At 57.4% G+C, this 48,229-nt stretch carries 50 protein-coding genes (1 of these 50 running past the window's edge); 33 read left to right on the top strand and 17 right to left on the bottom strand.

Annotated features, from left to right (window positions below):
• The 5 genes from pckA to RRF55_RS18810 form a co-directional block, all read right to left on the bottom strand.
• Positions 1-1,351: the 5' portion of a phosphoenolpyruvate carboxykinase (ATP) gene (pckA, locus tag RRF55_RS18790; RefSeq protein ID WP_069197115.1), read on the bottom strand. Its footprint begins 272 nt before the window's first position; the window shows 1,351 of its 1,623 coding nt (coding positions 1-1,351); the start codon lies at positions 1,349-1,351; its stop codon lies off the left edge, out of view.
• A 359-nt stretch (positions 1,352-1,710) separates the two neighbouring features.
• Positions 1,711-2,595: an Hsp33 family molecular chaperone HslO gene (hslO, locus tag RRF55_RS18795; protein ID WP_004188324.1), complete on the bottom strand. Its 885-nt coding sequence runs from the start codon at positions 2,593-2,595 to the stop codon at positions 1,711-1,713.
• 18 nt (positions 2,596-2,613) lie between these two features.
• Entirely contained in the window at positions 2,614-3,015 is a 402-nt protein-coding gene (gene hslR, locus RRF55_RS18800) for a ribosome-associated heat shock protein Hsp15 (RefSeq protein ID WP_004188326.1), read from the bottom strand.
• Positions 3,012-3,695: a GMP/IMP nucleotidase gene (gene yrfG / locus RRF55_RS18805; protein WP_004181456.1), complete on the bottom strand. Its 684-nt coding sequence runs from the start codon at positions 3,693-3,695 to the stop codon at positions 3,012-3,014. Before yrfG ends, hslR begins: the two co-directional genes overlap by 4 nt.
• A gap of 60 nt (positions 3,696-3,755) precedes the next feature.
• Complete coding sequence (locus RRF55_RS18810; protein WP_004174025.1) at positions 3,756-5,885, bottom strand: intracellular growth attenuator family protein; 2,130 nt, start codon at positions 5,883-5,885, stop codon at positions 3,756-3,758.
• 320 nt (positions 5,886-6,205) lie between these two features.
• Between RRF55_RS18810 and nudE the strand changes: the two genes are divergently transcribed.
• The gene (gene nudE / locus RRF55_RS18815; protein WP_002920321.1) at positions 6,206-6,766 is read left to right on the top strand and encodes an ADP compounds hydrolase NudE; all 561 of its coding nucleotides are present in this window, start codon (positions 6,206-6,208) and stop codon (positions 6,764-6,766) included.
• Between the two features lie 53 nt (positions 6,767-6,819).
• Here nudE and mrcA read toward each other — a convergent pair whose 3' ends face one another.
• Complete coding sequence (mrcA, locus tag RRF55_RS18820) at positions 6,820-9,378, bottom strand: peptidoglycan glycosyltransferase/peptidoglycan DD-transpeptidase MrcA (RefSeq protein ID WP_130974868.1); 2,559 nt, start codon at positions 9,376-9,378, stop codon at positions 6,820-6,822.
• A 118-nt stretch (positions 9,379-9,496) separates the two neighbouring features.
• Between mrcA and RRF55_RS18825 the strand changes: the two genes are divergently transcribed.
• The 12 genes from RRF55_RS18825 (at position 9,497) to trpS (ending at position 19,447) form a co-directional block, all read left to right on the top strand.
• A complete protein-coding gene (locus RRF55_RS18825) occupies positions 9,497-10,297 on the top strand; it encodes a hypothetical protein (protein ID WP_032415760.1) in 801 nt (266 codons plus the stop codon).
• A complete protein-coding gene (locus RRF55_RS18830; RefSeq protein WP_032415759.1) occupies positions 10,281-10,814 on the top strand; it encodes a PilN domain-containing protein in 534 nt (177 codons plus the stop codon). Before RRF55_RS18825 ends, RRF55_RS18830 begins: the two co-directional genes overlap by 17 nt.
• Complete coding sequence (locus RRF55_RS18835; protein ID WP_004151403.1) at positions 10,804-11,232, top strand: HofO family protein; 429 nt, start codon at positions 10,804-10,806, stop codon at positions 11,230-11,232. The genes RRF55_RS18830 and RRF55_RS18835 overlap by 11 nt, the downstream gene beginning before the upstream one ends.
• On the top strand, positions 11,222-11,605 hold the full coding sequence (locus RRF55_RS18840; protein WP_004889465.1) for a HofP DNA utilization family protein: 384 nt from the start codon (positions 11,222-11,224) through the stop codon (positions 11,603-11,605). Before RRF55_RS18835 ends, RRF55_RS18840 begins: the two co-directional genes overlap by 11 nt.
• Positions 11,538-12,782, top strand: a complete 1,245-nt coding sequence (gene hofQ / locus RRF55_RS18845) for a DNA uptake porin HofQ (RefSeq protein ID WP_004174030.1) — start codon at positions 11,538-11,540, stop codon at positions 12,780-12,782. Before RRF55_RS18840 ends, hofQ begins: the two co-directional genes overlap by 68 nt.
• 270 nt (positions 12,783-13,052) lie before the next feature.
• Positions 13,053-13,574 (top strand): shikimate kinase AroK, encoded by a 522-nt coding sequence (gene aroK / locus RRF55_RS18850; protein ID WP_002920267.1) that lies wholly within the window; start codon positions 13,053-13,055, stop codon positions 13,572-13,574.
• A 55-nt stretch (positions 13,575-13,629) separates the two neighbouring features.
• Entirely contained in the window at positions 13,630-14,724 is a 1,095-nt protein-coding gene (gene aroB, locus RRF55_RS18855) for a 3-dehydroquinate synthase (protein WP_002920264.1), read from the top strand.
• An 84-nt stretch (positions 14,725-14,808) separates the two neighbouring features.
• Positions 14,809-16,095: a cell division protein DamX gene (gene damX, locus RRF55_RS18860; protein ID WP_064153061.1), complete on the top strand. Its 1,287-nt coding sequence runs from the start codon at positions 14,809-14,811 to the stop codon at positions 16,093-16,095.
• A gap of 78 nt (positions 16,096-16,173) precedes the next feature.
• Positions 16,174-17,001, top strand: coding sequence for an adenine-specific DNA-methyltransferase (gene dam, locus RRF55_RS18865; RefSeq protein WP_002920260.1), 828 nt, complete (start codon positions 16,174-16,176; stop codon positions 16,999-17,001).
• A gap of 17 nt (positions 17,002-17,018) precedes the next feature.
• Positions 17,019-17,696 (top strand): ribulose-phosphate 3-epimerase, encoded by a 678-nt coding sequence (gene rpe, locus RRF55_RS18870; RefSeq protein ID WP_002920259.1) that lies wholly within the window; start codon positions 17,019-17,021, stop codon positions 17,694-17,696.
• Positions 17,689-18,450: a phosphoglycolate phosphatase gene (gene gph, locus RRF55_RS18875; protein WP_130974869.1), complete on the top strand. Its 762-nt coding sequence runs from the start codon at positions 17,689-17,691 to the stop codon at positions 18,448-18,450. The genes rpe and gph overlap by 8 nt, the downstream gene beginning before the upstream one ends.
• Positions 18,443-19,447, top strand: coding sequence for a tryptophan--tRNA ligase (gene trpS / locus RRF55_RS18880; RefSeq protein ID WP_130974870.1), 1,005 nt, complete (start codon positions 18,443-18,445; stop codon positions 19,445-19,447). The genes gph and trpS overlap by 8 nt, the downstream gene beginning before the upstream one ends.
• 72 nt (positions 19,448-19,519) lie before the next feature.
• Here trpS and cysG read toward each other — a convergent pair whose 3' ends face one another.
• The 3 genes from cysG to nirB all read right to left on the bottom strand — a co-directional run bounded on the left by cysG (position 19,520) and on the right by nirB (position 23,913).
• Positions 19,520-20,893, bottom strand: coding sequence for a siroheme synthase CysG (cysG, locus tag RRF55_RS18885; RefSeq protein WP_002920252.1), 1,374 nt, complete (start codon positions 20,891-20,893; stop codon positions 19,520-19,522).
• 153 nt (positions 20,894-21,046) lie between these two features.
• Complete coding sequence (gene nirD, locus RRF55_RS18890; protein ID WP_002920249.1) at positions 21,047-21,373, bottom strand: nitrite reductase small subunit NirD; 327 nt, start codon at positions 21,371-21,373, stop codon at positions 21,047-21,049.
• Positions 21,370-23,913 (bottom strand): nitrite reductase large subunit NirB, encoded by a 2,544-nt coding sequence (gene nirB, locus RRF55_RS18895; protein WP_002920243.1) that lies wholly within the window; start codon positions 23,911-23,913, stop codon positions 21,370-21,372. Before nirB ends, nirD begins: the two co-directional genes overlap by 4 nt.
• 238 nt (positions 23,914-24,151) lie before the next feature.
• On the opposite strand from nirB, the gene RRF55_RS18900 reads away from it, so the two are divergent.
• Positions 24,152-25,474, top strand: a complete 1,323-nt coding sequence (locus RRF55_RS18900; protein WP_009308722.1) for a cytosine deaminase — start codon at positions 24,152-24,154, stop codon at positions 25,472-25,474.
• On the opposite strand, the gene tsgA is transcribed toward RRF55_RS18900, so the two are convergent.
• Positions 25,471-26,658 (bottom strand): MFS transporter TsgA, encoded by a 1,188-nt coding sequence (tsgA, locus tag RRF55_RS18905; RefSeq protein WP_032415757.1) that lies wholly within the window; start codon positions 26,656-26,658, stop codon positions 25,471-25,473. The genes RRF55_RS18900 and tsgA overlap by 4 nt on opposite strands.
• 276 nt (positions 26,659-26,934) lie before the next feature.
• Here tsgA and ppiA point away from each other — a divergent pair, with 276 nt between their 5' ends.
• The 5 genes from ppiA (at position 26,935) to argD (ending at position 30,277) form a co-directional block, all read left to right on the top strand.
• A complete protein-coding gene (ppiA, locus tag RRF55_RS18910; RefSeq protein WP_002920238.1) occupies positions 26,935-27,504 on the top strand; it encodes a peptidylprolyl isomerase A in 570 nt (189 codons plus the stop codon).
• 106 nt (positions 27,505-27,610) lie between these two features.
• Positions 27,611-27,778: a YhfG family protein gene (locus RRF55_RS18915; RefSeq protein WP_002920231.1), complete on the top strand. Its 168-nt coding sequence runs from the start codon at positions 27,611-27,613 to the stop codon at positions 27,776-27,778.
• A complete protein-coding gene (locus RRF55_RS18920) occupies positions 27,768-28,370 on the top strand; it encodes a putative adenosine monophosphate-protein transferase Fic (RefSeq protein WP_004181446.1) in 603 nt (200 codons plus the stop codon). Before RRF55_RS18915 ends, RRF55_RS18920 begins: the two co-directional genes overlap by 11 nt.
• A gap of 32 nt (positions 28,371-28,402) precedes the next feature.
• Positions 28,403-28,966 (top strand): aminodeoxychorismate synthase component 2, encoded by a 564-nt coding sequence (gene pabA, locus RRF55_RS18925; RefSeq protein ID WP_002920229.1) that lies wholly within the window; start codon positions 28,403-28,405, stop codon positions 28,964-28,966.
• 90 nt (positions 28,967-29,056) lie between these two features.
• Entirely contained in the window at positions 29,057-30,277 is a 1,221-nt protein-coding gene (gene argD / locus RRF55_RS18930; RefSeq protein WP_004174049.1) for a bifunctional acetylornithine/succinyldiaminopimelate transaminase, read from the top strand.
• Here argD and RRF55_RS18935 read toward each other — a convergent pair.
• A complete protein-coding gene (locus RRF55_RS18935; protein WP_020323923.1) occupies positions 30,267-32,345 on the bottom strand; it encodes a YccS/YhfK family putative transporter in 2,079 nt (692 codons plus the stop codon). The two genes, argD and RRF55_RS18935, sit on opposite strands and share 11 nt — an antisense overlap.
• A 51-nt stretch (positions 32,346-32,396) precedes the next feature.
• Positions 32,397-33,029, bottom strand: coding sequence for a cAMP-activated global transcriptional regulator CRP (gene crp, locus RRF55_RS18940; protein WP_000242758.1), 633 nt, complete (start codon positions 33,027-33,029; stop codon positions 32,397-32,399).
• 306 nt (positions 33,030-33,335) lie between these two features.
• Here crp and RRF55_RS18945 point away from each other — a divergent pair, with 306 nt between their 5' ends.
• On the top strand, positions 33,336-33,740 hold the full coding sequence (locus tag RRF55_RS18945) for an OsmC family protein (RefSeq protein ID WP_002920158.1): 405 nt from the start codon (positions 33,336-33,338) through the stop codon (positions 33,738-33,740).
• A 54-nt stretch (positions 33,741-33,794) separates the two neighbouring features.
• On the opposite strand, the gene RRF55_RS18950 is transcribed toward RRF55_RS18945, so the two are convergent.
• The 4 genes from RRF55_RS18950 to RRF55_RS18965 all read right to left on the bottom strand — a co-directional run bounded on the left by RRF55_RS18950 (position 33,795) and on the right by RRF55_RS18965 (position 38,046).
• Positions 33,795-34,664, bottom strand: coding sequence for a phosphoribulokinase (locus RRF55_RS18950; RefSeq protein WP_002920153.1), 870 nt, complete (start codon positions 34,662-34,664; stop codon positions 33,795-33,797).
• A 36-nt stretch (positions 34,665-34,700) separates the two neighbouring features.
• The gene (locus tag RRF55_RS18955) at positions 34,701-34,919 is read right to left on the bottom strand and encodes a YheU family protein (protein ID WP_002920151.1); all 219 of its coding nucleotides are present in this window, start codon (positions 34,917-34,919) and stop codon (positions 34,701-34,703) included.
• On the bottom strand, positions 34,916-35,914 hold the full coding sequence (locus RRF55_RS18960; protein WP_024264627.1) for a hydrolase: 999 nt from the start codon (positions 35,912-35,914) through the stop codon (positions 34,916-34,918). The genes RRF55_RS18955 and RRF55_RS18960 overlap by 4 nt, the downstream gene beginning before the upstream one ends.
• A 227-nt stretch (positions 35,915-36,141) precedes the next feature.
• On the bottom strand, positions 36,142-38,046 hold the full coding sequence (locus RRF55_RS18965; protein ID WP_004174057.1) for an ABC transporter ATP-binding protein: 1,905 nt from the start codon (positions 38,044-38,046) through the stop codon (positions 36,142-36,144).
• A gap of 173 nt (positions 38,047-38,219) precedes the next feature.
• On the opposite strand from RRF55_RS18965, the gene kefG reads away from it, so the two are divergent.
• From kefG to slyD, 4 genes are all read left to right on the top strand, one after another.
• Entirely contained in the window at positions 38,220-38,783 is a 564-nt protein-coding gene (kefG, locus tag RRF55_RS18970; RefSeq protein ID WP_004151401.1) for a glutathione-regulated potassium-efflux system ancillary protein KefG, read from the top strand.
• Positions 38,770-40,575 (top strand): glutathione-regulated potassium-efflux system protein KefB, encoded by a 1,806-nt coding sequence (gene kefB, locus RRF55_RS18975; protein ID WP_032415755.1) that lies wholly within the window; start codon positions 38,770-38,772, stop codon positions 40,573-40,575. The genes kefG and kefB overlap by 14 nt, the downstream gene beginning before the upstream one ends.
• Before the next feature lie 11 nt (positions 40,576-40,586).
• Positions 40,587-40,787, top strand: a complete 201-nt coding sequence (locus tag RRF55_RS18980) for a YheV family putative zinc ribbon protein (RefSeq protein ID WP_002920143.1) — start codon at positions 40,587-40,589, stop codon at positions 40,785-40,787.
• 93 nt (positions 40,788-40,880) lie between these two features.
• On the top strand, positions 40,881-41,462 hold the full coding sequence (gene slyD, locus RRF55_RS18985) for a peptidylprolyl isomerase (protein WP_064153063.1): 582 nt from the start codon (positions 40,881-40,883) through the stop codon (positions 41,460-41,462).
• Positions 41,463-41,520: 58 nt separating this feature from the next.
• Here slyD and RRF55_RS18990 read toward each other — a convergent pair whose 3' ends face one another.
• On the bottom strand, positions 41,521-41,739 hold the full coding sequence (locus RRF55_RS18990) for a protein SlyX (RefSeq protein WP_002920136.1): 219 nt from the start codon (positions 41,737-41,739) through the stop codon (positions 41,521-41,523).
• 222 nt (positions 41,740-41,961) lie between these two features.
• Between RRF55_RS18990 and fkpA the strand changes: the two genes are divergently transcribed.
• From fkpA to RRF55_RS19035, 9 genes are all read left to right on the top strand, one after another.
• A complete protein-coding gene (gene fkpA / locus RRF55_RS18995; protein ID WP_004185922.1) occupies positions 41,962-42,792 on the top strand; it encodes an FKBP-type peptidyl-prolyl cis-trans isomerase in 831 nt (276 codons plus the stop codon).
• A 168-nt stretch (positions 42,793-42,960) separates the two neighbouring features.
• The gene (locus RRF55_RS19000) at positions 42,961-43,683 is read left to right on the top strand and encodes a helix-turn-helix transcriptional regulator (protein ID WP_002920130.1); all 723 of its coding nucleotides are present in this window, start codon (positions 42,961-42,963) and stop codon (positions 43,681-43,683) included.
• Positions 43,683-44,069 carry a sulfurtransferase complex subunit TusD gene (tusD, locus tag RRF55_RS19005; protein ID WP_002920128.1) on the top strand — a complete coding sequence of 129 codons (387 nt, stop codon included), beginning with the start codon at positions 43,683-43,685 and terminating at the stop codon, positions 44,067-44,069. The genes RRF55_RS19000 and tusD overlap by 1 nt, the downstream gene beginning before the upstream one ends.
• Positions 44,069-44,428 carry a sulfurtransferase complex subunit TusC gene (gene tusC, locus RRF55_RS19010; protein WP_004174061.1) on the top strand — a complete coding sequence of 120 codons (360 nt, stop codon included), beginning with the start codon at positions 44,069-44,071 and terminating at the stop codon, positions 44,426-44,428. The genes tusD and tusC overlap by 1 nt, the downstream gene beginning before the upstream one ends.
• Positions 44,429-44,435: 7 nt before the next feature.
• Complete coding sequence (gene tusB / locus RRF55_RS19015) at positions 44,436-44,723, top strand: sulfurtransferase complex subunit TusB (RefSeq protein WP_032415754.1); 288 nt, start codon at positions 44,436-44,438, stop codon at positions 44,721-44,723.
• Positions 44,724-44,847: 124 nt separating this feature from the next.
• Complete coding sequence (gene rpsL / locus RRF55_RS19020; RefSeq protein ID WP_002920115.1) at positions 44,848-45,222, top strand: 30S ribosomal protein S12; 375 nt, start codon at positions 44,848-44,850, stop codon at positions 45,220-45,222.
• Between the two features lie 96 nt (positions 45,223-45,318).
• Positions 45,319-45,789 (top strand): 30S ribosomal protein S7, encoded by a 471-nt coding sequence (gene rpsG / locus RRF55_RS19025; RefSeq protein ID WP_002920113.1) that lies wholly within the window; start codon positions 45,319-45,321, stop codon positions 45,787-45,789.
• 96 nt (positions 45,790-45,885) lie between these two features.
• Positions 45,886-48,000, top strand: a complete 2,115-nt coding sequence (fusA, locus tag RRF55_RS19030) for an elongation factor G (RefSeq protein WP_002920103.1) — start codon at positions 45,886-45,888, stop codon at positions 47,998-48,000.
• Positions 48,001-48,069: 69 nt separating this feature from the next.
• On the top strand, positions 48,070-48,229 hold a 160-nt coding region (locus RRF55_RS19035), incomplete at its 3' end, for a GTP-binding protein (protein WP_227507214.1).

A 48,229-nucleotide genomic window follows, 5' to 3' on the forward strand; every position in this document is an offset into this window, starting at 1 on the left:
AGATGCGCTTGCCGGTGCCGTTCCAGCCGGTATTGACCAGATAAGCCTGCGCGCCAGCCGCCTGCATGCGTTTGACCAGCACTTCGGCGTACTGCGTCGGGTGCAGCGACAGGAAGGCGGCGCCGAAGCAGGCGGAGAAGGTTGGCGTGGGTTCGGTTACGCCGCGCTCGGTGCCGGCCAGTTTGGCGGTAAACCCGGACAGGAAATGGTACTGCGTCTGGTCAGCGGTCAGGCGGGAGACCGGCGGCAGGACGCCGAACGCATCGGCCGTCAGGAAGATCACTTTGGTAGCGTGACCCGCTTTAGACACCGGCTTAACAATGTTGTCGATGTGGTCGATGGGGTAGGAGACGCGGGTATTTTCGGTCTTTGAACCGTCATCGAAATCGACCGTGCCGTCGGCGCGTACCACCACGTTTTCCAGCAGGGCGTTGCGGCGGATGGCGTGATAGATATCCGGCTCGGCCGCTTCAGAGAGCTTGATGGTCTTGGCGTAGCAGCCCCCTTCGAAGTTAAACACGCCGTCGTCATCCCAGCCATGTTCGTCATCGCCAATCAGGCGGCGTTTCGGGTCGGTGGAGAGGGTGGTTTTGCCGGTGCCTGAGAGGCCGAAGAAAATGGCGACATCGCCTTTCTCGCCGACGTTGGCTGAGCAGTGCATGGAGGCGATGCCCTTCAGCGGCAGCAGGTAGTTCATGATCGAGAACATCCCTTTCTTCATCTCGCCGCCGTACCAGGTGCCGCCGATCAACTGAATGCGCTCGGTGAGGTTGAAGGCGACGAAGTTTTCCGAATTGAGGCCCTGCTCTTTCCACTGCGGATTGGTGCATTTCGCGCCGTTCATCACGATGAAGTCGGGCTCGAATTCAGCCAGCTCTTCATCGCTCGGACGGATGAACATGTTTTTAACGAAGTGCGCCTGCCAGGCCACTTCGGTAATGAAACGTACGTTGAGACGGGTATCGGCGTTGGCGCCGCAGAAAGCGTCGACGATAAACAGGCGTTTACCGGACAGTTGCTGGGTCACCAGCCCTTTCAGATGCTGCCAGGTTTCCTGCGAAAGCGGCTTGTTGTCGTTTTTACCTTTGCCTTTATCGGACCACCAGACGGTGTCGCGGGTGGTGTCGTCGCGCACGAGATACTTATCTTTCGGAGAACGACCGGTAAAAATGCCCGTGTCGACGGCGATAGCACCCAGAGTGGTTAATACGCCACGTTCGTAGCCTTCCAGGTTCGGGTCGAGCTCTTCCTGAAACAACATGTCGTAGCTGGGGTTGTGGACGATATCCTGGACGTCATTGATACCATAAGCCTTGAGATCCTGCGGGGTTAAACCATGATTAACGCGCATGTCACTGCTCCTTAGCCAAGATGTACTGCTGTAAATTGTAGGGTTAATTGCCGGGTATTGACCGCGACCAGGCTCATAGATTTACGTATCTCGACATTCCTCAGAATGACGATAAAAACGGTGACTCCTGTCACGAAGTGGAGTGGATTATCTCAGGAAATGGGCGGATGGTGGGGTTAGATGTTTCTCAATGGTTAAAAAGTAATTAAAAAAACTGCCGAAATGTGAATGTAATCGCTTTCCTGAAATTAAATTACGTAACTCTTTCAGGGAAAATCGATTCAACTCGCGAATAAATTAAAAGTCAGGCACAACGCGACAAACAACATTGCCGCCCTGTGCCTGAGAAAGATGCGGGATTAATGAACCTGCGGATCGGCCGGAGAGGCGTTATTACGGATCTCGGCGATGTCCATGGCATTGAAGATATAGTGGTTACCGCAGTAGTCGCAGTGCATATCAATTTCGCCTTCGTCGGCGAGGATGCTATCAATCTCTTCATCCGGCAGCGTCTTCAGCGCGCCGGCGCAGCGTTCGCGGGAGCAGGTGCACTTGAACTCCACGCTCTGCGGGTCGTAGACAGTGACTTCTTCTTCATGGTACAGACGCCACAGCACATCATTTGCCGGCAGGGTGAACAGCTCTTCCGCCTTAATGGTCTCGGTAAGCGTCGCCAGGTGCTCGAAGTCGGCAGTCTGGGCATCCTGCGCCGGCATCACCTGCAGCAGCATCCCGCCCGCCATCGGCTGGCCTTCATGATCGCCGGTGCGGATGATAAGGCGCGTCGGCAGCTGCTCTGAACGCTGGAAATAATCTTCCAGGCAGGCGGCCAGCGTATCGCCTTCCAGACCGACCACGCCCTGATAGCGCTCACCTTCTTCCGGAGAGATGGTAATGACCAGGTAGCCGTTGCCGACCATCGTTTTCAGATCCGCATCGTCCGCAATCTCGCCTTGCACGCGCGCGACGCCGCGCAGCTGCTGCTGGTTATTGCCGTTGATCACCGCCAGCTGTAAAGGGCCATCCCCCTGCAGCTGTACGGTAATGTCGCCGGCAAACTTCAGCGTCGCGGTCAGCAGACTGGTGGCGACCAACAGCTCCGCCAGCACCGTTTTGACCGGTTGGGGATAGGTGTGATTCGCCAGAATCTGTTCCAGGGTTTCCGACACCGTCACCAGCTCGCCGCGCACGGCATAGTTTTCAAACAGATAACGATGTAATTGATCGTGTTGAGTCATAATCATCTCTCTTTCTGGCGCGAGTTATTCACTCTCGCCGTGTTTAAATCTCATCAGGTCGCGGCGCTCTTTCTTGTCCGGACGTCTGTCAGGGTGCGGCATGGTCAGGGCGTTCATTTTGCGCGCCAGGGCCATTTTTTCACGCTTCTCGATACTCTCCGCCGTCTCTTCATACAGGTTGACGGCTTCGCTTGCCGGGCGGCGCTGTTCGGTAATACCGATAATGCGCACCGTCCGCTCGTCGTTGCCCTGGCGCAGCGTCAGAATGGCGTCGAGTTCGACGATTTTTCCGGGTTTGCTACGTTGTCCGTTGTAATGAACCTTGCCGCCTTCAATCATTTCCCGCGCCAGCGCGCGGGTTTTGTAAAAGCGGGCGGCCCAAAGCCATTTGTCCAGTCTGACGGTTTCGGTGGGCTTCTCTTTCATCGCCTCTCCTTCGGGGTAAGCGAAGGGATCAGTCGTCGGTAATCATTCAGCCCCGGATGGCGCAGATACTGCTTTTCCGCCAGTCCGGAGTCAGGATTGGTAATACCCAGGCAGTAACGAATGCCAAACTCCCTCGCGGCATCCAGTATCGCCTCGCTGTCGTCGACAAACAGCGTTTTGTGCGCCTCAAGGCCAGTTTCCTCCGCCACGGCGCGCCACAGACGCTGATCCTCTTTCGGATAACCAAATGTGTGGGTGGAAAGTAATAAATCAAGGTGCGCGTCCAGGCCGGTGTGTTTGAGCTTCACCGCCAGATTGTGGGGATGGGCATTGGTCAACAGAATGCGTCGCTTACCGCAGGCCTTGAGCGCATCAAGGAACGGCACGGTATCCTCGCGCAGCGTGGCGCGCGGACCTTGTTCGCTGGTCATCGCACAAATATCCAAACCCAGGCGCTCGCTCCAGTAATCCAGACAGTACCAGTTTAGCGTATGCTGCACGGCGTGATACTCCTGGCGCATGGCGTCTTTCGCCTCCTGCAAATTGAGGCCGCGGGCGGCCCCCCAGGTTTCAGGCACCAGCGTTTGCCAGAAGTAGTTGTCGAAGGCGAGGTCCAGGAGCGTGCCGTCCATATCCAGCAGAACGGTATCGACCTCCTGCCAGGCGATATCAAAGTGCATGATGACTCTCCAGCGAGCGGAAAATGGGCGACAGGGTATCACACCCTGTCGCCGGGAAAATTAATCTTGCGAGTCAGATGAGGGGAGCAAAACCGGATTAAGGCAGCTTTCGTAATATTTCTGAATCTCTTCCATACGCTGACGATGGCGTTGATAACGACGCAGGGCCTGCACGGCGTGGTAAGCCATGCACCCCACCATTGACAGCAGCAGCAGGGTGATGCCCAGATAACGCCACAGGCCGCTGCGGTCGGGGATGCGATGCAGGTTGATATGCTGCGTGCCGTTGGCGTCAGTAAACAGGTTGGTAACGATACCTTCGGCATGGAAGGGGGTATGCATGAGCATACCGGCCAGCCGCCGCAGTTCGCCCCACTGCTCATGGGCCGGATAATCATACAGACTCACCGCCGGCCACGGCTGATTGACCAGTACGCTGCCCTCATCGCTGGCGATAAGAAAACCGCCGGGAGCCGGGCTGTTCAGCGCCTGCGCGGCCCGCGAGGTTTCGCGTATCACAAAGGGCGCGGTTGAGGTGGTCACCAGATTCTCCAGCGACTCGGCGCTGACCGGCCGCAGCAGCACGTTCACGCCATCCAGCTTGCCGGCGGTGGCGCGCTTGGTTAACGTTTCCCAGTTACGGGTATTGCCAAGATTGACCAACGCATTCTTCAGCCGCAGGCAATCATCCTTTGCCGAGCAGAGATCGTTAGTTTTCTGCACGATATCGCCGAAATCATCCAGTAGCACCATGCCTGATTTCTGAATGGCGGAGCGTAGGGCAGGGCTGACGCGGGAATCATCGTCGGTTTCCGGGTGCAGCTGGCGCTGGACGGACTGCATCAGGGCGGTCGCTTTGCTGACAATGTCAGACTCCGGCAGCGGCAGAGGAGGGGCGTCGTTCCACACAATCTGTGAACAATCGAAAGGCAGGAACGGCGAATCCTCTTTGGCGGACCAACTGCCCGGCGTGCGGATATTACACATCCCGGTACCGGTCAGGCGCAGCGTATCGCCAATGCGCACATGGGCTTTTTCCAGCTGGCTGACGGTAGTGGCTTCAATCGTTTGCGCGCCCTTGAGCCACGACAGGGTGAACTTAAACGGCATATTCAACGGTACGCTGGCCCACAGCATAATCACCACCACCAGGGCGCCGGCGGCGATAATCGCGCTGCGTAGCCAGTACTGCAGCGGGAAGTTTTTCACTTCATCATGAAGCGACAGGTAGCGTCCCTGACGGGCCACGTGGCGGTTGAGATAGATATCAATATCGGTCTGCTGCCCCAGGTCCTGGGCAATCCAGGGTTGCCAGTGGCGCGGATAGATGAGATCGATAATGCCCAGCGAGATGTTATTGATCTGCTCCTGATCGTTTTCGCCAAACAATCCCCAGCGCTTAGGGACGCCCCGCAGGCAATGGATTTCGCGCAGCGCGGCGCGACGCGGCGGGGCATAAATCCCCCACAGTCCGGCGGCGAGCAGCAACAAACCTGCGGCGACCAGCCAGGGGGTAAAGACAGCTGGCCCAATCAGGCTGAAATAAAAGAACAGAAAGGAGGCGACGATCAGGATCGCTTCGCGCAGCCCGTCCGGGCGATTCAGAGCGTGTTCTTCAGGCGTTTCCCGACGGATCTGCCGCAACTCTACCTGCTCGCTCTCTTCGCCGCGAATGGAGGCCTGGGTGGCCGAAGCGCGTTCCAGGGCGTAGCTTTGCGCTTCCTGGCGATAGTCGCTCAGGCTATGACCGTTAAGGGTGATAACCAGCGGCAGGCTGTCGGTGGGGATCAGCTCGACGCTGTTTTCATCGTTGATATGCTGTTCCCAGAACGGCGGCAGATGAACTTCAACCGAATCGAGGAAATAGCGCCATTTATTCGGCGCGTCGGTGGTGATCCCGTAGCGGGTGATGGCGCGTGTCACCGCATAGACGGTATCACTCTGTTCGTTCAGCGCCAGAGCGACAGGCGCGCTGGTCGCACCGGACGCCGGCACCTGCTGGGCGTGGCTCAACTCGGCAACATACTTCTCAATAGCCTGGCGCTCATCCGCAGGAAGCTGCCGCGTGGTAGCGTCGCTAAAGGCGTGCAGTAGGGGGAGTCGGCGGCGTCTGGCGTGAGCGCGATACCACCATCCGATGAGCAATACGCAGATTAGCAGAGCTGTAAGGAATATCAGAAAGGTGCCCATGCCCATCCCATCAAAGTTATTTTTTTCTTACGAAATCGTCGGTGAACGTGAAGACTAACGTCAAGCTGCAGTGTTAGCGGCGCACCTGCTTACAGGGTAGTGAATATGTCATGCAGCAGCGCACAAGCTTACCAAAAACGTTAAAGCGCAGAAATCGGTAAATTCTCAAAGCGAATTCAAGCTATTGACTTTTTTATCTTTATTACTTTTCCCCCTGCAGGGAAAAGGTTACAACTCTGTAAATAAGTAGCAATTTGGATTGCCGAAAGCGTGTTGCGTATCGCACAATGACTGCTTAATCACAGCATAGACCGATGACAATGAGCAAATCATTACAAAAACCCACCATTCTCAATGTTGAAACTGTCGCCCGTTCGCGCCTCTTTAATGTCGAAAGCGTCGATCTGGAGTTCAGCAACGGTGTGCGTCGCGTTTATGAACGTATGCGGCCTTCCACCCGTGAAGCGGTGATGATTGTGCCGATTGTGGATGATCACATTATTTTGATTCGTGAGTATGCCGTGGGGACGGAGTCCTACGAGCTGGGCTTCTCCAAAGGGCTGATTGATCCAGGTGAAACCGTGGATGAAGCGGCCAATCGCGAGCTGAAAGAAGAGGTTGGCTATGGCGCCAATAAGCTGACGTTTTTGAAGAAGCTCAGTATGGCCCCCTCCTACTTCTCCAGCAAAATGAATATCATGGTGGCGGAAGATCTCTATCCGGAGTCACTGCCGGGCGATGAACCTGAGCCGCTACCGCAGGTGCGCTGGCCGCTGGCGCAGCTGATGTCGCTGCTGGATGAAGAAGATTTTAACGAGGCCCGTAACGTCAGCGCGCTGTTTTTAGTGCGGGAATGGCTGCAGGCCCAGGGCCGACTCTGAACGAGCGTCCACGCTAAGCAGCAATAAAAAAGCGCCCGCAGGCGCTTTTTTTGTCAGAACAATTCGTGGGTTTCACCGCCGCCGTCAGTCAGGGTGGTGCCCACCTCACGGACTGCCTGCTGGGTGGGCTGGGTTCCTTCAATAAAGTACTCCGCCCGGCTATTGCCCCCGTTCGCCAACTGACCGGTGCTGCGGTCGATATTCACCGTGACGATACCCGGCGGCGGAGTTAACGGTTCTTCCGGAACGCCTTCCAGCACGCTCTTCATAAAGCTGTCCCAGGCCGGCTGGGCGCTTTTGGCACCGCCTTCATAGCCAGAGATCTGATCTTTAATCGCTCCGGAGGCGGTGGTCCGGCCAAGATCGCGACGATGATCGTCAAAGCCGATCCAAACCGAGGTCACCACGCCCGGTCCGTAGCCTGAGAACCAGGCGTCCTTCGAGCTGTTGGTGGTCCCGGTTTTCCCACCGATGTCATGCCGCTGCAGATCGCGTCCGGCGCGCCAGCCGGTGCCCATCCAGCCCGGCTCGCCAAAGATGTTGCTGTTCAGCGCGCTCTTGATCAGGAAGGCCAGCGGTGTGTTAATCACATGCGGCGCGTATTCCTGTGCGCCGCTCTGCGAGACCAGCGACTGGTTGGCCTGCTCCAGCTGCGGCTGCGGCGGCACGTTGCCATTCTGCGGTTCCGCGGAGGTGGCGACATCTTCCACATCCTTGTTTTCCAGCACGTTGGATTTTGGCGTATCGCCGTAAATTACCGGTAAATCACACTGCGGACAGGCAATTTTCGGACGCTCCTCGAAGAGGACCCCGCCCTGATCGTTCTCAATCTTACTGATAAAGAAAGGATTGACCAGGAAGCCGCCGTTGGCCATCACCGAATAACCGCGAGCGACCTGCAGGGGCGTAAAGGAGGCTGAGCCCAGCGCCAACGATTCCGTGTGGACAATGTTCTGCGCCGGGAAGCCAAAGCGCTGCAGATACTCGGCGGCGTAGTCTACGCCCATGGCGCGCATAGCGCGCACCATCACCACGTTTTTCGACTGCCCCAGGCCCTGGCGTAAACGAATCGGACCGGCATACTGCGGCGGCGAGTTCTTCGGCCGCCAGTCGGAACCTGCGCCCGCATCCCAGCGCGAGATCGGCACATCGTTGAGCATACTTGCCAGCGTTAAGCCTTTATCCATCGCGGCGGTATAGAGGAACGGTTTAATGTTGGAGCCGACCTGGCGCAGCGCCTGGGTGGCGCGGTTGAACTTGCTCAGGTTAAAGTCAAACCCGCCGACAAGGGCAATAATCGCGCCGTTTTGCGGGTTAATGGAGACCAGCGCTGAGTTGACGTCCGGGAGCTGGGACAGCCACCAGCTGTCACCCACCTTGCGTACCCAGATCTGCTGCCCGGCCTGCACAACGTCGTTGACTTTACGCGGGGTCGCCCCTTGCTGCGTATCAGAGATAAAGCGACGGGCCCAGCGCACGCCCTCCATCGTCAGCGAAACGGAGTCGCCGTTAGCCAACAGCGCGACAGCCTCCTGGGCATTCGCGGAGGTGACCACCGCCGGGAAAAGCGGACCGTAGCCAGACTGACGCTTCAGCGAATCGACGATCTTCTTCGTCTCCCACGGCGTTTCGCCGACTTTCCACAGTACGCTGGCCGGGCCGCGGTAGCCGTGACGCATATCGTAATCCAGCACGTTATTGCGTACCGCCTGCTGGGCCGCCTGCTGGTTTTTGCGGGTAATGGTGGTGTAGACCCGATAACCGTCTTCGTAGGCCTGCTCGCCGTAGCGATTCACCATCTCCTGGCGCACCATTTCACTCAGGTAAGGGGCGGAGAAGGCGATTTTCGGCGCGTGATAGCTGGCGTCGATGGGTTCGCTGCGCGCCTCATCGTATTGCGCCTGGGTGATGTACCCTTCGCTCAGCATACGCGACAGCACCACGTTGCGACGGGCGGTCGCGCGATCCATCGAATAGAGCGGGTTAAAAGTGGAAGGCGCTTTCGGCAGACCGGCAATCACCGCCATCTCACTCAGGGTCAGCTGGTCGATAGGTTTGCCAAAATAGACCTGCGCCGCGGCGCCGACGCCATAGGCGCGGTAGCCGAGGTAGATCTTGTTCAGATACAGCTCAAGGATTTCATCTTTATTCAGCAACTGCTCGATGCGGATGGCCAGAAAGGCCTCTTTAATCTTACGCATCAACGTCTTCTCGGGGCTGAGAAAGAAGTTACGCGCTAACTGCTGGGTGATGGTGCTGGCGCCCTGGGAGGCGTGGCCTGAAAACATCGCCACGCTGGCGGCGCGGAAAATACCTACCGGATCGACGCCGTGGTGCTCATAGAAGCGGCTGTCTTCGGTGGCGATAAACGCTTTCACCAGCTCGGGGGGAATTTGCTGCAACGTCACAGGGATACGGCGCTTTTCGCCGTACTGCGCAATAAGCTCACCGTCGGCGCTATAGACCTGCATCGGGATCTGCAAACGCACATCCTTCAGGGTTGCGACGTCGGGGAGTTGCGGCTCTATGTATTTGTAGAGGCCAAAAATCGAGCCTGCTCCCAGCAGTACGCAACAGACTGCAAGGATCAATAGATACTTTACGAACTTCACCGGTGTTTTCCCATTTAGTTTTATTTGGGCAGTTTATAAACAAACGCGCGGTAGTATAAAGGCAAGCCAGGTGCATTGATATAGCCGGGCAGTTTTGCCGGATAAGGAGATCGTAAGCATGGCTTTCAGAAACTGGCGGCTTGGAATGCATATCCAACAGGATAGCATTGCCATTGTCGCGCTATTGCATGAACGTTCACACTGGGCGCTGCGCCGCTGGTGGCGTATCCCATTGCCGCCGGGGCTGGTACGTCAGGGAATGGTGGCGGACGTCAGCGCACTCGGTTCGCGGCTGGCCGCCTGGCGGCGGGAGCTACCGGCGCAGCATCAGGTTAGTATCGCCTTTCCCGCGGTGCGCACACTGCAAAAGCGTCTTCCGTATCCCCAGTTCGTCCTGCGGGAGCGGGAACAGGCGATGTGGGTAGCCAGCGCCATGAGCCAGCAGCTGGCAATGCCTGCCTCCGCGCTATGTATTGATTATGCGCCCACCTCGCGGGATGACGGCTGGCAGGTTACGGCGGCGCAGCGGCTGGATATCAATGTTCTGCGGGAGCTGGCAGGGCGGCTGCGGCTGCGGGTGGCGGCCATCGTACCGGATGCCAGTGCGCTCGGCGCCTTTTTCCCCTGGATGACTGCGGCAGACCAGGGCCTGGCGTGGCGGGATGAAAAGCGCTGGCTGTGGGCGACCCGTGAGGCCTGGGGCAGTGACGCCTGCGCTGATGTCGGGTCCTTAAGCCAGCTGGCGGGGCAGCTTCAGGTTCCGCTGCGCCTGTGTATTGACGCGGGCGATGAGGCCAGTCGCTTTGATGTCTGGCAAGTGATTCACCGTCGGCAGCCCCCGCTGCCAGCCGATGGCGATCGTTACGCCATTGCCCTTGGGCTGGCGCTGGGAGGCGGGCGGCATGACGCATGTCGTTAATCTTCTTCCCTGGCGCGACCTGCGTCGCCGTCAGCGCCTGCGCTACGTCCTGTTGTTAACCATCGGCATTGTGCTGCTGGGCGGGATGGGCCTGCTGGTGAGCCGAACGGCGCGTCTGCAGCGCGACTTCCTGGCGACGCTTCACACGACGGCCGACGCGCAGCTGCTCGCTTCGCTTAAGCAGCGCGAGCAGGCGATGCGTGAGGCGTGGCAGCAGCATCAACGGCAGCGCCAGCAGTACCAGCGCAGATCGGCGATCGCCGCCTGGCAACCCAGGCTGCAGGCGCTGGCGGCAGATCTGCCCGCGCAGGCGTGGCTGACGCGGCTGGAGTACCAGGGCGTACTCCTCACGCTGGACGGCCTGGCCCTTAACCTGCAGGCGTTAACCAGCGTGGAGTCTGCGCTGACTCGCGTCGCGGGATTCGCGCCGGCAAAAGCCGGCGGGACCCAGCGCGACGCCGAAGGGCGTTGGCAGTTCAGTTTTACCCTGACGGGAGCGCGCGCTGATGCGGATTAACCTTCGGGGCGCCTGGACGGGGCTGCCGATCCTGCTCGCAATGGGGCTGTCGGGAGGCGGCGTGGCGCTCTGGCGCGATCTGCGCCCGCCGCAGGCGGCGGTAACCCGTGATGCGGCGTTGCAAACGCAGTGGCGGCGGATCATGGCGCTGCGCATCCCCGGCGAGGAAAATCCCGGGGCGCGCATCGACACGCAGTCATTTTCGCCCATAGCCATTCCGCTCTCCGGAGCGAAGCTTATCGCCTGGCGTCCGCAGGGAAGCGGCGGCGAGATGGAGCTGACCCTGTCCTGGTCAACGGTACCCGCGCTTTTTTCCTGGCTGGCGCGCTGCGGGATGAATCCGCGTTCGTTTTCGCTGGGCCGTGAGGCGCAGACGCTCCGCCTGCGACTGCTGCTGGAGGCGGAAGATGAGCGGTAAACGCTGGATCTTCCTGTGGCTACCGCTGTCGCTGCTGGCGGCCGAGCGTGACCCTTTCCAGCCGGTTGAGGATCCCTGCCGCACGGCGCAGCTTTCGCAATGGCGCTATGGCGGGGCGGTTGGGGATGATGCTGGCTGGACGGGGTTTCTGCAGGATGGGAACGGAAAGTGGCGACGGGTACGCATGGATGAGCAATTGCCCACGGGCTGGCGGGTGAGCCGGCTGACGGCCGGTGAGCTGGACATCGTCACGTCTTCGGGATGTGAACCGCCAGCGTGGCGCTGGCAACGTGAAGGGAAACAACATGATGCGATGGATAAGCCTGCTGCTTCTGCTGCTGCCGCTGGCGGTGGCCCCCGCCGCCCGCAATGATAAACCGGTTTCGCTGGTGATTGACGATGCGCCAGTGGCCCAGGTGCTGCAAGCTCTGGCCGAAATGAACCATAAGAACCTCGTCGTCGCGCCGGACGTCAGCGGCACGCTCTCCCTGCGTCTGCAGAAGGTTCCCTGGAGCCAGGCGCTGCGGGCGGTAGCGGATAGCGCGGGTCTCTCTTTGCAACAGCAGGGGACGGTCATCTACGCGCACACTCAGGCCTGGCAAAAGGCAAATCAGGCGCAGCGTGAAGCCGAACAGGAGAAACGCCTGCAGAACCTGCCCCTGCAGGCGGAGAGCGTGACCCTGCACTTTGCCGACGCTGAGGAGCTGGCTAAAAGCGGCGGAAAGCTGCTCAGCGCCAGGGGACACCTGATGGCGGACAAGCGGACTAATCGGCTGCTGATCCGCGATGATGCCCGGCACCTGCCGGCGTTGAAGGCCTGGGCGCAGGAGATGGATCTGCCGGTCGGCCAGGTGGAGCTGGCCGCCCATATCGTGTCGATGAGCGAAACCAGCCTTCGTGAGCTGGGGGTGAAGTGGCGGCTTGCGGAAGCCGGAAGCCCGCCAGGCTCCGGGCAAATCACCACCCTAAGCAGCGATGTATCGGTAAACGATGCCAGCACCCGCGCAGGGTTTAACATCGGCAAGATCAACGGTCGCTTGCTTGAGCTGGAGCTATCCGCGCTGGAGCGCAAGCAGCAGGTCGAAATTATTGCCAGCCCGCGTTTATTGGCCTCCCACATGCAGCCTGCCAGCATCAAGCAGGGAAGCGAGATCCCCTATCAGGTTTCCAGTGGCGAAAGCGGCGCCACTTCGGTGGAGTTCAAAGAGGCGGTGCTGGGCATGGAGGTCACGCCGACGGTGCTGCAGCAGGGAAGAGTGCGGCTTAAGCTGCGAATAAGCGAGAATACGCCAGGCCAGGTGCTGAAGCAGGAAAACGGCGAAGCGCTGGCCATCGATAAGCAGGAGATAGAGACCCTGGTGGAAGTTCGCAGCGGCGAGACTTTAGCGTTGGGCGGCATCTTTTCGCAGAAAAACAAAACCGCCCGCGACAGCGTCCCGCTGCTTGGCGATATCCCGGTACTGGGACGTCTGTTTCGTCGTGACGGGAAAGATAATGAACGTCGCGAACTGGTTGTCTTTATTACGCCACGGATTCTGGCAGTACGTTAAGCAGGTTTTTCATGCTAAACACGTTTCAGGTGTTTGACGTGAGGACGGATTTAGCATACAAGGGGTACCGATTTGAGAGTCGGGTACGACATCAATCCTCCCTTTATTGTCCGGCGATTTTATTCAGTTGCCAAACCAGCCGGAGTATTGAGATAATTTTTAGTCTGACTCTCGCTCTATTGCATATGAGGTTTCAGTTCATGCCCTGCGGCGCTGGGTGTCTGCGAAGCGGGTTTATCATTAACGAATAGTCTTAGTAGTACCGAAAAAATGGCAGAGAAACGCAATATCTTTCTGGTTGGGCCTATGGGTGCCGGCAAAAGCACTATTGGGCGCCAGTTAGCCCAACAGCTCAACATGGAATTTTACGATTCTGATCAAGAGATTGAGAAACGCACTGGCGCTGATGTGGGCTGGGTCTTCGATGTTGAAGGCGAAGAAGGCTTCCGTGACCGTGAAGAGAAAATTATCAATGAGTTGACGGAAAAACAGGGGATTGTGCTGGCGACTGGCGGCGGCTCTGTAAAATCCCGTGAAACGCGTAACCGTCTCTCCGCCCGCGGCGTGGTGGTCTACCTGGAAACTACGATCGAGAAGCAGTTGGCCCGTACGCAGCGCGATAAAAAGCGTCCTTTGCTACAAGTCGATGCGCCGCCTCGTGAAGTGCTGGAAGCGCTGGCTGACGAGCGTAACCCGCTGTATGAAGAGATCGCCGATGTGACTATCCGCACAGACGATCAGAGTGCGAAAGTCGTCGCGAACCAGATTATTCATATGCTGGAAAGCAACTGATTCTGGCTTAATAAAAGTGCGTCAGAGTAATAGTCATTGAGGTGGATGTCGCGTTATGGAGAGGCTTACTGTTACCCTCGGGGAACGTAGTTACCCGATTACCATCGCGGCTGGTTTGTTTAACGATCCAGCTTCCTTCCTGCCACTCAAGTCGGGCGACCAGGCTATGCTGGTCACCAACGAAACGCTGGCGCCGCTTTATCTGGATACCGTCCGCTCTGCGCTGGAGCAGTCAGGGGTCAACGTTGACAGCGTCATTCTGCCAGACGGCGAGCAATACAAAAGCCTGGCGGTGATGGATACCGTGTTTACTGCGCTGTTGCAAAAACCACATGGCCGCGACACCACTCTGGTGGCGCTTGGCGGGGGGGTGATCGGTGATTTAACCGGTTTCGCCGCGGCAAGCTATCAGCGCGGCGTGCGTTTCATCCAGGTCCCTACCACCCTGTTGTCGCAGGTCGACTCGTCGGTCGGCGGCAAAACCGCAGTGAACCACCCTCTCGGCAAAAACATGATTGGCGCCTTCTGGCAGCCGGTTTCCGTGGTAGTTGATCTTAACTGTCTGAAAACTCTGCCGAAGCGCGAGCTCGCTTCCGGACTGGCTGAGGTCATCAAGTACGGGGTGATCCTGGATGGTGAATTCTTCAGCTGGCTGGAAAACAACATTGATGCGCTGCTGGCGCTGGACGATACCGCCATGGCGTACTGCATTCGCCGCTGCTGTGAACTGAAAGCGGAGGTTGTGGCAGCCGACGAGCGTGAAACCGGGTTACGTGCTTTACTCAATCTTGGACATACCTTCGGCCATGCTATCGAAGCGGAAATGGGCTACGGTAACTGGCTGCATGGCGAAGCGGTGGCGGCAGGTATGGTGATGGCGGCACGCACGTCCGAACGGCTGGGGCAGTTCCGCGCGCAGGATACTCAGCGCATTATCGATCTGCTCAAGCGTGCAGGCTTACCGGTACGCGGCCCGCAGGAAATGAGTGCGCAGGCGTATTTGCCCCATATGATGCGCGATAAAAAGGTACTGGCTGGCGAAATGCGGCTGGTGCTCCCGCTCGCAATAGGAAGCAGCGAGCTGCGCGGCGGAGTGCCGCACGATGTGGTTCTTGGCGCGATTGCTGATACTCAGCAGGCGCAACAATAAGAAGGTCTGGCCGCGTTCGCGCGGCGTTATCATTTCGGGTGATGTGCAATAATCGTGAGCATAAGCCTTTTAGTGGGGTGTTAAATGGATGATTTCAAACCAGAAGACGATATGAAAGCCGATCGCAACGATCGTCGTGCTGGTCGTTCCCGTCAGTCTTCCGAGCGTGATGCCGAGCCGCAGATCAATTTTGACGATGTTGATCTTGATGCCGATGAAGGCCGTCCGACGCGCGCTGGTAAGGCCCGTCGCGAGCGTGAAGAGGAAGAGTTCGAAGAAGAACTGGATGCGCAAGACGAGGAGATGCTCGAAGAGCAGCCTGTAGAGCGTCGTCCGCGCAAGCGTAAAAAAGCGCCGGCCAAACCGGCCTCCCGCCAGTACATCATGATGGGTGTGGGGATTCTGGTGCTGCTGCTGTTGATCGTGGGTATCGGTTCCGCACTGAAATCGCCATCCTCTTCCAGCCAGCAGACCGCTTCCGGCGAGAAGAGCATTAATCTGTCTGACGACCAGTCCGCCAGCATGCCTGCTGCGGGCCAGGACCAGACTGCCGCCGCTAACAGCACCTCACAGCAGGACGTAACGGTACCGCCTATTGCCGCGAACCCGACGCAGGGCCAGGCAGCGGTTGCGCCGCAGGGCCAGCAGCGTATCGAAGTTCAGGGCGATCTGAACAATGCGTTGACCCAGCAGCAGGGCCAACTGGACGGCGCCGTGGCTAACTCGACGCTGCCGACTGAACCGGCTACCGTCGCGCCAATCCGGAATGGTGCCAATGGCACCGCGGCGCCGCGCCAGGCGACCGAGCGTCAGACAGCAGCGACCCCGCGTCCGGCTGAACGTAAGCATACCGTTATCGAAGCGAAGCCGCAGTCGAAGCCACAGGCCGTGGCGAAAACGCCGGTAGAATCGAAGCCGGTCCAGCCGAAGCATGTTGAAAGCACGGCGACCACCGCTCCGGCGAAAACGTCCGTCAGCGAAAGCAAACCGGTGGCCACCGCTCAGAGCAAACCGACCACGACGACCGCAGCGCCAGCGGCAACGGCAGCTGCGGCAGCGCCGGCAGCGAAGAGCGGGAAGACGGCAGGTGACGTCAGCTCAATGAAAACTGCGCCGTCGGGTCACTATACTTTGCAGCTCAGCAGCTCCTCTAACTACGACAACCTCAACAACTGGGCGAAGAAAGAGAAGCTGGATAAATATGTTGTCTATGAAACGTCGCGTAACGGCCAACCATGGTACGTGCTGGTGAGCGGTATCTATGCATCGAAAGATGAAGCGAAACGTGCTGTCACCTCGCTGCCGGCGGACGTGCAGGCGAAAAATCCATGGGCAAAACCGCTGCATCAGGTTCAGGCTGACCTGAAATAATGCCGTGGGGTAGTCTTAAGCGCAGGATGCTGTCGGAGCTTTCTCCACAGCCGGAGAACGTGTAATTAGTTAGGCAGCATGAAAAAGAATCGCGCTTTTCTGAAGTGGGCAGGGGGAAAGTTCCCCCTGCTTGACGATATTAAAAAGCATTTGCCGGAAGGCGAGTGCTTGATCGAGCCCTTTGTGGGCGCCGGGTCGGTATTTCTTAATACCGACTTTTCTCGTTATATCCTCGCGGATATCAACAGTGACTTAATCGGCCTGTACAACATCGTCAAACTGCGCACCGACGAATACGTCGCCGCCGCCCGTGAGATGTTTACCCCGGAAAATAACGTCGCTGAGCGCTACTACCTGTATCGTGATGAATTTAACCAAAGCCAGGATCCGCTGCGTCGCGCGGTGCTGTTCCTGTATTTGAACCGTCACGGCTACAACGGCCTGTGCCGCTACAATCTGCGCGGCGAGTTCAATGTGCCGTTTGGCCGTTATAAAAAGCCCTATTTCCCCGAAGCTGAGCTCTATCATTTCGCCGAGAAGGCGCAAAACGCCGAGTTTTACTGCGAATCTTACGAAGAGTGCATGCAACGTGCGGATAGCCGCACAGTGGTGTATTGCGATCCGCCCTATGCGCCGCTAACGGCGACGGCGAACTTTACCGCCTACCACACCAACAGTTTCAACCTGGAACAACAGGTACTGCTGGCGCAAAAGGCGGAATCGCTGATGAAAAAGCGCATCCCGGTGCTGATTTCCAACCACCGCACGCCGCTGACGCAGGAATGGTATAAAAACGCGGCAGAAACGCATATTGTGAAGGTGCGGCGCAGCATCAGCAGCAACGGTGGTACGCGTAAAAAGGTGGACGAGCTATTAGCGCTCTACCGTCCGCCTAAGACCAAATAAATTTCAAGGAGATGCGGATGAAGCAGTATTTGATTGCCCCTTCGATTCTGTCGGCTGATTTTGCCCGTCTGGGTGAGGATACCGCGAAGGCGCTGGCGGCGGGTGCGGATGTCGTGCACTTCGACGTTATGGACAACCACTACGTGCCAAACCTGACGATTGGCCCGATGGTGCTGAAGTCACTGCGTAATTACGGTATTACCGCGCCAATCGACGTTCACCTGATGGTGAAGCCGGTCGACCGCATCATTCCTGATTTTGCCGAAGCCGGCGCCAGCATTATCACCTTCCATCCGGAAGCCTCCGAACACGTCGATCGCAGCCTGCAGCTTATCAAAGAGCACGGCTGTAAAGCGGGCCTGGTGTTTAACCCGGCGACGCCGCTGAGCTACCTCGATTACGTGATGGATAAGCTGGACGTGATCCTGCTGATGTCGGTTAACCCGGGCTTTGGCGGCCAGTCCTTTATTCCCCAGACGCTGGATAAACTGCGTGAAGTGCGCCAGCGCATCGATGCGTCCGGCTACGACATCCGCCTCGAAGTGGATGGCGGCGTGAAAGCCAGCAATATCGGCGAAATCGCCGCGGCGGGTGCGGATATGTTTGTTGCCGGTTCGGCGATCTTCGGTCAGCCGGACTACAAGCAAGTCATTGATCAAATGCGTAGTGAATTAGCGAAGGTGAGTCATGGATAAATTACAGGCGATCCGCGGCATCGCATTTGATCTCGACGGCACGCTGGTGGACAGCGCGCCGGGTCTAACCTCGGCGGTTGATAACGCCCTTTACGCCCTGGAGCTGCCGGTGGCGGGAGAAGAACGCGTTATCACCTGGATGGGTAACGGCGCCGATGTCCTGATGGAGCGGGCGCTGACCTGGGCTCGTCAGGAGCGAGCAACGTTACGTGCGGCGATGGGCAAGCCTTCCGTCGACGATCATGATATTCCGCAAGACGAGCAGCTACGCATTTTGCGTAAACTGTTTGACCGCTATTACGCCGAAGCGGCGGAAGAGGGCAGTTTCCTGTTCCCGGCGGTGGCCGATACGCTCGGCGCGCTGCATGCCAAAGGCCTGCCGCTGGCGCTGGTTACCAATAAGCCGACGCCGTTTGTCGCCCCGCTGTTGGACGCGCTCGATATTGCGAAATATTTTACCGTGGTGATTGGCGGCGATGACGTGCAGAATAAAAAGCCGCATCCGGAACCGCTGCTGCTGGTGGCGGAAAAGCTCTCTCTGGCTCCAGCCGAGCTGCTGTTTGTCGGCGATTCGCGCAATGATATTCAGGCGGCCAAAGCGGCAGGCTGCTGCTCTGTTGGTCTGACCTACGGTTATAACTATGGTGAACCGCTTGCGCTGAGCGAGCCGGACTATCTCTTCGACCAGTTTAACGAACTCTTACCCGCTCTCGGGTTACCGCACAGTGAAACTCAGGAATTGAAACATGACTAAGCCCATCGTTTTTAGTGGCGCACAGCCCTCAGGTGAACTGACCATTGGCAACTATATGGGTGCGCTGCGTCAGTGGGTAAACATGCAGGACGATTACCACTGCATCTATTGCATCGTGGACCAGCACGCCATCACCGTGCGCCAGGATCCGCAGCAGCTGCGCAAGGCGACGCTGGACACCCTGGCGCTGTATCTGGCCTGCGGCATCGACCCGCAGAAAAGCACTATCTTCGTGCAGTCGCACGTGCCGGAACATGCCCAGCTAGGCTGGGCGCTGAACTGCTACACCTATTTCGGCGAACTGAGCCGCATGACTCAGTTTAAAGACAAGTCAGCGCGCTACGCGGAGAACATCAACGCCGGTCTGTTTGATTATCCGGTACTGATGGCCGCTGACATTCTGCTGTACCAGACCAACCAGGTTCCGGTGGGCGAAGATCAGAAACAGCACCTTGAGCTAAGCCGCGATATCGCCCAGCGTTTTAACGCCATCTACGGCGATATTTTTAAAGTGCCTGAGCCGTTTATCCCTAAATCCGGCGCGCGCGTGATGTCGCTGCTGGAGCCGACGAAAAAGATGTCCAAGTCCGACGACAACCGCAACAACGTCATCGGCCTGCTGGAAGATCCGAAATCGGTGGTCAAGAAGATTAAACGTGCGGTCACCGACTCCGACGAGCCGCCGGTAGTGCGTTACGATCTGAAAGAGAAAGCGGGCGTCTCCAACCTGCTGGATATCCTCTCCGCGGTTACCGGGAAAACTATTCCTGAGCTGGAACAGCATTTTGAAGGCAAAATGTATGGCCACCTGAAAGGCGAAGTCGCCGAAGCGGTATCGGGCATGCTGATTGTCCTGCAGGAGCGCTATCACCGTTTCCGTAACGACGAAGCGTTTCTCAATCAGGTGATGAAAGACGGTGCGGAAAAGGCCAGCGCGCGGGCTTCTCAAACCCTGAAAGCGGTATACGAAGCGATTGGCTTTGTCGCCAAGCCGTAAGCGACGCAACAGCTAAAAGGGCGGGATGCTATCCCGCCCTTTTTTATGCCTGTCACTTTATGGGAGGCAAGGTTAATGGTTCGAAAACCAGTTCAGTTTATCCCGCAGACCGACCACGCGGCCGACGATGATCAGCGCCGGGCTGGCCATCTGCTGCGCCAGAATATCCAGTTGTCCTAAGGTGCCGCTGACCACTTTTTGCGTCACAGCGGTGCCGTTCTCGACGATGGCGGCGGGCATATCTTCAGCCATGCCGTGAGCGATAAGCTTCTCGCGGATCGCCGGCGCCTGGTTCAGACCCATGTAGAACACCAGGGTTTGCTTCTCCACCGCCAGGTTCGCCCAGTCCAGCTCGCCGCCGGTTTTCAGGTGGCCAGTGACCAGGCGGACGCCCTGCGCGAAATCGCGGTGGGTCAGGGGGATCCCCGAATAAGCGGAGCAGCCGGAGGCGGCGGTAATGCCAGGCACAACGGAGAAGGGGATGCCCGCCTCGCAAAGCGTCTCCAGCTCTTCCCCTCCGCGGCCAAAGATAAAGGGATCGCCGCCTTTCAGCCGGACCACGCGTCTTCCTTTTTGCGCTTCGCGCAGCAGGATCTGGTTGATCTCCTCCTGCGGGACGCAGTGGTAGCCTGAGCGCTTGCCGACGAACACCCGATCGGCATCGCGGCGCACCAGATTCATGATGTCATCGGAGACCAGCCGATCATAGACCACCACGTCAGCCTGCTGGATCTGCTGCAGGCCTTTGAGCGTGAGCAGCCCGGCGTCACCGGGGCCGGCGCCAACCAGCACCACCTCGCCGCGATGCTCCAACGGCTCCGTCAGCAACTGCTCAGTGGTATCCGCGACTGCCTGCCGATCGTCATTAGCCAGCGACTGCGCCAGACGGTCGTTAACAAACAGCTTCTCCCAGAAGCGGCGACGCTCGCCTACGGTGGCAAACTGCTGCTTAACCCGCGCGCGCAGATGGCCGGCATAGCGGGCCAGCTGGCCGAGATGCAGGGGCAGAATTGACTCCAGTTTCTCGCGCAGCAGGCGCGCCAGAACCGGTGATGTCCCGCCCGAGGAGACGGCGACCATCAGCGGCGAGCGATCGATGATCGACGGCATGATAAAGCTGGCCTGGCGCGGGGCATCCACCACGTTACAGAAGATACGCCGCGCTTCGGCCGCCTCGCTAACCTGCTGGTTGACCGTCTCATCATCAGTAGCGGCGATGGCCAGCCAGCAGTTATCCAGCAGCGAGGGGATAAACTCCCCCTGCACCAGAGTTAGCATCTGTGAATCAGCCCACACCTGAAACTGGGGCGTGAAGTCGAGCGCATTGACCGTGACGTTAGCGCCAGCATCCAGCAGCAGACGGGCTTTGCGTTCGGCGACATCCCCGCCGCCAACCAGTAAACAATCGCGCTGGCGCAACTGGCAGAATATGGGTAAGTGATCCACAGAATAACCTCATAAAAATAAGGGGTAGAAAACGAGTGGTCGTAGAATAGCAGCAAAGGTAATACAAAACATGCGACATATCCCGCACTCATGCGCTGTCGGTCAGAACTGTTACTTATATCTCCCCCCGTGGCCGGGGGGAGGGAGAAGGACTTACGCTTTAAGCTGAACGTGTCCGTCTTTCACGCGAGCGTCGAAGCGGGCGATAGAGTGGCTGGCATCTTCCATGCACAGGCCGTCGCTTAGACGGAAGCGCTGTTTTTTCAGCGGGCTGGCGACCCATAGCGCGCCGTCATGCTCGGCGATAATCCCGCGAGACAGTACGCTGGCGTTGAAGAACGGATCAATGTTGCTGATGGCGAATACTCTGTCGTCATGGTAGGGACGGAAGATCGCCACCTGCTGCTGACCGAGCAGGGCGCAGACGCCGGTGGCCGGCAGGATGTCGTCGATGCTGCAGATATTTACCCACTGGCTCATGCTTTTTCCTCCACCAGAGTAACCGGGATACGCTCATACGGCGTGGCCGGGCGGTGCTGGTCACGTTCCGGCACCACCTGAACGTTCGGGTCGCGCTGGTCGCTGTTGATAAAGTGTTTGAAGCGGGTCTGCGCCGCCGGGTTGTTGACGGTCTCGGTCCACTCGCAGGCGAAGGCGGCGCGCAGGCGAGCCAGTTCTTCTTCCAGATGGTCGTTCAGACCGAGCTTGTCATCGATGATGACGCTGCGCAGATAGTCGATACCGCCTTCCATATTGTCCAGCCACGGGGCAGTGCGGGTCAGCTTATCGGCGGTGCGGATGTAGAACATCATAAAGCGGTCGAGATATTTGATGAGCGTATCGCGATCGAGGTCCGCGGCCAGTAGATCGGCGTGACGCGGTTTCATCCCGCCGTTACCGCACACGTACAGGTTCCAGCCTTTCTCGGTGGCGATGATCCCGACGTCTTTGCCCTGAGCCTCGGCACATTCGCGGGTGCAGCCGGAGACGCCGAACTTCATTTTGTGCGGGGTGCGGATGCCTTTGTAGCGGTTTTCCAGTTCCACGCCGAAGCCGACGCTGTCGCCAACGCCGTAGCGGCACCAGGTGCTGCCGACGCAGGTTTTCGCCATTCGCAGCGCTTTGGCGTAGGCGTGGCCGGTTTCGAATCCCGCTTCAATCAGCTGCCGCCAGATCTCCGGCAGGTCGTCTTTCTGCGCGCCAAACAGGCCGATGCGCTGAGAGCCGGTGATTTTGGTGTACAGATTGAATTCACGCGCGATACGGCCCACGGCGACCAGCCCTTCCGGCGTGATTTCGCCGCCAGCTGAGCGCGGGATCACCGAATAGGTACCATCTTTCTGAATGTTGGCGAGGAAATTGTCGTTGCTGTCCTGCAGCGGCGTGTGCTGCGGCTTGAGGATGTACTCATTCCAGCAGGAGGCCAGCAGGGAACCGACGGTCGGCTTACAGACTTCACAGCCGTAGCCCTGACCGTGTTTTTCCAGCAGTTCGTCGAAGGTTTTAATGCCTTCCACGCGGATCAGGTGGAACAGCTCCTGACGGGAGTAAGCGAAGTGTTCGCACAGATTGTTGTTGACCTCAATGCCCTGTTTCGCCAGCTCGGCGTTGAGCACCTGAGTGACCAGCGGAATACAGCCCCCGCAGCCGGTCCCGGCTTTGGTTTCCGCTTTCAGCGCCGCCACGGTGTGGCAGCCTTTGTTGATAGCGGCGATCAGGTCGCCTTTGCTGACGTCGAAGCAGGAACAGATCTGCGCGCTGTCCGGCAGTTTATCCACGCCGATGGACGGCTTGCCGCTGCCGGCGTGGGCCGGGAGGATCAGCGAATCCGGGTTTTCCGGCAGCTCGATGGCGTTGAGCACCAGCTGCAGCAGATTGCCGTAGTCGCTGGTATCGCCGACCAGCACCGCGCCGAGCAGCGTTTTGTTGTCGGCGCTGACGATCAGGCGCTTATAAACTTCTTTGCTTTCGTCGAGATAGACGTAGCTACGGGCGCCCGGCGTGCGGCCGTGGGCATCGCCGATCCCGCCCACGTCCACACCCAACAGCTTCAGCTTGGCGCTGAGGTCGGCGCCGGTGAAGCTATTTTCACTGCCGAGGAGATGGTCGACGGCCACCTGGGCCATTTTATAGCCGGGGGCGACCAGACCGTAGACACGGTTGTTCCAGCTGGCGCATTCCCCGATGGCATAGATATCCGGATCGGAGGTCTGGCAGCTATCGTTGACCATGATGCCGCCGCGCTGGGCGACCGCCAGCCCGCACTGGGTGGCCAGCTTATCGCGCGGGCGGATCCCGGTTGAGAAGACGATGAAATCGACCTGCAGCTCGCTACCGTCGGCGAAGTGCATGGTTTTGCGCGCCTCGGTGCCCTGCTGAACAATCTCTTTGGTGTTTTTGCTGGTGTGAACTTTCACGCCCATGCTTTCGATTTTGCGCCGCAACTGCTCGCCGCCCATCTGGTCGAGCTGTTCGGCCATCAGCATCGGCGCGAATTCGATAACATGGGTTTCCACGCCGAGGTTTTTCAACGCGCCGGCCGCTTCCAGGCCGAGCAGGCCGCCGCCGACTACCGCGCCGCGTTTGCTGCGGCGGGCGCAGGATTCGATGGCGTTAAGATCTTCAATAGTGCGATAGACGAAGCAATCCTGGGTTTCCGCGCCTTTAATCGGCGGGATCCACGGGTATGAGCCGGTCGCCATAATCAGCTTGTCGTAGAACACGGTACGCCCGGCGCTGGAGTGGATCACTTTCTCCTGGCGGTTGATGGTGATCGCCCGTTCGCCGACCAGCACCTTGACGCCGTGTTTCTCATAGAAACCTTCGCGTACCAGCGACAGTTCTTCCGCAGTGTGATGGGAGAAATAAGACGACAGGTGGACGCGGTCGTAGGCGATACGCGGTTCTTCACAGAACACGGTAATGTCGAACTGTCCGGCAGGCGCCTTATCGAGAAGCTCTTCGATAAAGCGATGGCCAACCATGCCGTTACCGATAATAGCGATTCTGACTTTGCTCATTTTTGCCTCGATTTCTTTTCTATTACCGCCTACCTTAACGATTCAGCCATCAGGCTTATTGATGCAAATCAATGACAACTTCACCTACCACTTAATGAGTATGCGTTTGATTTGTCAGTATTTTTATAAGTCATGGAAAACGCTGACTTTTCCTTTTTGCTGATTTTGTGTACAAGAATTGGGTAAGCCGCGATTGGGGTTAGACAGAAAACAAGCCGTATTGAATAGTGAGGGTGATATGACAGCAGCGCCGCTTTGGTTGATTCAGAACGTACGCCTGGCAGACCGCGACGGCCTGTGGCAAATAGCCATTGATAAGGGCCGCTTTGGCGCGATCACGCCGATGGGGGAGGCGCACGATGAAAGCTATGAGGTATTGAACGCTCGCGGCGGGCTAGCGATCCCGCCTTTTATCGAGCCGCATATCCATCTGGATACCACCCAGACGGCCGGCGAGCCGAACTGGAATCAGTCCGGTACTCTGTTCGAGGGGATTGAGCGCTGGGCGGAGCGGAAAGCGCTGCTCAGCCATGAGGACGTCAAAGCCCGGGCGTGGAAAACCCTGAAGTGGCAGATCGCCAATGGCGTGCAGTTTGTCCGCACTCATGTCGATGTTTCCGATCCCACGTTAACGGCGCTGAAGGCGATGCTGGAGGTCAAACAGGAGGTGGCGCCATGGGTCGAGTTACAGATTGTCGCTTTTCCACAGGAGGGGATCCTCTCTTACCCCAACGGCGAGGCGCTGCTGGAGGAGGCCCTCAAGCTGGGGGCGGACGTCGTCGGGGCGATCCCGCATTTTGAGTTCACCCGTGAATATGGTGTGGAATCGCTGCATATCGCCTTCCGTCTGGCGCAGCAATATGACCGCCCACTGGATATTCACTGCGATGAAATTGACGATGAGCAGTCGCGCTTTGTTGAAACCGTTGCCGCGCTGGCGCTGAAAGCGGGGATAGGGCCGCGGGTAACGGCCAGCCATACCACCGCTATGCACTCCTATAATGGCGCTTATACCTCGCGTCTGTTCCGCTTGCTTAAGCTCTCCGGCATCAACTTTGTCGCCAATCCGCTGGTGAATATTCATCTGCAGGGCCGGTTTGACGACTACCCGAAGCGACGGGGCATTACCCGGGTGAAGGAGCTGTTGGCGGCGGGGATCAACGTTTGCTTTGGTCATGATGACGTCTTTGACCCGTGGTACCCGCTGGGGACCGGCAATATGCTGCAGGTCCTGCATATGGGGCTCCATGTTTGCCAGCTGATGGGCTACCAGCAGATCAACGACGGCCTGCAGCTTATCACCGACAACAGCGCCCGCACGTTTGGCCTCGAGGATTACGGCATTGTCAGCGGCAACCCGGCTAACCTGATCATTCTCCCGGCGGAGAATGGCTTTGAGGCCGTCCGCTGCCAGGTGCCGGTGCGCTGGTCAATTCGCCAGGGAAGGGTGATCGCGACCACCCTGCCGGCGCAAAGCTGGATCCAAACTGACCGCGGTGGCGAGGAGCTTTCTTTTATGAGGAACAGCCCCCTTGCGGATGCAAAGGGGCCGAAGGCTTAGTGAGACGCCGCCTGAGCGTTGTTCTGGCGATGACGGGAGACGAAGCCGAGGATAAAGCACATTACGAATACCACGGCATAGAGGCCGTTAGCGGTGTGCAGCGCGGCCAGGGGACCGCTGGCCGCCACAATCGGGCCGGTGACCACGAAAGTGAGCATGGTGCCGATGGTGCCGCAGGTGAGGATAAAGTTCACCAGCTTCGGCGAAGCGACCCGCGTCTGCTGCGAACCGAGCGTAATGATCGAGGTGTAAATGGCGCTGGAGAAGAAGCCCAGGGTCAGAATAAACCACGGCATATGCTCCGGCGAACCATTGATAAACAGGTACATCAGCACCGTCGCGAGCCCGGCGAGGACGGTTAAGATACGCTGCAGGTCGAAGAAGCGCAGGATGAAACTGAATGACCACATGCCGATCATGTAGGACATCCAGAAATCGCTCACCAGTTTACCGGCGTCGCCGAGGCTCATGCCCAGGCTCTTCGCATATTCCGGTACCCAGGAGATAAAGCCCAGCTGACCGAGGATGTAGCACAGCGCCGCAACGGAGAGGAACAGCACGCCGATGCCCCACTTCTCTTTCACCACCGGCTGGCTGTTTTCACTCTGGGCTTTTTTGCCCAGCACCGGAAAATCACAGCCGAAAGTCAGGACGAAAATAGCGACATACACCAGACCAATACAGGCGTAGACCCAGTACCACTCGATGCTGCGCGCCAGCAGGACGGCGGCGACCATCGGGAAAATCATGCCCGCCATGCTAAAGAAGGAGTCGGTAAACAGCAGACGTGCCCCGCGCTGACGGCCTTCATACATATGGGTGATCAGGAAGGTCCCGATCGACATGGTGATCCCGCTCACCAGGCCAAGAACGAACATTGACGCGGAGAACAGCGCCAGGCTGTGGCTGAGCATCAGGCCGGTCACCGCCAGCACCATCAAAATAAAGCCAAAGCGCAGCTGAGTTTTCAGCGGCACGATTTCCATCAGCCAGGCATTGAGGAAGATGGAGATAAGAATACCGGCGTTCAGAAAGGTAAAGGTGTTGCTCATACTGGAAACGGGCAGATGGAAATAATCCGCAATGTTACCCATCACCATCCCGGTGACGATCACCAACGCGCCGGTCAGGGCGTAGGAGAAGAAGCTGATCCATGTGAGCTTAATACGGTTGCTGTTAGTCATGACTGGCCTGTGAATAGAAAGGTAAAGCGCGTTGACGCTGCGCCGGGCGGACAGATTTTATTCGTTCAGGTGATGTAATTAAATGTTTATTGTGAAATGGGTTATCTTTTGCATGTTTTAATGTGATCTGCATCACGCTTGTTCGCTGCAAAGGAGATCGTTTGCGTGGTTACAATTATTACAGCTAAGTAAAATTTGGTAAAAGGCTGGCCCAGGATGCAAAGGCTCTTTAGAATCAAGGCACTCGCTTTTATTCTGCTCCGTTAAGGAATTTCCATGCTCAAATCAACACTGGCGGCGATGGCTGCCGTTTTCGCTATTTCAGCGTTCTCCCCGGCCATGGCGGCAAAGGGCGATCCGCATGTGCTGCTGACCACTTCGGCAGGTAACATTGAGCTTGAGTTAAACAGCCAGAAAGCCCCGATTTCCGTGGATAACTTCCTGAAGTACGTCAACAGCGGCTTCTACAACAACACCACCTTTCACCGCGTGATCCCGGGATTCATGGTGCAGGGCGGCGGCTTTAACGAACAGATGCAGCAGAAGCAGCCTAACCCGCCGATCAAGAATGAAGCAGACAACGGCCTGCGCAACACCCGCGGCACCATCGCGATGGCGCGTACCGCCGATCAGGATAGCGCCACCAGTCAGTTCTTCATCAACGTGGCGGATAACGCCTTCCTCGACCATGGCCAGCGCGACTTTGGCTATGCGGTATTCGGCAAAGTGGTGAAGGGGATGGATGTTGCGGATAAGATCTCTCAGGTCCAGACCCATAACGTTGGTCCGTACCAGAATGTGCCGACCAAACCGGTCGTTATCCTCTCTGCGAAAGTGCTACCCTAATCCTCCCGCGGCGCGGTGGTCTATCGCCGCGCCCGGTCACCTCCCGGCATAACCTGAAATTGCTGCTTATACTTGTGGCACACAGGGGACGATATGGGGGGCGACGATGCGTCCACTCACCGATAAGCAAAAATCCCGACTCTGGGAACAGACACGCAATACCAATTTTCAGGCCAGCCGTCGCCTTGAAGGCGTGACGGTGCCGCTGGTTACGCTGACTGCCGAAGAGGCGCTGGCGCGTCTGGCGACGTTGCGGAGGGAGTATGAGCGATAAATTCGGCGATGAACGCGATCCTTATCTCTATCCGGCGCTGAACGTGCTGCGCAACCGTCTCGGCATCCGCCAGGCTAAAAATCTGCAGCAGGCCGCCTTTGAGATGACAGCGCTGCGGGCGGCCACTCTGCCGCTGGGCCCGCGGGTGCGCGGCTTACCCTATCTGTGCGCTATTCATCACCAGTTGTATCAGGATCTGTTTGACTGGGCGGGCCGCTTGCGTGAAGTGAACCTCTACCTGGGCGATACGCCGTTCTGCCACTTTGCCCGGATCGAGGAGGAGGGGAATGCCCTGATGCAGGCCCTTGAGCAGGAGGATTATCTCAATGGCCTGCCGCGCGATACCTTCATCGAACGCCTGAGCTGGTTCTATGGTGAAATTAATGTGCTGCACCCTTTTCGTCTTGGCAATGGCCTGACCCAGCGCATTTTCTTTGAACAGCTGGCGATACATGCCGGCTACCTTCTTAACTGGCGTGACGTTGACCCCGCCGGCTGGAGTGCGGCCTGCCAGCAGAGCGCGATGGGCGATCTGGCCCCGCTGGTGGCGATCTTTCGCAAAGTGGTAAGCGAAGCGCGGGAATCTGAGTAGAATAGCCCGGTTTTGATTGTTCCGGAGCCGCTATGATCCTGCTTATCGATAACTATGACTCTTTCACCTGGAATCTGTATCAGTACTTCTGCGAACTGGGGGCGGAAGTACTGGTCAGGCGCAACGATGCGTTGACGCTGGAGGAGATAGCGGCGCTGGCGCCGGAGAAAATCGTGATCTCGCCAGGCCCCTGTACGCCGGATGAGGCGGGGATTTCCCTCGCGGTTATCCGCCACTATGCCGGAAAAACGCCGCTGCTGGGCGTCTGTCTCGGGCATCAGGCGATCGCCCAGGCGTTTGGCGCGACTATCGTGCGGGCGGCCCAGGTCATGCATGGCAAAACCTCGCTTATCGAGCATAACGGCGAAGGGGTGTTTCAGGGGCTGAATAATCCCCTGACGGTGACCCGCTATCACTCGCTGGTGATTGACCCGCCGACGCTCCCGTCCGAGTTTAACGTCACTGCCCGCAGCGCCAGCGGTGAGATTATGGGGATCCGTCACCGCGAATGGGATCTCGAGGGCGTGCAGTTTCATCCGGAAAGCATCCTCAGCGAGCAGGGCCATCAATTGCTGGCCAACTTTTTGAAACGGTGATTTTCAGTTGCTATTGACTGATTTTTTATGCATATTTTGTGATTAGATTATCATAATCGCATCTGCGTAACGAAGAGGGATGGGCAAGACATGGCAACTGAACAACCGGCAATCACCCGCGCCACATTCGATGAAGTTATTTTGCCAATTTATGCACCGGCAGAATTCATCCCGGTGAAGGGGAAAGGCAGCCGCGTCTGGGATCAGCAGGGGAAAGAGTATATCGATTTCGCCGGCGGTATCGCGGTGACGGCGCTTGGCCATTGCCATCCGGCGCTGGTGGCGGCGCTGCATCAGCAGGGCGAAACGCTGTGGCACACCAGCAACGTCTTTACCAATGAGCCGGCGCTGCGTCTGGGACGTAAACTTGTCGAGGCTACCTTCGCCGAGCGCGTGGTGTTTATGAACTCCGGCACCGAAGCCAATGAAACGGCCTTTAAGCTGGCGCGTCACTATGCGGTGACCCGCCATAGCCCGTATAAAACCAAAATCATCGCCTTCCATAATGCCTTTCATGGCCGCTCCCTGTTTACCGTTTCCGTCGGCGGTCAGCCGAAGTATTCCGATGGTTTCGGCCCAAAACCGGCGGATATTGTCCATGTTCCCTTCAACGATCTGCAGGCGGTAAAAGCGGTGATGGATGACCACACCTGCGCGGTGGTGGTGGAGCCGATTCAGGGCGAAGGCGGCGTGACGGCGGCCACGCCGGCTTTCCTGCAGGGACTGCGCGAGCTGTGCGATCAGCACCAGGCGCTGCTCGTCTTTGATGAAGTACAGTGTGGTATGGGGCGTACCGGATCGCTGTTCGCCTATATGCACTACGGCGTGACCCCGGATATTCTGACCAGCGCCAAAGCGCTGGGCGGCGGCTTCCCGGTCAGCGCCATGCTGACCACCCACGAGATCGCCAGCGCCTTCCATGCGGGCTCCCATGGCTCAACCTACGGCGGCAACCCGCTGGCCTGCGCGGTCGCCAACGCCGCCTTCGATCTGATCAATACCCCGGCGGTGCTGGATGGCGTGAGCGCGAAGCGCGAACTGTTCGTCAAACACCTGCAGCGGCTGGATGCCGAGTTTGATCTGTTCAGTGATATACGCGGGATGGGCCTGCTGATCGGCGCGGAACTCAAGCCGCAGCACAAAGGCCGCGCGCGTGATTTCCTCTATGCCGCGGCCGACGCCGGCGTCATGGTGCTCAACGCCGGGCCGGACGTGATGCGTTTTGTTCCCTCGCTGATCATCGACGAGCAGGATATTACTGAAGGGATGGCGCGCTTTGCCCAGGCGGTGGCAAAGGTGATTAACGGCTGATCTTCCGCAGCCAGATGCCATGGTGCGGCCGCTGACGCCATGCCACTGATGAAATGGTGTGCATGGTGTTCAGATGGCCCAGAATGCGTTGCAGATGCTGCTCCAGGGTGCTTAACGGACCGATCGGCGCCTCGCTTTCCGGCGACTCCATAATATTGGCATCCCCTGCGCTGCCGGGACCATCGCTGTCCAGCCGCTGCTGGCAGCGCTGCAGCGCAATCTCACAGGATTCGAGATAGCGCTGGGCAAGATCCGGGGTCAGCATCGTATGCTCCCGGGCCAGGGTGGTCATAGCGTTGATGTGTTCGACGATAAACTGGCTGTGCGTCACCCACAGCTTCATATCTTCCAGATAGTGGGTATTAAACCCGGGTTCCTGCATCGCCTGATTCAGGGAGTTGTAGAGCGCGTTGTGCGCCTGGTTGACGCGCATGCGTTGATAGGCCAGCGCGGGGGCTTTTGGATCGGCGCTGAGGATCAGGCGAATTGCCTGCTGGTCGGCCTCCAGCGCATCGTGGGCGTTTTTTTTCAGCAGGCCGCTTTGCCACTGCGGCCACAGCCAGACCATCCCGCCGAAGGCAATCAGGCAGCCGATAAGGGTGTCGATCAGCCGGGCGATAATAAACTGTTCGCCGTTAAGCGTCAGCAGCTGCAGGGTATATACCGCCGTCACCGTAAACCCAACCATCGCCCAGCCATAGTGTTTGCGAATGATCAGATAGCTGAGCAGGGTAATCAGCAGCATCCCGCTCAGGGTGTAGCTCTCCGGAACGTGAAAATGCAAGGTCAGCCCGGCGATCGTCAGGCCGGCGAGCGTCCCCGCCGCCCGGTGAACAATACGCACCCGGGTGGCGCCATAGCCGTTCTGGGTGACGAAAAGCACCGTCATCAGGATCCAGTAGGGCTTAGGCAAGTGCAGGGCGTTGCCCATCAGGCTGGCGACGCTCAGCATCACGCTGATGCGGGCGGCATTGCGCAGCGCGGGCGATTTTAGCGACAGGTAGTTCTTTAGCGCAGGCAATAGCGGTAAACGACGCTCTTTGTCGGCCATCAGGTCCCGGGCATACAGCGGGCGCTGGGTATGCAGCACCCGGGCGATGCGGCTGAAGTGCCAGGCGCAGAAGTGGCCGACCGGGTTATCCGGATGTTGTCTGGCGATCTTTTCCAGAGCCTCGATCTGTTTATCCATCTGAAAGCGCTTTGGAAAGCGATGATAGAGCATGTCATCCGCCAGCACGCGCAGGCGGGCGGCGACGGTCTGCGCGTTCCAGCGGATCACCGCTTCGGCATGGCTGCGTTCCACCAGCTTTTGCACCTCTTCCGGCTGATGCAGGCTGACCGAAATATGCTCCTGTAGATCCAGCCCCATCTGAAACGCCCGCAGCAGGCGCTTATGATCGTTGCGTTGGTTAGCGGCCAGCATATGCATCTGCTGATAGCACTGGGTAATCAGATCGACCACTTTCTGCTGGCGGGTGAGCAGCGGCGGCAGGGCGGTCGAGGGATCGGTATGCTGGGTCAGCAGGCTGTATTTGGCTTCACAGTAGTCCGCCAGCTCCCGGTAAAGCAGGCTAAGCGACTCCCGTAGCGGCTGTTCGCGCCACAGCCAGAACCAGAACCAGTTAAACACGCCGTACCACAGCGTGCCGAAGGCGTAGATCAGCAGCGGCTCCCAGATGGGCATATTGCCCGCCAGGCTCAGGGTAAAGATGGCGGCGATCAGCGACGCGGGCAGCAGCCGCGCGTGCAGCGAACTGATCTCCGCGGTAACGCCGAGCAAGAGCGCCAGGCCGCTGAGAATAAACGGCAGGGGTATCGCCTGGGCAAGCAGCAACTGCACCACCAGACTGCATCCGGCAAACAGGCAGCCGCCGATAATCAGGCGTTTGAAAAAGCGCTTATGCGGGGTATCAAGACCGGCAATGTTGCAGCAGGCGGGGACTAAGGAAAATAACAGCCCCTGCTGGAGATGGCCGAGCAGAAGACCGATGGCCACGGGCAGACACAGCACCAGCGTTTGCCGCAGTGCATAGTTGACTTCCGGGTGGTAAATCAGCCTGCGCCACATGAGGGAAAAACAAAAACGGCGTACTGCGGGAGCAATACGCCGCTTAGCAACTTAACGGGTGCCGTAGACGACGATGGTTTTACCGTGCGCGGAAATCAGGTTCTGATCTTCCAGCATTTTCAAAATACGACCAACGGTTTCACGAGAGCAGCCGACGATCTGACCAATTTCCTGGCGGGTAATTTTAATTTGCATACCGTCCGGGTGGGTCATGGCATCCGGTTGCTTCGCCAGGTTCAGCAGCGTCTGGGCGATACGGCCCGTCACGTCGAGGAAGGCCAGGTTGCCCACTTTCTCAGACGTGACCTGCAGACGGCGAGCCATTTGCGAAGAGAGACGCATCAGAATGTCCGGGTTCACCTGGATCAGCTGACGGAATTTCTTATAAGAGATTTCGGCCACTTCACATGCGGTTTTCGCCCGTACCCAGGCGCTACGCTCCTGACCCTCTTCAAACAGGCCTAATTCACCGATGAAATCGCCCTGGTTGAGGTAGGAGAGGATCATCTCTTTACCTTCTTCATCCTTGATGAGTACAGCCACGGAGCCTTTAACGATGTAGTACAGCGTTTCTGCTTTTTCACCCTGGTGGATCAGCGTGCTCTTTGATGGGTACTTATGAATGTGGCAATGAGACAAGAACCATTCAAGGGTAGGGTCTGTTTGCGGTTTGCCAAGCACCATGCGCGGTTATCCTCTGTTATAAGCTATCTCCGGGCGCCGACACTACACGGCGTCCGGGCATGCAATCGTATTGTTTCCCTATACCTGGGAAGCTGGCTGATGATTTTTCGACAGCCCGTAATGTGAACTCCTCTGCATACATGCAGTACATCAATGTATTACTGTAGCATCCAGACTGTTTTAGCATAGCTTTCGCCGCATGTCTCCTGGTGTCTCGCTTCAGCATGACGCAGGTCGCCTTCCGTTGCGAGAATTGTTATGTGCGCGTAATCTGACAGGAATATTGCGATACTGGAGTTAAATTTTATGCAAGCGCGTGTGAAATGGGTAGAAGGGTTAACCTTTATCGGGGAGTCCGCATCGGGACACCAGATTCTGATGGATGGCAACTCCGGGGATAAGGCTCCCAGCCCGATGGAGATGGTGCTGATGGCGGCGGGCGGTTGCAGTGCGATCGATGTGGTCTCCATTCTGCAAAAAGGTCGTCACGACGTGACCAATTGCGAAGTGAAGCTGACCTCCGAGCGTCGCGAAGAGGCTCCGCGTCTGTTCACGCATATTAATCTGCATTTTATCGTCACCGGCAAGGCGCTGAAAGATGCCGCGGTCTCCCGGGCGGTGGACCTGTCGGCAGAGAAATACTGCTCGGTGGCGCTGATGCTGGAAAAAGCGGTGAACATCACTCACTCCTATGAAGTGATCGAGGCGTAGTCTTCGCCTGCCGTTGTATCGAATCTCAACCCCGGCCAGGCCGGGGTTTTTTGGTTAGCCTATCTTACGGCCTTCCATCAGGCGCTCGACCAGCGGCGTCATGATAAGCTCCATCGCCAGCCCCATTTTACCGCCCGGCACCACCAGGGTGTTCATGTGCGAGATAAACGAGCCCTGCAGCATCGCCAACAGCCAGGGGAAATCGATATTCTGCAGATTGCGGAAATGGATCACCACAAAGCTCTCGTCCAGCGAGGGGATCGCTTTGGCGGCAAACGGGTTGGAGGTGTCCACCGTCGGCACGCGCTGAAAGTTGATATGGGTGCGGGAAAATTGCGGCGTAATGAAGTTGATGTAATCTTCCATCGAGCGGACGACCGAGTCCATCACCGCCTCCCGGGAGTGGCCGCGTTCGCTGGTGTCGCGAATAAGCTTTTGGATCCACTCGAGGTTAACGATAGGCACCACCCCGACCAGCAGGTCGACATGGCTGGCGACATCATGCTGCGGCGTGACAACCCCGCCGTGCAGCCCCTCATAGAACAGCACGTCTGTCGGCTCCGGCAGCGGCTGCCAGGGGGTAAAGGTCCCCGGCACCTGATTCCACGGCACGGCTTCGTCATAGGTGTGGAGGTATTTCCGCGACTGACCTTTGCCGTGGCGACCATAGTCGACAAAGGTCTGCTCCAGCAGGCCGAAGTCGTTCGCCTCCGGGCCAAAGTAGCTGATATGTTTGCCCTGATCCCGCGCCTTACGGATCGCCATGTCCATTTCCGGGCGGGTGTAGCGATGAAAGCTATCGCCTTCCACCTCCGCGGCGTGCAGGTTTAGCTGCGCGAAGATTTTGCGAAAGGCAAGGCTGGTGGTGGTAGTGCCCGCGCCGCTGGAGCCCGTGACGGCGATCACCGGATGTTTGGCAGACATAACAACTCCCTGGTTAAACGATGTAGTGGCGTCGCCTTAGCCGTTAAACAGCGCGCGCGGCATAATATTGACTGTCTCATGCAGTTCCGACCACACAAGGACCGCCTCTCCGCGTTTCAGCTGCTGTTTTACATCGGCGACTTTATCGGCAAGTGAACGTTCATGTTCACCATAATCGGTGCCTTCACGTAACACAAAGCTTTCAATCAGGTTATCCAGCGTTTCGGGATCCAGATCCTGCCAGGGAATAATCATACGGGAACCTCCAGCCAGCGGTTTAACCAGTCGGGAATGCGTCTTTCCAGCCACATCTCCGGTTTACGCAGAGTGCCGCTAACAAAACCAACGTGGCCGCCTTGCTCGGTCAATTGATACTCTACGTTCGCGGGCAGTTGCTCCTGCGGCGGAATAGAGTGGTGATCCATAAACGGATCGTCTTTCGCGTGAATGATGAGCGTCGGCTTAGTGATATCGCTGAGCCGCGGCATGGCGCTGCATTGCCGGTAATAATCCAGCGCATCGGCAAAGCCATGGATTTTGGCGGTGATCATATCGTCAAATTCCCGGATGCGGCGCATCCCTTTGAGCTGGCGTAAATCGACGGGCAGCGAGCCCGGGTACGCTTTCAGCTTGCGTGAAGCGTTGGCTTTTAACAGATTGAGCAGATAGCGCTGATAAACCCGCGAGAAGCCCTTATCCATATGATAGCTGCAGGCTTCGAGCATGAAAGGCGCGGAGACGATCACCGCCGCATCCAGCGGGCAGCGGTCGCCTTCTTCTGCCAGCAGGCAGCCCAGCATATTGCCGCCCAGCGAATAGCCGACGGCCGCGGTCGGCGCGGGACCAAACTCGCGCTTCAGCCAGTGCAAAAACCAGGTGCCATCTTCCGTTTCGCCGGAGTGATAGATGCGGTGATTGCGGTTAGGTTCGCCGCTGCAGCCGCGGAAATGCATCACCACGCCCAGCCAGCCGCGCTGCATCGCCGCGTGGATCAGACCATGGGCGTACGGGCTGTGCAGACTGCCTTCCAGGCCGTGAAAAACGACGAGGCGCGGCTTATGGCGCGCCTGGTGCGGGTCTTCGCTCCAGGCCAGATCGACAAAATCGCCGTCCGGCAGCTCAAGGCGCTGCCAGTGCGGGGTAAAGCGCAATTTACGGCGAATCAGCCGCGGCAGCATGGTTTGCAGATGACGATTGCCCACGCCGCGCATCGGATGGAACTCACGCGAATCGTTTTCGGGGGGCGTCATGTCTGTGGGGATGATTTCAACCATAGCACCAGAACAATTAATAAACGTGATGATGACTATACCGCGCAGGGCATGCAGGGGGTTAGCCAATATGTGGTCTTGCGGCCAGTGACGCCAGCTTACAGCAAAAACAAATCATTGATGTCGCTGATGGCCAGGCCATGAAGAGGGCAGAAACCCACCCTGCCAGCGGCAGCGTACGCGCAGGCAGGATGAAGAGGAAGAGTTTAGCCTTCCTGAAGCATGCGCTCCAGCTGCTCCTGGGCCTCCAGCCAGGCCATCTCGCACTCCTCCAGCCCGGACTTCGCGCTGGCCTGTTGCTGCAGGCATTCGGTCAGCTCGGCTTTACGTGAGGCGTCATAAAGCTCACTGTCGCCAAGTTTTTCTTCCGCACTGGCCAACTGCGCGTTGAGCTTGTCCATCTCTTTTTCCAGACGGGCGATCTCTTTGCGCAGCGGTTGGGTCTGGCTGCGCAGCTCCGCTTCCCGACGTTTCTGGTCTTTGCGCGCCTGGGCGCTATTGCCGCTCTCTTTTGGCGCCTCGCCGCTCTGGGACTCCTGTTTTTGCGAGTCGCTGAGCCACTGCTGATAATCTTCCAGATCGCCGTCGAACGGCTCGACTTTACCATCGTGGACGAGGTACAGATCGTCAGTGGTGGAACGGATCAGGTGCCGATCGTGCGATACGACCACCAGCGCCCCTTCAAAGTCGATCAGCGCTTCGGTTAAGGCCTGACGCATATCGAGGTCAAGGTGGTTGGTCGGTTCATCGAGCAGCAGCAGGTTAGGGCGCTGCCAGACGATCAGGGCCAGTACCAGGCGCGCCTTTTCTCCACCGGAGAAGCGGCGGGTTTCTTCGCTCACCTTATCGCCCTGGAAACCAAAGCCGCCGAGATAATCACGCAGCTTCTGCTCCAGCTCCTGCGGCGCCAGACGCGCCAGGTGCTGCAGCGGCGACTCATCGGCGCGCAGGAATTCCAGCTGATGCTGGGCGAAGTAGCCGAGCTTGATGCCTTTCGCGAGGCCGATCTCGCCGCTTACGGGCTGGAGCTCGCCTGCCAGGAGCTTAATCAGCGTCGACTTCCCGGCGCCGTTGCGGCCCAGCAGGCCGATACGCGAGCCCGGCACCAGGTTAAGCTTGATGGAGTCGAGAATTATACGCTCGCCGTAGCCGGCGCTGACTTTCTCCATCTTCAGCAGCGGGTTAGGCAAGCTCTCCGGCTGGCGGAAGCTGAAGTGGAACGGGTTATCCACGTGCGCCGGAGCGATAAGCTCCATCCGCTCCAGCATTTTGATCCGGCTTTGCGCCTGCTTGGCCTTGGTGGCTTTAGCACGGAAGCGATCGATATAGCTTTGCAGGTGCGCGACGCGCTGCTGCTGGCTTTCGTACATCGCCTGCTGCTGAGCGAGGCGGGTGGCGCGCTGCACTTCAAACGAACTGTAGTTGCCGGTGTACTCAAACATTGTCTGCTGTTCAATATGGATAATTTTGTCGACGATAGGATCGAGAAAATCGCGATCGTGGGAGATGAGGATCAGCGTTCCCGTATAGCCCTTCAGCCACTTCTCCAGCCAGATCACCGCATCGAGATCGAGGTGGTTAGTCGGTTCATCGAGCAGCAGCAGATCGGAGCGGCAGATCAGCGCCTGGGCGAGGTTAAGGCGCATACGCCAGCCGCCGGAAAAATCGCTGACCGGCCGCTCAAGCTGTTCATTGCTGAACCCCAGACCGTGCAGCAGGCTGGCGGCGCGCGAACGGATCGTCCAGGCGTCGATGGCGTCCAGCTTACCGTGGACGGTGGCGATAGCATGACCGTCGTTGCGTTCGTTAGCCTGCTGGAGCGCGGCCTCCAGCTGGCGATACTCTCGATCGCCGTCAATGACATAATCGATTGCCGGCTGCGGTAGCGCCGGGGTTTCCTGATTCACCCAGGCCAGCTGCCAGTTGCCGGGATAGGTCATACTGCCGCCGTCAGCGCTTATCTCGTTTTTCAAAAGCGATAGCAGCGTCGATTTCCCGCAGCCGTTTTTCCCCACCAGACCGACCTTTTGGCCAGGATTGATGGTAGCGGTGGCGTTGTCCAGCAGGACGCGTACGCCGCGACGAATTTGTAACGAGGAGAAAACAATCATAAGGCGCCGTATGTTCAGACTATGTTAATTTGTCATTATGATAATGTAGTGTGGAAGCGAATCGCTTCACCGGGCCGCCATGGTAGCCCAAAACGAAGACGATACACAAAGTCATTCTGGCTGTGTCAAAACGCCGGGGCTGTGCAGGCCGCCAGAAGACCTACGGGAGGGGAATGATGTCTCAGACAGCGAAAGTGTTGCTGCTGTATGCCCACCCAGAATCTCAGGATTCCGTGGCCAACCGGGTTTTATTAGAGCCGGCCTTACAGTTGCCGAACGTCACCGTGCACGATCTCTACGCGCACTATCCGGATTTTTTTATCGATATTGCTTACGAACAGGACCTGCTGCGCCAGCATGAGGTGATTGTTTTCCAGCACCCTTTATATACCTGGAGCTGTCCGGCGCTGCTTAAGGAGTGGCTGGATCGTGTGTTAAGCCGCGGCTTCGCCAGCGGCGCCGGAGGGAACGAACTGGCGGGAAAGTACTGGCGCAGCGTGATCACTACCGGCGAGCCTGAGAGCGCCTACCGTCGCGATGCTAATCGCTATCCGATGAACGATATTTTACGTCCTTTTGAACTGACCGCCGGCATGTGCCGTATGCACTGGATGAGCCCCATTATCGTCTACTGGGCCCGGAGGCAGCAGCCAGAGGAGCTGCGCAGCCGCGCCCTGGCCTACCGGGACTGGTTGGCCAACCCCATCGCCGCCGGAGGTGTCCATGGCGGGATCTGATTTGCTGCTGGCGGGGGTGTTGTTTTTGTTCGCGGCCGTCATCGCCGTCCCTCTGGCTTCAAGACTGGGGATTGGCGCGGTGCTGGGCTATCTGCTGGCCGGGATCGCCATTGGTCCGTGGGGGCTCGGGTTTATCAGCGATGTGGATGAAATTCTCCATTTCTCTGAGCTCGGCGTAGTGTTTCTGATGTTTATCATCGGCCTGGAGCTCAATCCCGCCAAGCTATGGCGACTGCGGAGCCCCATCTTCGGCGTTGGCGCGGCGCAGGTGATGCTCAGCGCGGCGATCCTCGGTGGGTTGCTGATGACGACCGGGTTTTCATGGCAGGCGGCGGTGGTCGGCGGGATCGGCCTGGCGATGTCTTCCACCGCCATGGCGCTGCAGCTGATGCGTGAGAAGGGAATGAGCCGCAGCGAAGCGGGACAGCTAGGCTTTTCGGTGCTGCTGTTTCAGGATCTGGCGGTGATCCCGGCGCTGGCGCTGGTGCCCCTGCTGGCCGGTTCAGCGGATGAGCATGTGAACTGGTTGACGGTCGGCATGAAGGTCCTGGCCTTTGCCGGGATGCTGATTGGCGGACGCTATCTGCTGCGGCCGGTGTTCCGTTTTATCGCCAGCTCGGGGGTCAGGGAGGTGTTCACTGCCGCCACGCTGCTGTTGGTCCTCGGATCTGCCCTGTTTATGGAGGCGCTGGGGCTGTCGATGGCGCTGGGCACCTTTATTGCCGGCGTGCTGCTGGCGGAAAGTGAGTATCGCCACGAACTGGAGATCGCTATCGATCCGTTCAAGGGGCTGCTGCTCGGGTTGTTCTTTATTTCCGTCGGCATGGCGCTGAACCTTGGCGTACTGTATACCCATCTGCTGTGGGTGGCTGTGAGCGTGGCGGTGCTGGTGGCGGTAAAAATGCTGGTGCTCTATCTGCTGGCCCGTCTCTATGGCCTGCGAAGTTCCGAGCGGATGCAGTTCGCGGGCGTATTAAGCCAGGGCGGCGAATTCGCGTTTGTCCTCTTTTCGCTGCCCGCCTCTCAGCGGTTGTTTCAGCACGACCAGATGGCGCTGCTGCTGGTGGCGGTAACGTTGTCGATGATGACGACGCCGCTGCTGATGAAGGGGATAGATAAGCTATTGTCGCGACGGCTGAACCCGGCGGACGATACCGGTGAGGCGCCGTGGGTGGAGGATGACAAGCCGCAGGTGATTATTGTCGGGTTTGGTCGCTTTGGTCAGGTCATTGGTCGCCTGCTGATGGCCAATAAGATGCGTATTACGGTACTGGAGCGGGACATCAGCGCGGTAAATCTGATGCGCAACTATGGCTATAAAGTCTATTTTGGCGATGCCACCCAGCTGGAGCTGCTGCGCTCGGCGGGAGCGGAAGAGGCGCAGTCGATCGTCATCACCTGTAATGAGCCAGAAGATACCATGCGGCTGGTGGAAATGTGTCAACAACACTTTCCACATCTGCATATTCTGGCCCGCGCTCGCGGGCGCGTTGAGGCGCATGAGCTGCTGCAGGCCGGCGTGACGCAGTTTTCTCGTGAAACTTTCTCCAGTGCGTTGGAACTGGGGCGCAAAGCGCTCATCACCCTCGGGATGCATCCTCACCAGGCCCAGCGCGCGCAGCTGCACTTCCGACGCCTCGATATGCGAATGCTGCGCGAGCTAATGCCAGTGCATACTGATACGGTACAGATATCACGCGTGCGGGAGGCCCGGCGCGAACTGGAAGAGATTTTCCAGCGCGAAATGCAGAAAGAGAGCCGGCAGCTGGACGGCTGGGACGAGTTTGAATAAAGGTAAATCTTATGGCAGTGCGTAAACGTTTTATTGCCGGGGCGAAATGTCCGGCGTGCCAGGCGCAGGATTCGCTGGCAATGTGGCGTGAGAATAATGTCGATGTTGTTGAGTGCGTTAAGTGCGGTCATCAGATGCGTGAGGCAGATAAAGAGGCCCGTGAGCATGTACGCAAAGAGGAGCAGGTGATTGGCATTTTTCATCCCGACTAGCGTTATCCGTCGGCTTTTTTTAAGCTAAAGGGTACACGGCAGCAGAATTCCGCTACAATCTGCGCCACTATTCTTCCCATCTCAGGAGATATCATGAAAGTAGCAAAAGACCTGGTGGTCAGCCTGGCCTATCAGGTACGTACAGAAGACGGTGTGTTGGTTGATGAGTCTCCGGTAAGCGCGCCGCTGGATTACCTGCACGGTCACGGCTCCCTGATTTCCGGCCTGGAAAACGCGCTGGATGGCCACGAAGTGGGCGACAAATTTGACGTTGCCGTCGGCGCTAACGACGCTTACGGTCAGTATGACGAAAACCTGGTGCAGCGTGTACCGAAAGACGTCTTCATGGGCGTTGATGAACTGCAGGTTGGCATGCGCTTCCTGGCGGAAACCGATCAGGGTCCGGTACCAGTAGAAATCACTGAAGTTGAAGACGACCACGTTGTGGTTGATGGCAACCACATGCTGGCTGGCCAGAACCTGAAGTTTAATGTGGAAGTCGTCGCCATCCGCGAAGCGACTGCGGAAGAGCTGGAGCACGGTCACGTGCACGGCGCGCATGGCCACGATCACGATCATGACCATGGTCATGACGGTTGCTGCGGCGGCCACGATCATGGTCACGACCATGGTAAAGGCGGCTGCGGCGGCCACGGTGGCTGCGGCTGCCACTAATCTTTGCGCTTCGGCACGAAGACGACAAAAAAGCGGGGAAACCCGCTTTTTTTACGCCTCAATAGTGCGGCGGTGGCGTTTCTTCCGCCTGGGAGGCGATATGGGAGGGTTGGGTCGCCTTCAGCTTCTCGATCATCAGACGCATATGCTCCCGCATCTTCGCCATCTCGATCTCGTGGGCGGTCACGGTTTTGTTGAGGTCTTCGATGGTGATTTCCTGAAACGCCAGCCGGCTTTCCAGCTCCGCAAGGCGCGTTTCTAATGTGCTATCGTGCATGGGTAACCTCTTTAGTCTGATCCTGCGGGCGGATTCTACTTAAGTTTCCCCTGGCGCGCAGCATCGCTGCGCCGTACAGGAAACTTATTCATACAAAAATAGTCCTAAAAGAGGCGATATTCAGGAACGTCCGTATGTAGATTTTAACGGCAACGTTCTATAGTACGTTTTTTGCTTTTTACGATAACCCTGGGGCGAGAGGCCCCGGCCCTGGAGAAATGGATGAAATCACTGTTTAAAGTAACGCTGCTGGCGGCCACAATGGCCGTCGCCCTGAATGCACCGCTGACCTTCGCTGCAGATACGGCAACGAAGGCAGCCCCGGCGGCTGAGAGTAAATCGGCATTTAAAAATGACGATCAGAAATCGGCCTATGCGCTGGGCGCGTCCCTGGGGCGTTACATGGAAAACTCCCTGAAAGAACAAGAGAAGCTGGGCATTAAGCTGGATAAAGCCCAGCTGATCGCCGGCGTACAGGACGCGTTTGCCGATAAGAGCAAACTGTCCGACCAGGAGATCGAACAGACTCTGCAGGCCTTTGAAACGCGCGTGAAGACCGCGGCTCAGCAGAAAATGGAAAAAGACGCCACTGAGAACGAAGCCAAAGGCAAAGCTTTCCGTGACAACTTTGCCAAAGAGAAGGGCGTGAAAACCTCAAAAACTGGCCTGCTGTATAAAGTCGAGAAAGAAGGCGCTGGCGATGCGCCGAAAGACAGCGATACCGTGGTGGTAAACTACAAAGGTACCCTGATCGACGGTAAAGAGTTTGATAACTCTTATACTCGCGGCGAGCCGCTCTCTTTCCGTCTCGACGGCGTGATCCCGGGCTGGACTGAAGGCCTGAAGAACATCAAGAAAGGCGGCAAAATCAAGCTGGTTATTCCGCCGGACCTGGCCTACGGTAAAACTGGCGTCCCGGGCATCCCGGCCAACTCTACGCTGGTCTTTGATGTAGAACTGCTGGATATCAAACCGGCGCCGAAGGCAGATGCACAGCCGGAAGCCGCAGGCGATGCGAAAGCAGCGGACGCGAAAGCTGACGCTAAGAAGTAATCAGGTTCAGGCCGCCGTCTCGTCAGAGGCGGCGGCTTTTTTATTGAGCGCAGATATAATTAAAACTGGAAAGATCCTCAGGCGCTGTATTACTTTAGATAGCTTAATAATGATGATGAGCCTGCCCTGACAATAACGACAGGCTCCTGAAAAGGAGTGCTTTTTTTCATGTCCAGGTCGCTTTTAACCAATGAAACCAGCGAGCTTGACCTGCTGGATCAACGTCCCTTTGACCAGACCGATTTCGATATTCTCAAATCTTATGAAGCGGTAGTGGACGGGTTGGCGATGCTCATCGGTTCGCACTGTGAAATCGTGCTGCATTCTTTGCAGGATCTGAAATGCTCTGCCATCCGTATCGCCAATGGTGAACATACCGGCCGCCAAATCGGTTCACCGATTACCGATCTTGCGCTGCGCATGCTGCACGATATGACGGGCGCCGATAGCAGCGTTTCCAAATGCTACTTTACCCGTGCTAAAAGCGGCGTACTGATGAAGTCGGTGACGATTGCCATTCGCAACCGCGATCACCGGGTGATTGGTCTGCTGTGTATCAACATGAATCTGGATGTGCCGTTTTCCCAGATCATGAGCACCTTTATTCCGCCAGAAACGCCTGAAGTGAACTCGCCGGTGAACTTTGCTTCTTCGGTAGACGATCTGGTCGCCCAGACGCTGGAGTTCACCATTGAAGAGGTGAATGCCGATCGCAGCGTGTCTAACAATGCGAAAAACCGTCAAATCGTGCTGAATCTCTACGAGAAAGGGATCTTCGATATTAAAGACGCTATTAACCAGGTAGCCGATCGTCTGAACATCTCCAAGCACACCGTCTACCTCTATATTCGCCAGTTCAAAAGCGGCGATTTCCAGGGACTGGATAAGTAATGCGTTTTGCCCTCACGGTGACCGGCCCAGCCTATGGCACGCAGCAGGCGAGCAGCGCCTGGCAATTTGCCCAGGCCGTGCTGCAGGAAGGCCATGAGCTGGCGTGCGTTTTTTTCTATCGCGAAGGCGTGCTTAACGCTAACCAGTTGACGGCGCCCGCCAGCGATGAGTTCGATCTGGTGCGCGGGTGGCAATCCCTCCACGATGAGCACGGCGTCGCGCTGCATATCTGCGTAGCGGCCGCCCTGCGTCGTGGCGTAACGGACGAACGCGAAGCGCAACAGCTCGCTCTGCCTGGCCACAATTTGCAGCCGGGTTTTACCTTGAGCGGGCTCGGCGCGCTAGCGGAAGCGGCGCTTACTTGCGATCGGATGGTGCAGTTCTGATGAAACGTGTGGCTTTTGTATTTTCCTCTGCGCCGCACGGCAGCGCCGCCGGCAGGGAAGGCCTCGATGCCTTATTAGCAACCTCCGCGCTCACCGACGATATTGGCGTGTTTTTTGTGGGCGACGGCGTGTTTCAGCTGTTACCCGAACAGCGGCCTGGCGCTGTGCTTGCCCGCGACTACATCGCTACCTTTAAATTGCTGTCGCTATATGATATCGACCAGTGCTGGCTGTGCGCCGACTCAGCGCGAGAGCGCGGCCTGGATCCCGCGACCCCGTGGGTGGTGGATGTCGAATGCCTGGCGCCGGATGCCCTGCGCGCCCGTCTGCATGAATTTGATGTGATTTTGCGTTTCTGAGGCCCCCATGCTCCATACGCTCAGTGTTTCCCCCTGGCATGCCGACATCGCAGCGATGCTTCGTTTGATGGAGCGCGGCGACGATCTGGTACTACTGTCTGACGGCGTCACCGCGGCCATCGCCGATGGTCGCTTCCTTGAGATCCTGCAATCCGCCCCCATAACCCTATACGTGCTGCAAGACGACGTTGACGCCCGCGGGCTGGCTGGTCAAATTGCGGACAGTGTCGGCAGGGTTAGCTATACTGATTTCGTCAGACTCACAGTCAAACATGCCGGTCAGTTGGCCTGGTGATGGCGGGATCGTTGTATATTTCTTGACACCTTTTCGGCACCGCCCTAAAATTCTGCGTCCTCATAATATATGAGGCGATTTATTACGTGTTTACGAAGCAAAAGCTAAAACCAGGAGCTATTTAATGGCAACAATTAACCAGCTGGTACGCAAACCACGCGCGCGCAAAGTTGCAAAGAGCAACGTGCCAGCGCTGGAAGCCTGCCCGCAGAAACGTGGCGTATGTACTCGCGTATATACCACCACTCCTAAGAAACCGAACTCCGCACTGCGTAAAGTTTGCCGTGTGCGTCTGACTAACGGTTTCGAAGTCACCTCCTACATCGGTGGTGAAGGTCACAACCTGCAGGAGCACTCCGTGATCCTGATCCGTGGCGGTCGTGTTAAAGACCTTCCGGGTGTTCGTTACCACACCGTTCGTGGTGCGCTTGACTGCTCCGGCGTTAAAGACCGTAAGCAGGCTCGCTCCAAGTACGGCGTGAAGCGTCCTAAGGCTTAATGGTTCTCCGTTAAGTAAGGCCAAACTGATTTATCTTAATGTCATACTAAACTCTTAGAGTTTTGGACAATCCTGAATTAACAACGGAGTATTTCCATGCCACGTCGTCGCGTCATTGGTCAGCGTAAAATTCTGCCGGATCCGAAGTTCGGATCAGAACTGCTGGCTAAATTTGTCAATATCCTGATGGTAGATGGTAAAAAATCTACTGCAGAAACTATCGTATACAGCGCGCTGGAGACCCTGGCTCAGCGTTCTGGTAAATCTGAACTGGAAGCCTTCGAAGTTGCGCTCGAAAACGTGCGCCCGACTGTCGAAGTTAAGTCCCGCCGCGTAGGTGGTTCTACTTATCAGGTTCCAGTTGAAGTTCGTCCGGTCCGTCGTAATGCCCTGGCAATGCGTTGGATCGTTGAAGCTGCTCGTAAACGCGGTGATAAATCCATGGCTCTGCGCCTGGCGAACGAACTCACTGATGCTGCAGACAACAAAGGTACTGCAGTTAAGAAACGTGAAGACGTTCACCGTATGGCCGAAGCCAACAAGGCGTTCGCTCACTACCGTTGGTAATCCCTTCGGAGTCATAGTCACCAGGCGGGCGCTTCAGATGAGTCGCCCGCTCTGGATAACTTAACTGAACGCCTAAAGAAATAAACGAGGAATCAAATGGCTCGTACAACACCCATCGCACGCTACCGTAACATCGGTATCAGTGCGCACATCGACGCCGGTAAAACCACTACTACCGAACGTATTCTGTTCTACACCGGTGTAAACCACAAAATCGGTGAAGTTCATGACGGCGCCGCTACCATGGACTGGATGGAGCAGGAGCAGGAACGTGGTATCACCATCACTTCCGCTGCGACTACTGCATTCTGGTCTGGTATGGCCAAACAGTATGAACCGCACCGCGTAAACATCATCGACACCCCGGGGCACGTTGACTTCACTATCGAAGTAGAACGTTCCATGCGTGTTCTTGATGGTGCGGTAATGGTTTACTGCGCAGTTGGTGGTGTTCAGCCGCAGTCTGAAACCGTATGGCGTCAGGCAAACAAATATAAAGTTCCGCGCATCGCGTTCGTTAACAAAATGGACCGCATGGGCGCTAACTTCCTGAAAGTTGTTGGTCAGATCAAAACCCGTCTGGGCGCGAACCCGGTTCCGCTGCAGCTGGCAATTGGTGCTGAAGAAGGTTTCACCGGCGTTGTTGACCTGGTGAAAATGAAAGCCATCAACTGGAACGATGCAGACCAGGGCGTAACCTTCGAATACGAAGATATCCCGGCTGACATGCAGGACCTGGCTGATGAATGGCACCAGAACCTGATCGAATCCGCAGCTGAAGCTTCTGAAGAGCTGATGGAAAAATACCTGGGTGGTGAAGAACTGACTGAAGAAGAGATCAAAAAAGCTCTGCGTCAGCGCGTTCTGAACAACGAAATCATCCTGGTAACCTGTGGTTCTGCGTTCAAGAACAAAGGCGTTCAGGCGATGCTGGATGCGGTAATTGATTACCTGCCATCCCCGGTTGACGTACCTGCGATCAACGGTATCCTGGACGACGGTAAAGATACCCCGGCTGAGCGTCACGCAAGCGACGACGAGCCGTTCTCTGCACTGGCGTTCAAAATCGCTACCGACCCGTTCGTGGGTAACCTGACCTTCTTCCGCGTGTACTCCGGTGTGGTTAACTCTGGTGATACCGTACTGAACTCCGTGAAAGCTGCACGTGAGCGTTTCGGTCGTATCGTTCAGATGCACGCTAACAAACGTGAAGAGATCAAAGAAGTTCGCGCGGGCGACATCGCTGCTGCTATCGGTCTGAAAGACGTAACTACTGGTGACACCCTGTGTGACCCGGATGCGCCGATCATTCTGGAGCGTATGGAATTCCCTGAGCCGGTAATCTCCATCGCCGTTGAGCCGAAAACCAAAGCTGACCAGGAAAAAATGGGTCTGGCTCTGGGTCGTCTGGCTAAAGAAGACCCGTCTTTCCGCGTATGGACTGACGAAGAGTCTAACCAGACCATTATCGCCGGTATGGGTGAGCTGCACCTCGACATCATCGTTGACCGTATGAAGCGTGAATTCAACGTTGAAGCGAACGTCGGGAAACCTCAGGTTGCTTACCGTGAAGCGATTCGCGCGAAAGTTACCGATATCGAAGGTAAACACGCCAAGCAGTCTGGTGGTCGTGGTCAGTACGGTCACGTTGTGATCGACATGTACCCGCTGGAGCCGGGCTCTAACCCGAAAGGTTACGAGTTCATCAACGACATCAAAGGTGGTGTAATTCCTGGCGAATACATCCCGGCCGTTGATAAAGGCATCCAGGAACAGCTGAAAGCTGGTCCGCTGGCAGGTTACCCGGTAGTTGATATGGGTATCCGTCTGCACTTCGGTTCTTACCACGACGTTGACTCCTCTGAGCTGGCGTTTAAACTGGCTGCGTCTATTGCCTTTAAAGAAGGCTTTAAGAAAGCAAAACCAGTTCTGCTTGAGCCGATCATGAAGGTTGAAGTAGAAACTCCGGAAGAGAACACTGGTGACGTTATCGGTGACTTGAGCCGTCGTCGCGGTATGCTGCGCGGTCAGGAATCCGAAGTAACCGGCGTTAAGATCCACGCTGAAGTACCGCTGTCCGAAATGTTCGGTTATGCAACTCAGCTGCGTTCTCTGACCAAAGGTCGTGCATCATACACCATGGAATTCCTGAAGTATGATGATGCGCCGAACAACGTTGCTCAGGCCGTTATTGAAGCCCGTGGTAAATAATCCACAGGATTAAAACCTAAGTCCCGTGCTCTCTCCGAAGGGGAGAGCACTATAGTAAGGAATATAGCCGTGTCTAAAGAAAAATTTGAACGTACAAAACCGCACGTCAACGTTGGTACTATCGGCCACGTTGACCATGGTAAAACTACCCTGACTGCTGCCATCACTACCGTTCTGGCTAAAACCTACGGTGGTTCCGCTCGCGCATTCGACCAGATCGATAACGCGC

It is taken from the genome of Klebsiella sp. K47, assembly GCF_051858335.1.
Taxonomy (GTDB): domain Bacteria; phylum Pseudomonadota; class Gammaproteobacteria; order Enterobacterales; family Enterobacteriaceae; genus Klebsiella; species Klebsiella pneumoniae.

Coding starts and splice junctions, on each gene's coding strand:
- RRF55_RS18920 (WP_004181446.1), top strand. CDS start 27,768: ATGAGCGATAAATTCGGCGATGAACGCGATCCTTATCTCTATCCGGCG.
- RRF55_RS19000 (WP_002920130.1), top strand. CDS start 42,961: ATGTCCAGGTCGCTTTTAACCAATGAAACCAGCGAGCTTGACCTGCTG.
- slyD (WP_064153063.1), top strand. CDS start 40,881: ATGAAAGTAGCAAAAGACCTGGTGGTCAGCCTGGCCTATCAGGTACGT.
- RRF55_RS18990 (WP_002920136.1), bottom strand. CDS start 41,739: ATGCACGATAGCACATTAGAAACGCGCCTTGCGGAGCTGGAAAGCCGG.
- pabA (WP_002920229.1), top strand. CDS start 28,403: ATGATCCTGCTTATCGATAACTATGACTCTTTCACCTGGAATCTGTAT.
- rpsG (WP_002920113.1), top strand. CDS start 45,319: ATGCCACGTCGTCGCGTCATTGGTCAGCGTAAAATTCTGCCGGATCCG.
- tusD (WP_002920128.1), top strand. CDS start 43,683: ATGCGTTTTGCCCTCACGGTGACCGGCCCAGCCTATGGCACGCAGCAG.
- RRF55_RS18835 (WP_004151403.1), top strand. CDS start 10,804: ATGCGGATTAACCTTCGGGGCGCCTGGACGGGGCTGCCGATCCTGCTC.
- RRF55_RS18950 (WP_002920153.1), bottom strand. CDS start 34,664: ATGTCTGCCAAACATCCGGTGATCGCCGTCACGGGCTCCAGCGGCGCG.
- damX (WP_064153061.1), top strand. CDS start 14,809: ATGGATGATTTCAAACCAGAAGACGATATGAAAGCCGATCGCAACGAT.
- tusC (WP_004174061.1), top strand. CDS start 44,069: ATGAAACGTGTGGCTTTTGTATTTTCCTCTGCGCCGCACGGCAGCGCC.
- RRF55_RS18830 (WP_032415759.1), top strand. CDS start 10,281: ATGACGCATGTCGTTAATCTTCTTCCCTGGCGCGACCTGCGTCGCCGT.
- argD (WP_004174049.1), top strand. CDS start 29,057: ATGGCAACTGAACAACCGGCAATCACCCGCGCCACATTCGATGAAGTT.
- nirB (WP_002920243.1), bottom strand. CDS start 23,913: ATGAGCAAAGTCAGAATCGCTATTATCGGTAACGGCATGGTTGGCCAT.
- fusA (WP_002920103.1), top strand. CDS start 45,886: ATGGCTCGTACAACACCCATCGCACGCTACCGTAACATCGGTATCAGT.
- RRF55_RS18955 (WP_002920151.1), bottom strand. CDS start 34,919: ATGATTATTCCCTGGCAGGATCTGGATCCCGAAACGCTGGATAACCTG.
- RRF55_RS18945 (WP_002920158.1), top strand. CDS start 33,336: ATGCAAGCGCGTGTGAAATGGGTAGAAGGGTTAACCTTTATCGGGGAG.
- kefG (WP_004151401.1), top strand. CDS start 38,220: ATGATGTCTCAGACAGCGAAAGTGTTGCTGCTGTATGCCCACCCAGAA.
- nirD (WP_002920249.1), bottom strand. CDS start 21,373: ATGAGCCAGTGGGTAAATATCTGCAGCATCGACGACATCCTGCCGGCC.
- ppiA (WP_002920238.1), top strand. CDS start 26,935: ATGCTCAAATCAACACTGGCGGCGATGGCTGCCGTTTTCGCTATTTCA.
- fkpA (WP_004185922.1), top strand. CDS start 41,962: ATGAAATCACTGTTTAAAGTAACGCTGCTGGCGGCCACAATGGCCGTC.
- RRF55_RS18840 (WP_004889465.1), top strand. CDS start 11,222: ATGAGCGGTAAACGCTGGATCTTCCTGTGGCTACCGCTGTCGCTGCTG.
- RRF55_RS18825 (WP_032415760.1), top strand. CDS start 9,497: ATGGCTTTCAGAAACTGGCGGCTTGGAATGCATATCCAACAGGATAGC.
- hofQ (WP_004174030.1), top strand. CDS start 11,538: ATGATGCGATGGATAAGCCTGCTGCTTCTGCTGCTGCCGCTGGCGGTG.
- rpe (WP_002920259.1), top strand. CDS start 17,019: ATGAAGCAGTATTTGATTGCCCCTTCGATTCTGTCGGCTGATTTTGCC.
- RRF55_RS18965 (WP_004174057.1), bottom strand. CDS start 38,046: ATGATTGTTTTCTCCTCGTTACAAATTCGTCGCGGCGTACGCGTCCTG.
- RRF55_RS18915 (WP_002920231.1), top strand. CDS start 27,611: ATGCGTCCACTCACCGATAAGCAAAAATCCCGACTCTGGGAACAGACA.
- RRF55_RS18810 (WP_004174025.1), bottom strand. CDS start 5,885: ATGGGCACCTTTCTGATATTCCTTACAGCTCTGCTAATCTGCGTATTG.
- RRF55_RS18960 (WP_024264627.1), bottom strand. CDS start 35,914: ATGACGCCCCCCGAAAACGATTCGCGTGAGTTCCATCCGATGCGCGGC.
- nudE (WP_002920321.1), top strand. CDS start 6,206: ATGAGCAAATCATTACAAAAACCCACCATTCTCAATGTTGAAACTGTC.
- hslR (WP_004188326.1), bottom strand. CDS start 3,015: ATGAAAGAGAAGCCCACCGAAACCGTCAGACTGGACAAATGGCTTTGG.
- kefB (WP_032415755.1), top strand. CDS start 38,770: ATGGCGGGATCTGATTTGCTGCTGGCGGGGGTGTTGTTTTTGTTCGCG.
- RRF55_RS18900 (WP_009308722.1), top strand. CDS start 24,152: ATGACAGCAGCGCCGCTTTGGTTGATTCAGAACGTACGCCTGGCAGAC.
- RRF55_RS18935 (WP_020323923.1), bottom strand. CDS start 32,345: ATGTGGCGCAGGCTGATTTACCACCCGGAAGTCAACTATGCACTGCGG.
- aroK (WP_002920267.1), top strand. CDS start 13,053: ATGGCAGAGAAACGCAATATCTTTCTGGTTGGGCCTATGGGTGCCGGC.
- tsgA (WP_032415757.1), bottom strand. CDS start 26,658: ATGACTAACAGCAACCGTATTAAGCTCACATGGATCAGCTTCTTCTCC.
- rpsL (WP_002920115.1), top strand. CDS start 44,848: ATGGCAACAATTAACCAGCTGGTACGCAAACCACGCGCGCGCAAAGTT.
- tusB (WP_032415754.1), top strand. CDS start 44,436: ATGCTCCATACGCTCAGTGTTTCCCCCTGGCATGCCGACATCGCAGCG.
- dam (WP_002920260.1), top strand. CDS start 16,174: ATGAAAAAGAATCGCGCTTTTCTGAAGTGGGCAGGGGGAAAGTTCCCC.
- trpS (WP_130974870.1), top strand. CDS start 18,443: ATGACTAAGCCCATCGTTTTTAGTGGCGCACAGCCCTCAGGTGAACTG.
- yrfG (WP_004181456.1), bottom strand. CDS start 3,695: ATGCACTTTGATATCGCCTGGCAGGAGGTCGATACCGTTCTGCTGGAT.
- aroB (WP_002920264.1), top strand. CDS start 13,630: ATGGAGAGGCTTACTGTTACCCTCGGGGAACGTAGTTACCCGATTACC.
- crp (WP_000242758.1), bottom strand. CDS start 33,029: ATGGTGCTTGGCAAACCGCAAACAGACCCTACCCTTGAATGGTTCTTG.
- hslO (WP_004188324.1), bottom strand. CDS start 2,595: ATGATTATGACTCAACACGATCAATTACATCGTTATCTGTTTGAAAAC.
- RRF55_RS18980 (WP_002920143.1), top strand. CDS start 40,587: ATGGCAGTGCGTAAACGTTTTATTGCCGGGGCGAAATGTCCGGCGTGC.
- gph (WP_130974869.1), top strand. CDS start 17,689: ATGGATAAATTACAGGCGATCCGCGGCATCGCATTTGATCTCGACGGC.